The sequence below is a fragment of the Cupriavidus sp. HMR-1 genome (genome assembly GCF_000319775.1).
GTDB classification, from domain to species: Bacteria; Pseudomonadota; Gammaproteobacteria; order Burkholderiales; family Burkholderiaceae; genus Cupriavidus; species Cupriavidus metallidurans.
The window spans coordinates 1-44,503 of sequence record NZ_ANKP01000054.1; the positions used below are offsets into that span (position 1 = coordinate 1).

General features: G+C 63.7%; 44 protein-coding genes and 1 pseudogene. 19 read left to right on the forward strand and 26 right to left on the reverse strand.

Translation table 11 applies throughout. The features are described 5' to 3' along the window. Positions 1-186: pseudogene (locus D769_RS08320) on the reverse strand (acyl-CoA synthetase); the annotation flags it as partial. Between the two features lie 155 nt (positions 187-341). Here D769_RS08320 and D769_RS08325 point away from each other — a divergent pair. Both D769_RS08325 and D769_RS08330 read left to right on the forward strand, forming a co-directional pair. After that, positions 342-1,037, forward strand: a complete 696-nt coding sequence (locus D769_RS08325) for a Crp/Fnr family transcriptional regulator (RefSeq protein ID WP_008643959.1) — start codon at positions 342-344, stop codon at positions 1,035-1,037. A 206-nt stretch (positions 1,038-1,243) separates the two neighbouring features. Continuing rightward, the gene (locus tag D769_RS08330; RefSeq protein ID WP_011520164.1) at positions 1,244-1,462 is read left to right on the forward strand and encodes a hypothetical protein; all 219 of its coding nucleotides are present in this window, start codon (positions 1,244-1,246) and stop codon (positions 1,460-1,462) included. A 50-nt stretch (positions 1,463-1,512) separates the two neighbouring features. On the opposite strand, the gene D769_RS08335 is transcribed toward D769_RS08330, so the two are convergent. Beyond that, on the reverse strand, positions 1,513-1,755 hold the full coding sequence (locus D769_RS08335; protein ID WP_008643961.1) for a hypothetical protein: 243 nt from the start codon (positions 1,753-1,755) through the stop codon (positions 1,513-1,515). A gap of 435 nt (positions 1,756-2,190) precedes the next feature. Here D769_RS08335 and D769_RS32630 point away from each other — a divergent pair, with 435 nt between their 5' ends. Then, a complete protein-coding gene (locus tag D769_RS32630; protein ID WP_241227843.1) occupies positions 2,191-2,466 on the forward strand; it encodes a hypothetical protein in 276 nt (91 codons plus the stop codon). A gap of 31 nt (positions 2,467-2,497) precedes the next feature. On the opposite strand, the gene D769_RS08345 is transcribed toward D769_RS32630, so the two are convergent. The 3 genes from D769_RS08345 to D769_RS08355 form a co-directional block, all read right to left on the reverse strand. After that, positions 2,498-2,977, reverse strand: a complete 480-nt coding sequence (locus D769_RS08345) for a hypothetical protein (RefSeq protein WP_346773379.1) — start codon at positions 2,975-2,977, stop codon at positions 2,498-2,500. A 23-nt stretch (positions 2,978-3,000) separates the two neighbouring features. Then, positions 3,001-3,516 (reverse strand): hypothetical protein, encoded by a 516-nt coding sequence (locus tag D769_RS08350; RefSeq protein ID WP_008643964.1) that lies wholly within the window; start codon positions 3,514-3,516, stop codon positions 3,001-3,003. Positions 3,517-3,690: 174 nt separating this feature from the next. After that, positions 3,691-4,638 (reverse strand): LysR family transcriptional regulator, encoded by a 948-nt coding sequence (locus tag D769_RS08355; RefSeq protein ID WP_008643965.1) that lies wholly within the window; start codon positions 4,636-4,638, stop codon positions 3,691-3,693. Between the two features lie 116 nt (positions 4,639-4,754). On the opposite strand from D769_RS08355, the gene D769_RS08360 reads away from it, so the two are divergent. From D769_RS08360 to D769_RS08375, 4 genes are all read left to right on the forward strand, one after another. After that, positions 4,755-5,558 carry a gamma-glutamyl-gamma-aminobutyrate hydrolase family protein gene (locus tag D769_RS08360; RefSeq protein ID WP_008643966.1) on the forward strand — a complete coding sequence of 268 codons (804 nt, stop codon included), beginning with the start codon at positions 4,755-4,757 and terminating at the stop codon, positions 5,556-5,558. 45 nt (positions 5,559-5,603) lie between these two features. Then, entirely contained in the window at positions 5,604-6,680 is a 1,077-nt protein-coding gene (locus tag D769_RS08365; RefSeq protein WP_241227844.1) for a M14 family metallopeptidase, read from the forward strand. A 49-nt stretch (positions 6,681-6,729) separates the two neighbouring features. After that, a complete protein-coding gene (locus tag D769_RS08370) occupies positions 6,730-8,061 on the forward strand; it encodes an MFS transporter (RefSeq protein ID WP_008643969.1) in 1,332 nt (443 codons plus the stop codon). A 226-nt stretch (positions 8,062-8,287) separates the two neighbouring features. Further along, a complete protein-coding gene (locus tag D769_RS08375; RefSeq protein ID WP_008643970.1) occupies positions 8,288-9,451 on the forward strand; it encodes a porin in 1,164 nt (387 codons plus the stop codon). A gap of 118 nt (positions 9,452-9,569) precedes the next feature. Here the strand turns inward: D769_RS08375 and fumC are convergent, their stop codons facing one another. Beyond that, the gene (gene fumC, locus D769_RS08380; protein WP_008643971.1) at positions 9,570-10,973 is read right to left on the reverse strand and encodes a class II fumarate hydratase; all 1,404 of its coding nucleotides are present in this window, start codon (positions 10,971-10,973) and stop codon (positions 9,570-9,572) included. Between the two features lie 165 nt (positions 10,974-11,138). Beyond that, positions 11,139-11,489, reverse strand: coding sequence for a four-helix bundle copper-binding protein (locus D769_RS08385; protein WP_008643972.1), 351 nt, complete (start codon positions 11,487-11,489; stop codon positions 11,139-11,141). Between the two features lie 211 nt (positions 11,490-11,700). Between D769_RS08385 and D769_RS08390 the strand changes: the two genes are divergently transcribed. Further along, a complete protein-coding gene (locus D769_RS08390) occupies positions 11,701-12,072 on the forward strand; it encodes a hypothetical protein (protein ID WP_008643973.1) in 372 nt (123 codons plus the stop codon). An 87-nt stretch (positions 12,073-12,159) separates the two neighbouring features. Here the strand turns inward: D769_RS08390 and D769_RS08395 are convergent, their stop codons facing one another. Continuing rightward, the gene (locus tag D769_RS08395) at positions 12,160-14,148 is read right to left on the reverse strand and encodes a diguanylate cyclase (protein WP_008643974.1); all 1,989 of its coding nucleotides are present in this window, start codon (positions 14,146-14,148) and stop codon (positions 12,160-12,162) included. Positions 14,149-14,166: 18 nt separating this feature from the next. On the opposite strand from D769_RS08395, the gene D769_RS08400 reads away from it, so the two are divergent. Then, positions 14,167-15,912: an EAL domain-containing protein gene (locus D769_RS08400; RefSeq protein WP_040010948.1), complete on the forward strand. Its 1,746-nt coding sequence runs from the start codon at positions 14,167-14,169 to the stop codon at positions 15,910-15,912. 180 nt (positions 15,913-16,092) lie between these two features. Here the strand turns inward: D769_RS08400 and D769_RS08405 are convergent, their stop codons facing one another. Beyond that, positions 16,093-16,428 (reverse strand): PadR family transcriptional regulator, encoded by a 336-nt coding sequence (locus D769_RS08405; protein ID WP_008643977.1) that lies wholly within the window; start codon positions 16,426-16,428, stop codon positions 16,093-16,095. A 321-nt stretch (positions 16,429-16,749) separates the two neighbouring features. Further along, positions 16,750-16,887 (reverse strand): hypothetical protein, encoded by a 138-nt coding sequence (locus D769_RS32275; RefSeq protein WP_160172196.1) that lies wholly within the window; start codon positions 16,885-16,887, stop codon positions 16,750-16,752. Between the two features lie 77 nt (positions 16,888-16,964). On the opposite strand from D769_RS32275, the gene D769_RS08410 reads away from it, so the two are divergent. Then, on the forward strand, positions 16,965-17,876 hold the full coding sequence (locus D769_RS08410; RefSeq protein WP_035883072.1) for a DMT family transporter: 912 nt from the start codon (positions 16,965-16,967) through the stop codon (positions 17,874-17,876). A gap of 13 nt (positions 17,877-17,889) precedes the next feature. On the opposite strand, the gene D769_RS30920 is transcribed toward D769_RS08410, so the two are convergent. Then, positions 17,890-18,246, reverse strand: coding sequence for a hypothetical protein (locus D769_RS30920; protein WP_008643981.1), 357 nt, complete (start codon positions 18,244-18,246; stop codon positions 17,890-17,892). Between the two features lie 120 nt (positions 18,247-18,366). After that, positions 18,367-18,840, reverse strand: coding sequence for a ferric iron uptake transcriptional regulator (gene fur / locus D769_RS08415; RefSeq protein WP_008643982.1), 474 nt, complete (start codon positions 18,838-18,840; stop codon positions 18,367-18,369). A gap of 1,200 nt (positions 18,841-20,040) precedes the next feature. Here fur and D769_RS08420 point away from each other — a divergent pair. Then, positions 20,041-21,744, forward strand: a complete 1,704-nt coding sequence (locus D769_RS08420) for an AMP-binding protein (protein ID WP_008643985.1) — start codon at positions 20,041-20,043, stop codon at positions 21,742-21,744. A gap of 59 nt (positions 21,745-21,803) precedes the next feature. Here D769_RS08420 and D769_RS08425 read toward each other — a convergent pair whose 3' ends face one another. After that, on the reverse strand, positions 21,804-23,219 hold the full coding sequence (locus tag D769_RS08425) for a PLP-dependent aminotransferase family protein (protein WP_008643986.1): 1,416 nt from the start codon (positions 23,217-23,219) through the stop codon (positions 21,804-21,806). Positions 23,220-23,308: 89 nt separating this feature from the next. Between D769_RS08425 and D769_RS08430 the strand changes: the two genes are divergently transcribed. Beyond that, positions 23,309-23,722: a cupin domain-containing protein gene (locus D769_RS08430; RefSeq protein WP_008643988.1), complete on the forward strand. Its 414-nt coding sequence runs from the start codon at positions 23,309-23,311 to the stop codon at positions 23,720-23,722. Between the two features lie 7 nt (positions 23,723-23,729). Beyond that, on the forward strand, positions 23,730-24,191 hold the full coding sequence (locus D769_RS08435; protein WP_206536993.1) for a carboxymuconolactone decarboxylase family protein: 462 nt from the start codon (positions 23,730-23,732) through the stop codon (positions 24,189-24,191). A gap of 322 nt (positions 24,192-24,513) precedes the next feature. Here D769_RS08435 and D769_RS08445 read toward each other — a convergent pair whose 3' ends face one another. Continuing rightward, on the reverse strand, positions 24,514-24,825 hold the full coding sequence (locus tag D769_RS08445; RefSeq protein ID WP_008643993.1) for a hypothetical protein: 312 nt from the start codon (positions 24,823-24,825) through the stop codon (positions 24,514-24,516). A gap of 887 nt (positions 24,826-25,712) precedes the next feature. Here D769_RS08445 and D769_RS08450 point away from each other — a divergent pair. Further along, positions 25,713-26,021: a DUF4148 domain-containing protein gene (locus tag D769_RS08450; protein WP_008643995.1), complete on the forward strand. Its 309-nt coding sequence runs from the start codon at positions 25,713-25,715 to the stop codon at positions 26,019-26,021. A 105-nt stretch (positions 26,022-26,126) separates the two neighbouring features. On the opposite strand, the gene D769_RS08455 is transcribed toward D769_RS08450, so the two are convergent. Both D769_RS08455 and D769_RS08460 read right to left on the reverse strand, forming a co-directional pair. After that, a complete protein-coding gene (locus tag D769_RS08455) occupies positions 26,127-26,546 on the reverse strand; it encodes a DUF302 domain-containing protein (protein ID WP_008643997.1) in 420 nt (139 codons plus the stop codon). A gap of 13 nt (positions 26,547-26,559) precedes the next feature. Continuing rightward, on the reverse strand, positions 26,560-27,435 hold the full coding sequence (locus D769_RS08460) for a metal-dependent hydrolase (protein WP_008643999.1): 876 nt from the start codon (positions 27,433-27,435) through the stop codon (positions 26,560-26,562). Positions 27,436-27,759: 324 nt separating this feature from the next. Between D769_RS08460 and D769_RS08465 the strand changes: the two genes are divergently transcribed. Beyond that, positions 27,760-28,119, forward strand: coding sequence for a hypothetical protein (locus D769_RS08465; protein ID WP_029310240.1), 360 nt, complete (start codon positions 27,760-27,762; stop codon positions 28,117-28,119). Between the two features lie 60 nt (positions 28,120-28,179). Here the strand turns inward: D769_RS08465 and D769_RS08470 are convergent, their stop codons facing one another. Continuing rightward, a complete protein-coding gene (locus D769_RS08470; protein ID WP_008644003.1) occupies positions 28,180-28,818 on the reverse strand; it encodes a PQQ-binding-like beta-propeller repeat protein in 639 nt (212 codons plus the stop codon). Positions 28,819-28,847: 29 nt separating this feature from the next. Next, on the reverse strand, positions 28,848-30,068 hold the full coding sequence (locus tag D769_RS08475; protein ID WP_008644004.1) for a hypothetical protein: 1,221 nt from the start codon (positions 30,066-30,068) through the stop codon (positions 28,848-28,850). An 89-nt stretch (positions 30,069-30,157) separates the two neighbouring features. Between D769_RS08475 and D769_RS08480 the strand changes: the two genes are divergently transcribed. Beyond that, positions 30,158-30,931 (forward strand): DUF899 domain-containing protein, encoded by a 774-nt coding sequence (locus D769_RS08480; protein ID WP_008644007.1) that lies wholly within the window; start codon positions 30,158-30,160, stop codon positions 30,929-30,931. A 138-nt stretch (positions 30,932-31,069) separates the two neighbouring features. Here the strand turns inward: D769_RS08480 and D769_RS08485 are convergent, their stop codons facing one another. The 8 genes from D769_RS08485 to D769_RS32280 form a co-directional block, all read right to left on the reverse strand. Beyond that, entirely contained in the window at positions 31,070-32,263 is a 1,194-nt protein-coding gene (locus D769_RS08485; RefSeq protein WP_008644009.1) for a DUF4382 domain-containing protein, read from the reverse strand. Between the two features lie 105 nt (positions 32,264-32,368). Next, the gene (locus tag D769_RS08490; RefSeq protein ID WP_008644010.1) at positions 32,369-35,701 is read right to left on the reverse strand and encodes a PilC/PilY family type IV pilus protein; all 3,333 of its coding nucleotides are present in this window, start codon (positions 35,699-35,701) and stop codon (positions 32,369-32,371) included. 45 nt (positions 35,702-35,746) lie between these two features. After that, positions 35,747-36,292, reverse strand: coding sequence for a pilus assembly PilX N-terminal domain-containing protein (locus D769_RS08495; protein ID WP_008644012.1), 546 nt, complete (start codon positions 36,290-36,292; stop codon positions 35,747-35,749). Next, positions 36,289-37,332 carry a PilW family protein gene (locus D769_RS08500; protein WP_008644014.1) on the reverse strand — a complete coding sequence of 348 codons (1,044 nt, stop codon included), beginning with the start codon at positions 37,330-37,332 and terminating at the stop codon, positions 36,289-36,291. Before D769_RS08500 ends, D769_RS08495 begins: the two co-directional genes overlap by 4 nt. Next, a complete protein-coding gene (pilV, locus tag D769_RS08505; RefSeq protein WP_085959062.1) occupies positions 37,329-37,928 on the reverse strand; it encodes a type IV pilus modification protein PilV in 600 nt (199 codons plus the stop codon). Before pilV ends, D769_RS08500 begins: the two co-directional genes overlap by 4 nt. 8 nt (positions 37,929-37,936) lie before the next feature. Continuing rightward, positions 37,937-38,431, reverse strand: coding sequence for a GspH/FimT family pseudopilin (locus D769_RS08510; RefSeq protein ID WP_008644016.1), 495 nt, complete (start codon positions 38,429-38,431; stop codon positions 37,937-37,939). Between the two features lie 3 nt (positions 38,432-38,434). Beyond that, the gene (locus D769_RS08515; protein ID WP_008644018.1) at positions 38,435-38,938 is read right to left on the reverse strand and encodes a type IV pilin protein; all 504 of its coding nucleotides are present in this window, start codon (positions 38,936-38,938) and stop codon (positions 38,435-38,437) included. 645 nt (positions 38,939-39,583) lie between these two features. Then, complete coding sequence (locus D769_RS32280) at positions 39,584-39,769, reverse strand: hypothetical protein (RefSeq protein ID WP_040010949.1); 186 nt, start codon at positions 39,767-39,769, stop codon at positions 39,584-39,586. 2 nt (positions 39,770-39,771) lie between these two features. Between D769_RS32280 and D769_RS08525 the strand changes: the two genes are divergently transcribed. From D769_RS08525 to D769_RS08535, 3 genes are all read left to right on the forward strand, one after another. Beyond that, positions 39,772-40,872, forward strand: a complete 1,101-nt coding sequence (locus tag D769_RS08525; RefSeq protein WP_008644021.1) for an efflux RND transporter periplasmic adaptor subunit — start codon at positions 39,772-39,774, stop codon at positions 40,870-40,872. Beyond that, positions 40,872-43,979: a CusA/CzcA family heavy metal efflux RND transporter gene (locus D769_RS08530; RefSeq protein WP_008644024.1), complete on the forward strand. Its 3,108-nt coding sequence runs from the start codon at positions 40,872-40,874 to the stop codon at positions 43,977-43,979. Before D769_RS08525 ends, D769_RS08530 begins: the two co-directional genes overlap by 1 nt. Next, the coding region (locus D769_RS08535; RefSeq protein WP_008644026.1) for a TolC family protein at positions 43,976-44,503 on the forward strand (528 nt) is incomplete at its 3' end. The genes D769_RS08530 and D769_RS08535, both read left to right, overlap by 4 nt.

Here is a 44,503-nt window from a genome sequence, read left to right on the forward strand (position 1 = left end):
GGTCAGCGCGCTGGCCAGGCGCCGGCAGCGCGCGTAGGTGTCGCGCCAGTTCTGGCGCACCGTGCCATGCACGATGGCCAGGCGATCGCCGTAGACCTCGGCCGCGCGGGCGATGAAGTCGAGCGGGGTGATCGGAACGTAGTTGGCCGGGTTGCGGGCCAGTCCGGTGTCGTAGTCGGTCGGCATGGCGTGTCTCCTATTGTGATCCTTGGGGATTCGTCGAATGAAATCCGGCGCAAGCTATCATCTCGCCTCCGGCGGACTCTGTCGTCCGGATGACAGATCTGGCGTTTTCGATGCGTTGCAGCATTGTGAGTGCCCAGAAAATTGATTCTCATCAAATGTCTTCGTCCCTTGATCAGGTTAACGCTCTGCTGGCCCAGCATGACTGGTTTCGTGCGCTGTCCCCGGCGCATCAGGCGCTGGCGGCGTCCGAGACCGTTGTCCGCGAATACCCCGCAGGCGGCTATATCGCCCGGCGCGGCGAGTTCTCGCGCTACTGGATCGGGGTCGATACGGGGCTGATCAAGCTCGCGGTCTATACGCCGGACGGGCGCGGTTGCACGTTTTCCGGCGTGCCCGCCGGCGGCTGGTGCGGCGAGGGCAGCGTGATCAAGCGCGAGGATCGCCGCTATGACGTGATCGCGATCCGCGACTCGCGGGTGCTGCTGGTGCCGGAGACGGTCTTCAACAGGTTGTTGTCGGATAGCCTGCCCTTCGCCGGTTTCGTGGTGCGGCAGCTCAACGAGCGCATGGGCCAGTTCATCGCCACGGTGCAGAACGATCGGCTGCTTGGCGCCGATGCGCGTGTAGCACAGGCCGTCGCGCAATTGTTCCATCCGGCGCTGTACCCGAAGACCACGGAAGTGCTGGAACTCTCACAGGAAGAGATTGGCCTGCTGACCGGTCTGTCGCGCCAGCGTGTGAATCAGGCGTTGCGCCGGCTGGAGGCTGGCGGCATGGTCAGCCTTGCTTACCAGACCATCAGGGTGACCGATCTCGAGGGATTGCGACGCTTCGGCTTGTCGGAGTTGTGAGGGCGAGAGGCTGAGGGCGTCGAAATTGCGGCGCCGGGTGCGCAATCTGGTGCCACGAGTCACGTGTCGGGCACTTGCGGCTAGCGCTTTCCCTTAGTGCCTTTCCCTTAATGCCTTTCCCCAAGTGCTACTGGTTGCGGATGTTCCCATACTGAGGGCTCGCCACGTTCGCGCGGCGATCACTTTGACTCATGGGATCTGCCACCATGCTCGCGATTTCTGTCTGGTTTCTCGCTTCCCTCGGTGTCGGCATGTTTGCCACGGCATTGGGACGCTCCAGCCCTGCCTGGATTCTCTTCTCGCTGATCCTGAGCCCGTCTCTTGGTCTGATCGTTGTTGCCGTGCTCGATAAGAAGCGCGTGCGGTCCGCTCGCGTGCTGGCCACTTCCTCCTCGCCCGCGGCGGCGATCTCCGTGCCCGCATAACGCTGCGGGTAACGCAGGTGGGCCAGGGCCCACCTGATTGCTGTCGTGGCTTAGCTGTGCGCGCCGTCGGTGTACGGGTCGCGCCGGTCCGTGACATTCGCGGTGTCTGCATAGACATCGAACCTGCTTGCCTTGCCACCATCGGTGTACGGATCACGTGGTCCGATGGCATGTGCGTGACCTTCCGGCATCGCCGTCGTAGTGGGGGTGAGTCCGGCGGCGGACGTTACCGTGGCGAAAGATGCAAGCGAGGCAATGGCGGCAACGGCTGCCGCCGCGATACGGGCTTTCATGATCATCTCCTGAGGCAGTACGAAGGGGTGCCCAGCACCTGCGGCCACAATGGACCACGAACGGCCGCGCATGGGCTTGCATGCCGACCACGCGCCCGAGAATCGTTCGATCCTGTCGTTCCGGCTCTACGCGCCGCGGTGCCATGCACCTGTAGAACTGCCCGGCCCGGCGCCTTATTCCCGAAAGAAGACGAAAATATTCCTGGGAATAAATGCCGGATTCCGGCGGTAAATGCCGCTTTGAAGTGACCAGGGCGCTGCTACGCTGTGTTGACATGGCTGTCAGGCAGCCATGCTCGAGCCGGTTGCAGCGGTGCAGTTCGCCCCTGGTGGTCACCGGCATTTCCATATCAAGACGGAACGCTCATGTTCACAGGGTCGATTCATTGGTTGAGAGGCGTCGCGATCGTCGCGCTGCTTGGCGCAGCGTCTGACATGGCATTCGCCGCATCGCAGACGAAGTCGCTCGATACGCAACGCGGTATCCGTGATGGCAGCAGCGGCGGCACCGAACTGAGCACCGCGCCGCTTTCGCAGCGGGGCGTGACTGGCACGCACCCGATGGGGCCAACCGACGGATCGGCGCAGTACCCGTACATCGTCGCCCCGTATATCCAGGTAGGGCCGGGCGGCGGGCCGATTCCCAATCCGCCGCATCCACCGTACCCTCCGCAACCGCCTCGCCCCAGGCCCACGCCGCACGCGCCGTAAGCCACGAGCGGCAAGGGGTAGTGGCAGGTGGCTATTGCAGGTTGCCCCAGCGTGCAACCGCTGGCTCGGCATTGGCCCATTTCCACTGGCCTTGCTGCTGGCAGGCCGTGACGAAGAACCATTGGGAAGTTTTGGCGGGCTGCCCGTTCGTCTCCGACTCGACGGTGGAAAACAAGGCTTCCTTGCAGAGAACGAGTGGACTGTCGATGACGCGGATTACTTGTAGCACGCCGTGTTGATTGCCATAGGCGACGGCATGCCGGACCTCCCAGGGCTGCTCGAAGCCGATCGGCGTATCACCGATGACCGCTGCGATGCTGTCCTGCTCCTCGCGTTGCCAGTACCGGTAGACGTACTTGCCAGCCGCATCGGCCGCCGCGCTGACGCCGACCGCGACACCGTATCCCACAACAGGATTTGCCGTGACGGCACCGGTGGTAATTCCGGCTACGGCACCCGAGATTTCGCCGACGGAACTGCACGCGCAGAGACTCGCGACCGCCGCCGACAAGACCAACCTCGCGCACAGCGTCCTCACTGAAGCGAACCCCACCGCTCGGTAGCGGGCTCGGCGGATGCCCACTTCCATACCGACCCGTCGCGGCAAACCGCGGCGATATAGAAGCCGTTGCCCTTGTTCGCATCGTCGACGGAGAAAATGATCTCCTTGCAGGCAAGGTAGGCATTGCCCAGCAAGCGCGTCACGGTCACCTGTCCCTTCTCATCGGGTTCGAGCGGCACGGTGTGAGCCACTTCCCAGGTCGCCACTGCGCCGACATCGAGGTTGCCAGCCACCTGCGCGATCTGATGCTGCGTTTCGGCGTGAACCTTGCGCTGACTGGCTTGCAGGGCGGCCTTGGCGCCAGCCTGCACACCGAGACCAATGCCCGTGGCAATGGCCGCGTTTTCCGTGACCGCGCCGGCAATGGCAGCGCCGCCCATGCCAGCGACAGCCGTCGTGCCCTCATTCATCAGTGAACTGCAGCCGGTCAGCATCCCCGCCGACATCGCCGTCAGCAGGAGGGTGGTGACACAGACAAGCTTATGCATGGGGCACATCCAGACAGGCATCGAAACAACCTGCGGAAACTATCACAGTGCCGCAACGCCCGCAGCCATGGCCCTTTGCCATGGGTCATGAATCAGACATTTCTGGGCATCGTCGGGGAAGTCGTCCTGGAGCCCGCCCACTGATCGAACTGCCCATATGCGGATCGAGTGCGATCACCGATCCGCCGCAAGTCCTTTGATGGTGGCAATCTCGCTTGCCGCCATGGCGAACCGCTGGCGGATGATCTCGAAGGCCATCATCGTTGCGGGCGCCATGGTGCGGTTGCCATGCCGGACGATGCCGAGCGTCAAGTCCAGTTCCAGCGCGGGCCGTACGTCAAGTTCGACAATGAGCTGTGATTTGAGCGCGGAGATCGCGGCAAGGTCCGTCAGCGGGACAACTGCATCGGTGGATGCCACGATCTCCAGGACGGTGCCGATGTCGTCCGAAATCAGCGCGAACTGGTCCTGCACTGGCGCGGGCAGTTCGTAGAGTTGCGCAATCCGTTGTCCCAGCGATGGTTCGAAGTAGCCGGGCGCGATCAGAGGGTACTCACGGATCTGCGCGGCGCTGACATTTTCGTTGTGTGAGAGCGGGTGATCGCGCCGCGCATACCAGCCAAATGTGCAAGGAAAGATGGATTCGATCGCCAGCCCATCGTGCAGCTTTGCCACGCGGGTGTCGCCGACGAAGAAGTCGATGCGTTCGGCATGCAGGGCATCAAGGAGTCGCTCGGACGTGTCGATCAGGCTGCGCAGCCGCAGTCCAGGCGATGTGCGCAGCAGTTCAGCCAGCATCGGGCGCAGGATTGGCGTGGCAAGCGAAGAGCCCATCCCTACCGAGAACGTGCCGAGATCGCCGGACTGCATCAGGCCGAGTGTCCGTAGGCCTTCTTTTTCGTCGGAAAGCATGCGGCGCGCGCGGGGCGCATAGGCGATGGCATAGGTGGTCGGGCGCAGCCGCCGGTCATTCCTGTCGAACAGCGGCACGCCAAGCGTGTCTTCAAGCGCGCGGATGCTGCGAGATAGCGCTGGCTGGCTCAGATGAACCGATTCGGCCGCCGCAGCCAATGAGCCGGTATCGAGAAGGGCCAGAAAGTGGCGTAGTTGACGCGTATTCATGACGATGACAGCCCACTTGCATGAATTGCATTTTAACCAGAATTTAGTTGCAATTTACACAAGTAGTGGATGTCTCCAAACTGCGGCCAGATCCATTCCGACTGCCGCATCGTTCCATGTCATCCGCCCCAATTCAAAAGTCACTTCTTCCGGTCGTGGCGATCATCACGGATCGTATCGACCTCCACAGGCATCCGGCTTACTCGGTTCTCGGTGGCTATGTGCGGGCTGTTAGCGAGATTGCCGGTGCGCAGCCGCTGCTGCTCCCGGCGTGCGCCGACGCCATCGATGCCAACACGTTGATCGACACGCTGGACGGCATCGTCCTGACCGGCAGTCCGTCCAACATCGCGGCGGAAAGGTATGGAGCCACGCCCCTGCCGGCAACGACATGCCAGGACCCCCACCGTGACGCCGCGGTGTTTGGTCTGCTGCCAGCCCTGATCGATGCCGGGGTCCCGATACTGGGGATCTGCCGTGGCTTTCAGGAGTTGAACGTCTTGCATGGCGGCACGCTCGAGCGCGCGGTGCACGCCCAGCCTGGCCGACTGGATCATCGGGAGGGCGACCACGACCGACCGATCCAGCAGTGGTACGACGATAGCCACGATATCCACATCGTGCCTGGTGGCTGGCTGGAAGGGATCGCAGGGCGTTCGGCCGTGGTCAATTCGCTGCATCACCAGGGCGTCGAGCGGCTCGGTGCCGGACTGCGTATCGAAGCAACGGCGCCCGATGGACTCGTGGAGGCGTTCTCGCTTGCCAACGCAGCGCAATTCACGCTTGCCGTCCAGTGGCATCCGGAGATGCGTATCGACGACTGCGGCCTGGCCAAAGCGATCTTTTCCGCGTTTGGACGCGCTTGTGGCGAACGTCGCGCCACACGGACGCGCGCATCCCGACCGACATTCCCCGCCTGAGGTCATCGGCATATGGAATCAGCGCTGCATCATCGAGGAGTCAAGGTGCAACCAGAAGTTCGTAACCTGTTCAGTCGAACCTACGCGGAGGCCCGGCAGAAGTTCCTGCAGGTCGCCGCATCGCGAGGGCTCGACGTCGAGTCCCATGAACTGCCGCTCGAGGGTGCCCACGGCGAGTCGCTGGCCACGGACGTCGTGCGCGACGGGCCGCTGCATGCTTCGAAGCTGGCCGTCATCATCAGTGGCGTGCACGGCGTGGAAGGCTACTGTGGCTCCGCCATTCAGACCGGGTTGCTTGGCCTTGGCCCGGTAGCGGCGCCGGACACGGCGGTGCTGTATATCCATGCGGTCAATCCCCACGGGTTCTCGTACTCGCGCCGGGAGACGCAGGAGAACGTCGACCTGAATCGCAATTTCGTCGACTTCTCGGCTCCGTTGCCGGACAACAAGCCCTATGCGGAGATCCATGAACTCTTGCTCCCCACGGAGTGGCCGCCCAGCGATGACAACGAGCTGGCGCTGTTCATGTTGCGCAAGGAGTGGGGCGTGAAGGGGTTTCAGCGTGCTGTCTCGCTGGGTCAATACCGCTTCGAGGATGGCATGCATTTTGGCGGGCGCGAGCCGGCCTGGAGCAACACCACATTTCGTCGGATCCTCCAACGCCATGCGCGCAACTGCCAGCATCTGGGCTCCATTGATGTTCACACTGGGCTTGGACCTTATGGCGTGGGGGAGCGCATCTTCGCTTGCCTCGACGAAGGGCGTTCGCTGGAGCGAGCGCGTCGTTGGTGGGGGGATGTGACGTCCGTTCATGCCGGGACTTCGAACAGCATCCCGATGACCGGGCCGATCCAGTTCGCACTCTTCGACGAATGCGCGCAGGCCGAGCAGACCAATCTCTGCCTGGAGTTCGGCACGTATCCGATGCCGCAAGTCATCGGCGCCAGCCGTGCCGAACACTGGCTGCACCGCCACGGTTCGTCTGACCCGCTGCAGGCGGCGGCCATCCGCCAGACCCTCAAGGATGCTTTCTATCCCCAGGCGGACGACTGGCAACAGGCTGTCTGGCAACAGGGCCGCGACGTGTTCCTGCGGACCCTGAATGGACTGCGGGAAGACTGATCGTCTGAGCAGGCCCTCAGCCCATTCATAACGATTCCAAGGAGACAAAATGCGCGCCACCAGTCCGGCGTCTGCCCAGACGCTTGCGGTTCACACGGCGAGGGATGTCGGCGAGCCCGACGTTCGGCCAGTCATTGGTCGGGCCGCGGTTGCCGCCGCCGTTGCCGGCAATGCCCTCGAGTTCTACGACTTCGTCATCTACGCATACTTTGCCGTCTACATCGGTCGCGCATTTTTTCCGGTCGGTGGCGAGTTCGGCAGCCTGCTGCTCGCGGCCGCCACCTTCGGAGTGGGATTCTTCACCCGCCCACTCGGCGCCGTCCTGATCGGCGCGCTGGCTGACAGGGCCGGTCGCAAGCCTGCAATGATCCTGACCGTGGCGTTGATCACCTTTGGCACGCTTGGCATGGCCGCCACGCCAAGCTATGCGTCCATCGGTATCGCCGCTCCCATCATCGTGGTGGCTTGCCGTTTGCTACAAGGCCTGGCGCTCGGCGGAGAGGTGGGGCCAGCAACCGCGCTACTCGTCGAGGCCGCGCCGCCGAATCGCCGCGCACTTTACGCGAGTTGGCAATTGGCCAGCCAGGGTATTGCCGTGGCGGTTGGTGGACTGCTGGGCGTTGCGGTGTCGATATTGCTGCCGGCGGAAGACCTGGCCGCCTGGGGGTGGCGTATCCCCTTCGTGATTAGCATCGCGCTCGTGCCGGTCGCCCTGAAAATTCGTCGCAGCCTGCCCGAAACCTTCGAAGCCCGGACCGAGCGCAGCACGGCCGAGGTGGTCGGTGGCCTGATGAAGTCGCACCGGCGCTATGTTGTTCTGGGCGTGCTGATGGTGCTGTCTGCCTCGGTCGCGTCTCAGATTGGCAACTACATGACCACTTACGCGATCCAGACGTTGCACCTGCCCGCAACACTTGCGCAGACCAGCGCTCTCGTTGGTGGCGTGATGACGTTCGCGTTCGGACTGGTGGGAGGCTGGCTATGCGATTGGCGCGGCCGGAAGATTGTCCTGATTGCGCCGCGCGTCGCGCTGATGCTGTTGATCGTGCCAATGTTCTGGTGGCTGGGCGCAATGCCCGGTGCCATCAGCTTCCTGACCGTGACAGCGGTACTCGCAGCGCTCACCGCCATGAGTGCCGCGGCATCGATTGTCGTGATTCCCGAGTTGTTGCCGGCTGGCTTTCGCAGTATCGGCGTCTCTCTGGTCTACGCGATCGGTACCACGCTATTCGGAGGGACCACGCAGTTCGTGGTGACAGGCTTGCTGGCCTGGACGCACAACCCTAACGCGCCGGCCTGGTACCTCGCCGCCACCAGCGTCGTCAGCCTTGTGGCGATCTGGCTCCTGCCGGAAACGCGCGGCACCGACATCTCCGAATAGCACGCGCCTGTTCGCCAGTGGGACGCAGTGCCGTCCCAGTGTTCCCAATCCGCAGTGCAAGCCAAAGCCGGGGTAATTCGCTGGCGGGGGGCAATTGCGCCCATTTTCCTGACCGACAACCTGTCAGGGCCACGGCAGCCTGAAGTTTTGTGGGGGCGGCGGTGTTTTCGCGCCGTTCCGGCAGGAGTGGAAGGTCTTTCAGACCGATGAGAGGAGAAACATAACGATGAAGAAAATCTTTTTTGCGACGGCGGTGCTTGGCACCATGGGTACTGCACACGCTCAGTCGAGCGTGACACTCTATGGTGTCGCGGATGCCAACATCGAGTACGTCAGTCATCTTGGCTCTCAGCCGCCAACACCTGCTAATGGCTTCAATGCCGGGCAGGGTGGGAACACATGGCGACTGACTTCGGGTGGCCTGTCCAGTTCACGCTGGGGTTTGCGCGGCGTGGAGGATCTCGGTAGCGGCACCAAGGCCGTGTACGTGCTGGAAAGCGGGTTCAGCATCGACAACGGTGTGCAGTCGCAAGGCCGGTTGTTCGGTCGCCAGGCATACGTTGGACTCGATAGTCGCTATGGCCAGTTCCTGTTCGGGCGCCAGTACACGTCGCTATTCCACATCATGGCGAACTACTCGCCCACGGCCTATGCGGTGCAGTACGAACCCGTCGTGGCATTCGCAGGTGCGAACCTTCGCGAAGACAACACGGCCAAATACATCGGCACATTCGGCCCGGTGACGGCCATCGCGCACTGGTCGTTCGGCACGGGTGTCGCGCTGCCGGGTACGAGTCAGGGCGCGCCAAGCGTGGGCGGCAATGGCGAAGTGCCGGGCCAGTTCCGTCGCGACTCCGCCTATGGCCTTGGTGCGGAATATGCAGCAGGCCCCTTCGGTGTCGCCGTGGCCTATGACCAGTACAACCCGAGCCTTAGCTCAGCCGCGGGCGCTTTCGTCGGTACCGGCTCATTCAAGAAAGCGACGATCGGTGCCAGCTATACGCTGGGTGCCACCGCCAAGATCATGGGCGGCTATCGCTGGGGTCAGAACAAGGCGCAAGACGGCTCCACGCTGATTCTGCGGGACGACTTCTTCTGGATTGGCGGCAACTACCAGGTCACCCCGGCCCTGGGTCTGACGCTGGAGTACAACTACGACAACGTGAAGAACCTGCTGGGCCAGACGCATCTGGCCAACCCATGGCAGGTGTCCTTCATCGCTGACTACACGCTGTCCAAACGCACCGACCTGTACCTGACGACGGCGTTCTCGAAGAACGCGGGCCTCAACTTCGATACGTCGGCCATCAGCTTCGCGAACGGATACTTCCTCGCCAGCGGCCAGAGCACGATGCTCGGCGTCGCGCTCGGCGTACGTCACAAGTTCTGAACGCTTGGGCCATCGGCCTGCTGGTGGCTCAAAAAAGGCCAGGCCAGTGAATGCATTCACTGGCCTGGCCTTTTCGTTTCCACCATCTCGATGGCGCGTTCGCTTTCCTGATCGGCTCTCAGACTTCCTTCGTCATTGCCTTGAAGTCGATCCATTGATCGAATTGTTCGTTGGTGACGTGGCCCGATGCGATGGCGGCCTCGCGCAACGAGAGGTTCTTCTTGACCGCGAGCTTCGCGATCTCGGCAGCCTTGTCGTAGCCGATATGCGGGTTGAGCGCGGTCACCGACATCAACGAGCGCTCAAGCAGTTCCTGAATGCGCGCGCGATCGGGTTCCACGCCTTCGACCATATGTTCGGCGAAGCTCGATGCAGCGTCGGCCAGCAGTGTGACGGACTGCATCAGGCTGTAGATGATCACTGGCTTGTACGCATTGAGTTCCAGCGTGCCGAGGCTGTTTGCCAGTGTCACCGTCGTGTGATTGCCGATGACGCGGCAACAGACCATCGCCAAGGCCTCAGCCTGCGTCGGATTGACCTTGCCGGGCATGATCGACGAGCCGGGCTCGTTGGCGGGCAATTGCAGTTCGGCAAAGCCGGCACGGGGCCCCGAGCCCAGCAGCATGAAATCGCGGGCGATCTTCAGGAATGACGAAGCCGTGGTGTTCAGCGCGCCGGACAGGTCGGCCAGCGCGTCGTGGGCGGCTTGCAGTGCGTAGCGGTTTGGCGCGGGCTCGAACGGCAGGCTGGTGTAGGTGGCCAGCGCGCGGGCAAAGGCGACGGCGAATCCCGGCGGCGCGTTGAGTCCGGTGCCGACTGCCGTGCCACCCTGCGGCACCGGCATCGCGCGCAGCATGGCCTGTTGCAGGCGCGACTGGGCATCGGCCACCTGCGTCATGTAGCCGGAGAATTCCTGGCCCAGCGTCAGCGGCACGGCGTCCTGCAGATGGGTGCGGCCGACCTTTACGATATCGTCGAACGCCTCGACCTTCTTCGCGAAAGTCTGCTGGAGTTTTTCCAGCGAAGGCAGCAGCGTCTGCTGGATCGCGCGCGTGGCCGCGATGTGCATCGCCGTCGGAAAGCTGTCGTTGGAAGACTGGCTGCAGTTGACGTGGTCGTTCGGATGCACCGGCTTCTTGCTGCCGACCTCGCCGCCCAGGAGCTGGATGGCCCGGTTGGAGATGACCTCATTCAGGTTCATGTTGGTCTGGGTGCCGGAGCCCGTCTGCCAAACGGAGAGCGGAAACTCGCCCGGCCATTTGCCGGCGATCACTTCCTCGGCGGCACGTTCGATGGCATCGGCCAGATCGGGCTTGAGCACGCCGAGTTCCCGGTTGGCGCGGGCCGCGCACAGTTTCAGTATTGCGAACGCCTCGATCAACGCCGGCGGCATTTTTTCGCTGCCGATTCGGAAATTCTGACGCGATCGCTCGGTCTGGGCACCCCAGAGATGATCCGCTGGGACGGCGACGTCTCCAAGGCTGTCTTTCTCGATGCGGGTGGCGGACGACTTCTCGGACATGGACGGACTCCTTCAGGAAAGGGATCGCAGCAAGTGCTGAGTACGATCTGCAAGAATAGCCGCCTGGTGTGATATCCGCCGTGTACTGGAACAAAGTCCCTGCCGCCGGTGCGTGCATGGATGCACGCCGGCGGCGGTTGCCTGGTCAGGTTGGGACGGGGCGCTTCAGGCAGTCATCTTCAGGCACATCTCCATGCAGGCGGCGCAGGCCTTGGCGCATTCCTGGCAATGCCAATGGTCATAGCGCTCGCATTCCTCCTTGCACCACTTGCACACTTCGGCACAGTCTTCGCAGACCAGAGGCGCGAACTCGCTGTTGCGCAGCATGTAGGACGCGGCCAGGTTGGCGATGCCTGCGCAATCCATATCGAGCGCAATGCAGCGCGTCATCTTCTTCGTGTCGGGCTCCTCCAGGCAAGCGGCCGCGCACTTGAGGCATGCGGCGGCGGCGGCATTGCAGGCTGCGATACAGTCGGCGTAACGGGAGAAATTCTCCTGCACGGTGGGTCGAATCATCGGTGTCCTCCTTGGGGGGGTAGGTGGTAGGCAACCGTTATCCACAATAGCAGGCGTATCGTGGTCGTGCCGGACACGCGTACTGGTCTACAATGGCACGCCCGTGCCATGCGCCGGCGGAGTCTGGATGAATCCTTTGAGTGGGGTTTGGCCGACGAAGCGCGCAGAAGGCCGTGGTAGACGAAAACAGGCAGTCAGAAAGGACAGCATCATGGGTGAGGCAAAACGGCGGGGAACGCCCGAGGAACGGGCACAACAGGCGCGTGCGCGCGTCGATGCACTGCGGCCGGCACAACTGGTCTGCGGGGCCTGCAAGACGTCGTTCACCAATTTCGATGCCATCCCGGCGCCAGGATTGCACGGCATCGACGCGGTATTCGGCGGTCAATGCCCGAACTGCGGCAACGACGTGGTCGTGTTCAAGGGCGAGTCTAAGGCCGTGGCCGAGGCCATGCTGGCCTACGAGAGGATGATGGGCGAGAACGCGAAGCTCGGCTACCAGTCGGCGGACGGCCGCCATGTGCCGTTCGACGCGGATGCGCCCCAGGCGTCGGACGCTTCCGACGAATCTACGAAGCACTGAGCAGCGGCCCCAGCTCTGGCTCCAGCGCTAGCGTCACCGGCCAGCCAATTCTGACACTGTCAGGCGGCTTTCAGCGCCGAAAGTGGGTCAGGCCCCAGCGTCTGCCAGCAGTTCCGCGGGGCCGATTTCGTAGCGGCCCCGGCCCAGGGCCTTGGCGCGATACAGCAGTACATCGGCCTGCCGCATCAGCGTTTCCTCGCTGATCGGCGTGCCCTTGTAGAGCGCCACGCCGATGCTCACATCGACGTCGGCCAGTATTCCATCGAAATAGAAGTGCCGACCGACCGATTCCAGGATCGCGCCGGCAATTCGCTGCGCCGTGGCTGGCGTGCCGATGTCCTCGAGAATCACCGCGAATTCGTCCCCGCCGATGCGCGCGACATGATCGCTCTCGCGCACACAGCGCCGCAGACGCAGCGCGAATGCCTGCAGCAGCAGATCGCCGGTGGCATGGCCGTGGATGTCGTTGACGGCCTTGAAGCGATCCATGTCCAGATAGAGCAGGGCCATCAGTTGCTGCTCGGCACGGCTCAGCGTCATCGCGTCCCGCAAATGGCTTTCGAAGGCGTTGCGGTTCTGGAGTTGGGTCAGGTGGTCCGTTCGCGAGATATGCGACAGCCGCAGATTCTCCACCTTGCGCCGCGTGATGTCCTCCACGTGAATGTGTACGCCCACCACCTGCCGGCCATCCTCGCCCCATTCCGGGCGATAGTTCATTTCCATCCAGTGATGATGCGGGTAGTGATACTCGGCCTCGAAGCTGACTTCCTCGCCCCGCAGTGCGCGCTGCAGGAAGGGCTGGGCGCGTGCGTAGCGTTCCTCGCCCAGCACTTCGCGCACGGTCTTGCCCTGGATTTCATCCAGCGACATACCGAATACTCGTTCGTAGGCGATGTTGTTGAAGACGTAGCGCTCGTCGCTGTCGATGAAGGCCAGCAGTGCCGGGAGCGTGTCGGTGACCGCGCGCAACCGCCGTTCGCTGCGTGCCAGTTGCAGTCCGCGCTGGCGCATGTCACGCATCAGGCGGATGAAGGCGCCGGTGACATCGCCGATCTCGTCGCGGTGCGGTCGCTTTGGCAAGCGCTGAAATGCATCCAGGTCGTTCGCGCTCGCCTGCACCACCTGATGCAGGCGCGAAAGCGGCGTCAGTAACTGACGCACCGCCAGCCAGATCAGCAGCGCCACCACCGACAAGGCGATGGCCGACATCATCAGGAATCGCCGCTGCATCTGGCGCAGCGGCGCGTAGGCTTCCTGCGCCGGCATCACGGCCACGAGTTCCCAGCCTGTGCTTGCCATCAGCCGGCGGGCGATCACGGGTCGGGTCGGCGTGAGAAATTCCAGTGGCGCGCTGTGATCGTCCACGCCGCAGGTCTCGCCAATGGCGCGGGCGGGCTTGCGCGCCATGGTGGGGTCCGGATGCTGGACATAGACGGGTTCGCTGCCGGCCGACACCAGACAGTAGAAGCCCGTGGTGCCCAGCCGGTTGTTGGCGATTTCCACCAGGAAGTTCGAGTTGGCAAGGTTGAGCCAGCCCCCCGCGACGCCCAGGAACTCACCGGACGACGAGAGCACCGGTACCGCCACCAGGACACCCACATAGCCGCCGACGCGGGAGCGGATCGGCGCGGCAACCACGACATTGCGCGTGCGAATGGCCTCAAGGAAGTAGGCGCGGTCACCCACTTCGACGGGCTTGCCGTCCATGGTGAGGACTGTGCCAGCCGCGTCGACGACCATCACGGCATTGAACGCCTCGGGCATCGGTATCGTGCGGTCGATTGCCTGCTGTAGCGCCGCCCGTACGGCATCGTGTGGCTGGTCATGCGCGGAAGCGAGCGTGTCGCGCAGTTGCGGTGCCAGGTGAGAGAGCAGCTCGATGCGGTCGTCCATCGCGGTGTCGAGCTGGTCCACCGACAGCTTGACGATGGAGTCCTGCTGGTTCTGCAGCGCGTCTTCGAGATCGAGATGGGCGAAGTAGAGCGAGCCGATGACGATGCCTCCGCCGAGAATGGCGGCAAGCACCGTGGTGATCAGCGCAATGCGTACCTTGAGCGACGGCAGTAACCGGGGCATGTGAGTGTCACGGAGTCGATGTGGCATCGAAAGCCTGTGAGTTCGCTGGAGCCAGCGCGTCGCGCATGTCTGGTTGCTGGCGAACGTAAGTTATCACGTTCGCCTGATGATGAAAGCCCGGAGAAATCGGGTTTGACAGCCTGCGTTCCATGCGTCTCTTGTCATCGGAAGCGAACCGGCCGCTACTGTGCGGGCACAGGCACACAAGGTATAGTGCGCCAGACACGGTGTTCTTCGGGTGTCCTTCGCCAGGGAAAGGGCCCACAACGCCTCCACTGCTGTTTCATTCCTTCGTTCATGCAACCGCTCCTGTCACCGCTCGTCTGGCTTCCGCTGCTACTCGCGACGGCTGCTGTCATGCTGGCGGGATGGCTCGCAGGCCGTCTTCGGCGCGAGCGCCAGGAGGCGCGCAAGCAAGCGACGCTCGCGGATGCCTATATCAGCCACATGGCGAAGCACGATGCGCTGACGGGGCTGCCAAACCGGTCGGAACTGCATGAGCGATGCGAAGTACTGCTCGCGGAAGCGCGCCGTCGTGGCAGCGGTGTGGCGCTGCTGTTGCTTGACCTCGACCATTTCAAACATATCAATGAAACGCTCGGCCATCCCGTGGGGGATGACCTGCTGAGGACCATTGCCGACCGCATTCGCGGCGCGGTGCGGCCCCGCGATGTGGTGGCGCGCATGGGCGGCGACGAATTTGCCGTGGCGCTTGGCGACTTGCGCTTCGATGGCGAAGCCGAGCTGGTGGCCGCCAAGATTCTTGCGCGCGTGTCCGAGGACCTGCCGCTGGCTGGCGAACATGTTCGCGTCACGCCCTCGCTCGGTATGGCGATCTTTCCCCAGGATGGCAATTCCCTGACGGACCTGATGAAATCGGCCGACGCGGCGATGTATGCCGCCAAGCATGGCGGGCGCGCCCAACTGCGGCGTTTTGCCAGCGAGATGGCGGAGGCATCGCGGACGCGCTTCACGATCGAGGGGTTGCTCCGTCGCGCGCTGGCCAAGGGGGAGTTCCGGTTGCGTTACCAGCCGATCGTCGACGTTTCCAGGCTGGCGCTGCTCGGGGTCGAGGCCCTGATCGCCTGGGAGACCCCCGAGCGCGGCGTGATGCAGCCGTCTGAGTTCATCCCGATCGCCGAGCAGTGCGGGCTCGTCAGCGAGCTTGGCGAGTGGGTGCTGGGCAAGGCTTGCCAGGATATCCAGTCGGTGCGTCAGGAACTGGGGTGCGATATCGATGTCGCGGTCAATATTTCGCCGCTGCAATTGCGCCAGGCAAGTTTCCCGGCGGCCGTCGCGCAGGCGTTGCGCGCTTCCGGGCTGCCGGCCGCCAGTCTGACCATCGAGGTGACCGAGGGCATTCTCGTCGACGGCAGCGAGACCACCGTCGAGACGCTCCGGCAGGTGCGCCAGCTGGGCGTGGGGATTTCGATCGACGACTTCGGTACGGGCTACTCGGGGCTGGGCTATCTGACCCGCCTGCCAATCAGCAAGCTCAAGATCGACAAGTCGTTTGTCGATGATCTCGCCGTGCCAGGACACGACCGGGCGGTGGCCGCGGCCATCGTCGCGCTCGGGCGCCAGTTGCATCTGCAGGTGGTGGCCGAGGGCGTGGAGACAAAAGCGCAGTTCGATTTCCTGCGCGCCGAAGGGTGCGATGCCGTGCAGGGTTACCTGTTCAGCCAGCCGGTTGGACTGGATACGCTGCGTCAGATCCTGCGTGGCGATAGCAGTCTGGCCAATGCGGACGTGCTTGCGGCCTGACATGGCGGCATGACGTCTGGCACGCCGCGGGCATCCGCAGAAACGGGTACGCAACGTTACGCACGCATCGGGTGGATACGCGGTGGCTGAGACGTTCGATCCCACCCAAACAAACAAACCGGCAGGCCGCTGGCGCGGCGTGCCGGTTTCGTCATTCAAGCGTGGCTTGGGAATCAGGAATCAGGTGTGGGAAACGGTCGCCGGTGCCATGGCGACGGTCTCGGCGACGGGATTGTGGAGTCGGCGATACAACTCGTCGATCCGTGTGCGGCTGGTGGCCAACTCTTCACGCCCCAGTTCGGTGAGCAGGTAAACCCGCCCGATACCGTCGCGCAGGACGCTTTCGAGATAACCCTCCATCTGCAGCGCACGCAGCAGAGGTCGTACGGAGCCGATGTCTACCTGGAATCCGTAATCCATGAGCATTTCCGCAAGCATCGCCACGGTGGCGGGCACCTCCATGGCGAATTGCATGACGTAGACGCGGGCGAGCAAGCCGAGGAACTGTCGTTTCATGTCGCTGGCAACGCTGTAAGGGGGCTGATGGTTGACGCGGGAACGCAACGTGCACCATACGCCAGTTGCTGTATGTGGCCCTGCTGTGACATACGATACAACTTTTCGTCGCGACAAAAAAAGAAGCCGCCAGGATTGCCTGGCGGCTTGTCGGGAATGCGTCGGAGGGGTCAATTAACTCTGGCGCAGTACAGATTTTAAAGGAATCGAATACGCGATGTCACGCCCTGTGCTGGTGCCCCCTACATTTGAGGGGTGATTACGAAAGGAAATCGAAAGTAACTTGCGGCGGAAGCGCAACAATCGCCGCATTTCTGCCCTTTACGATGCGATTTCGATGATTTTGCGGCGCAGCAAAGACATCCCCTCGTCCAGCAGGGGAATGTCCGAATCCAGCGTGCTGCTTGCCAGTTTCAGCGCTTTAATACCTTCCCGTGGAGCCGTTGCTCCGCGCCGCATCGACCAATGTGCTGATTTTGTCGCATATCAGCAACGGTCTGATGTTTTTCGGTTTGATCATTGCATTTCATAAACCAATGAGACCCGCTGACCTGATCCGTCTTCTACTGCTGTCGGCCATCTGGGGCGCCAGCTTCTTGTTTATCCGCATCGCCGCCCCGGTGCTCGGGCCGCTGCCGACGGCATTCTTCCGGGTGCTGATCGGTGCCGTGACGCTTGCCGCCTGCCTTCCGATGCTCGGGCTCAAATGGGACATGCAGGGCAAGTGGCGTGCCGTGATCATCCTCGGCATCATCAACTCGGGCATTCCTTTCGTGATGTATGCCATCGCTGCGCTCTGGTTGCCAGCCGGGTACTCGGCGATCTTTAACGCGATGACACCGCTGATGGGGGTGCTGATCGGCTCGCTGTTCTTTGCCGAAAAGCTGACGCGTGCCAAGGCGGCTGGTGTCCTGATGGGGCTGGCGGGTGTCGGCGTGCTGACGCGGACGGGGCCGGTGGTGTTCTCGCACGAGGTGTTGCTCGGCGCGCTGGCTTGCCTGGTGGCAACGTCATGCTACGGACTGGCGGGCTTCCTGACGCGCCGGTGGATCACTGCTCGAGGCGGTCTGGACAGTCGCCTGGTCGCTGCCGGCAGCCTGGTGGGCGCAACGTTGTTCCTGCTGCCTTTCAGCGCGGTCGCGCTGTGGCGAGAGAACACGCTGCCGGCTGCGGGCCCTGGCGTCTGGGCGGCGATGCTCGCGGTCGGGATGTTCTGTACCGCGATCGCCTACGTGCTGTACTTCCGGCTGATTGCCGACCTGGGTCCGGTCAAATCGCTGACCGTGACCTTCCTGATCCCGCCGTTCGGCATCGTTTGGGGCTGGATGTTCCTCGGGGAATCGCTGTCATGGGCCCACGCCGCCGGGATGGCGCTGATTGGCGTGGCGGTCTGGCTGGTATTGCGACCCGCCGCGCCGGCAGTGGCGCCGGCGCCGGCCCGGTCGTGATCGTCACGCTGGATCAACGGCGGTAGTAGTCGTCGTGATGGTGCCACGCGTGGTACTCGCGGCGGTCATACCAGCGGCGGCCGTCCCAATAACGATCCCCGTGCCAGCCGACAACGACTGCTGGCGCCACATAGACCGGCGGGCCAGGGCGGTAGACGACCGGAGGGGGCGGCGCTATATAGGCGGGCGGTGGGGGTGCCACCACCACGGGCGCGGGAGCTACAACGACGGGTGCGGGAGCGACCACCACCGGCGCGGGCACGCCGAGACTGACGCCGATATCGACGCGAGCCATTGCGGAGGCGGAGGCAGCGAGCGCGGCTGCGCCAGCGAGGAAAATCGAAAAGTAGAGAGGACGCTTGTTGTTCATGGTCTTCAGCCTTCACCAGAAGGCGTGAGTTGCTACACCTCAACTCTACCCATGTGGCGTATTACCATTCGCGCGTGTTTGTAACGGAAACTGGCTATTCTGTAAGCAACATCCGGGGTTTCAGCGCCCCGCGCCGACGTCTGCTTCCACTGCTCCAATGCGTGACTGCTGGCAATCGGGGCAGAGTCCATACAGCACCAGCATGTGCTCGCGCAGCACGAAATCATTGCGCGCCGCCACCTGTTTCTGGCGTTGCTCGATCGCCTCGTCACGAAACTCCTCGACGCGGCCGCATTCCAGGCAGATCAGATGGTCGTGATGACCGCCCTCGTTGAGTTCGAAGACAGAATGATCGGATTCAAAGCTGTGGCGTAACAGGATGTCCGCCTGCACGAGCTGGTTGAGCACCCGATAGACCGTCGACAGCCCGGCATCGATGCCCAGTTCAAGCATGGTCCGATAGACGTCTTCCGCGCTCAGGTGGCGGCGTTCGCTTGCGCGGAATACTTCAAGCACGTGCATGCGCGGAGACGTGGCCCTCAGGCCAGCGCGCTTGAGTGGGACTACATCGGCATTCACGTTGGAGGTCATCATGCGGATCTCGCCCGCGAGCGGGCGGTGCAATGGAACCAGGCGATGGCCTGGAATGGAACGGGAAAGAAGGAGTCAGGCGGAAGACGCCCGGTCCGGCGCGTGTCGCATCGTCCCGGGCGGCGCGCCGTGCCTGGACGGCGCGCGGAATAAAAAGGTGGCCTGGCTTGTTGCTGGATGACGCGATCGGGAAAACGGGGTCTGGTTGTTTTCCCGATCTTCCTGCAACTGGCTACTACCAAACGCTCCGTGTTTCGGAGCGGTCCCCACAAAAGTCGGTATCGGGCGTCGCGAGCCTGGTTTCAGCCGGAGACGACGCTCTGAATGAAATCTTGTACTGTCCGGTCCCGGCCACTCGCCGCGCGTCAGACAGTGATCGAATAGTAAATGGGAATCGATCTCATTACAAGGGATTTTTTCGATCGGGGTTTGCGGTCCGATAGGTAGGGCCGGTATCAAGCAGCGGATTCGCCGACACTCGCCCCACTGCGGCATTGCCGCTTGTCGTGCCGTTTCCGACTGTCCGAACGTGTTCAGACCGAACATGCTCCAGCCTTCTGGCTGCTAGCGCACAGATCTTGCCATTCGAGCGAGCGTAGTAATGGCAATACTTGCCGGGTTCCTGGGCAAGAGCCCGCTCTGCATGCTTGCCATGCCGCTATCGAATCCGCGTTGATGGCGGGGCGGCAAAGCGCAGTGCGCCGTCGTCCTGACATTCGTAGGATGCGCTGTGGGTGACAATCTCAAATCGGCTTGCGCCGCTCTCATATCCGCCAGTGTCATCATCTTTGCCTATGCAAAGGTCTCGAACACCGAGGTAACTTCCGTGCTTGCCCAATTGTTCCACGTGGTCGCCGAGCCGTTGCGCTGGCTCCTCTAGAGCGGCCGTCCCCGGGGCGGACGCATAGTAGAGAATGCATCCCTGGACTGGATCCCGGGCCAAGTTCATCGACGCGACCGCAGTCGGAAGCCGAAGCAAGTTCTGGCTAGTTCATTCCCGCCAGACACGCTGGTATTCCCCGGCTGCCAGCGCCAACCCCCGAACCTATACTTCAACGTTGTTGCAGCGCGACTTCATGCCAGTCGCCCACGCGTGGCGGCGGGGTACTGCTGGGTGTTGGCTGGAATGCCGCGCACCGTTCAATGTATTGGTAATTCGTTGTCCATTCGAGAGCGCTCTACCGCGCCAACCAGGAGACAAGGATGAAAGACGGGGCATCAGGAGCTGCGGCATTCGTCGCCGCACGGGATTTTCTGCTGCGACATCGCGCGGACTACGAACGCGCATACGGGGAATTTGCCTGGCCGCAGCTCGGCGAATTCAACTGGGCGCTCGATTACTTCGACGTCATGGCTCGGGGAAACGACAATCCCGCACTCTGGATTGTGGACAGCCCCGATGATGCGGGCGCGCCATTGTCTTTCAGGGAGATGTCGGAACGGTCTTCTCGCATGGCCAACTACCTTCGTGGCGTAGGTGTCTCGCGCGGCGACCGGCTCCTCCTGATGCTGCCCAATCGGGTCGAGTTGTGGGACGTCATGCTGGCGGCGATGAAGCTCGGTGCCGTCGTGCTGCCTGCCACGACCCAGCTATCTCCCGACGATGTTCGTGATCGCGTGCAACTCGGCGAGGCGCGGTTCGTCGTGGTTGACGGTGCGGAGCTGGGCAAATTCGACGGCGTTGACGCGAGTGTCACCCGTATCGCGGTGGGCGAGCGTGTCGCCGGGTGGCATCACATCGGCGACGCGTATCAGGCGTCGCCAACCTTCGTCCCGGACGGGGTGACTCGCGCGACGGATCTGCTGCTCCTGTATTTCACGTCGGGCACGACATCGAAACCGAAGCTGGTCGAACACACGCATCAGAGCTATCCAGTTGGCCACTTGTCGACGATGTACTGGATTGGGCTGCAGCCCGGAGACATCCACTGGAACATCAGTTCCCCGGGATGGGCCAAGCACGCATGGAGTTGCTTCTTCGCGCCTTGGAATGCCCAGGCGTGCGTCTTCATCTACAACTTCGCCCGCTTTGTTCCGAGGGATGCGCTGGACGTGCTCGTGAAACGCAACGTAACCACGCTCTGCGCCCCGCCCACGGTATGGCGAATGCTCGTGCAGGAGCCATTGGCTTCGTATGCGGTAAAGCTGCGCGAGATCGTCGGGGCAGGAGAACCGCTCAACCCGGAAATCATCGAGCGGGTGCAGAGCGCGTGGGGCATCACCATTCGCGACGGATTCGGGCAGACCGAGACTACCTGCCAGATCGGCAACCCGCCGGGTCAGCCCGTCGTGCCCGGCTCGATGGGCAGGCCGCTTCCCGGGTACCGTGTCGATCTGGTGGATCCGGATGATCATCTCGCAAACGAAGGCGAGATCGTCCTCTCGCTGGCCAGCCGCCCGCTTGGATTGATGGCGGGCTATTCGAACAACGAGAAGGCGACTGCGGAAGCCATGCGCAATGGCTTCTATCACACGTCCGATATCGCGATGCGCCGGGACGACGGGTACCTTGTCTACGTGGGTCGTGCGGACGATGTCTTCAAGGCATCGGACTACCGGCTGAGTCCATTCGAACTGGAGAGCGTCCTGATCGAACACGAAGCCATTGGCGAGGCCGCCGTTGTGCCGAGCCCAGACCCGGTGAAGCTGTATGTACCAAAGGCCTATGTCACGGTTCGCCAGGGCTACGAGGCGGGCCCCGAACTGGCCAGGGCAGTATTCCGCTTTTCGAGAGAGAAGCTTGCCCCGTACAAGCGGATTCGCAGGCTGCAGTTCAGCGAGCTACCCAAGACGATCTCCGGAAAGATCCGCCGTGTTGACCTCCGCCGCCGCGAGATGGAGCGCGAGGATCAGTCGTCAAGGATGCCCGGGGAATACTGGGAGGAAGATTTCCCCGACTTGCGTTGACTGATGTTGACTGATGGCGTGGCAAGACCCGCGGAGGGCGGATCAGGAACCGCACTCCGCTAGCCGAACTTGCGAATCAGGTGCTGCAAGCGCTCGCAGGCATTGGGAAGCTGTCGCTCGATAGCCGTCGCGACACCAAGCAGCAACCCCGATCGTTGAGTGACAGTGGAGCAGTAGCACCCCGATAGCGGGGCGGGTGCAAGCCCGTACGCATAGGCTTCCTGCGCGATTCGCTGGTCATCAGCGCCATCGGGGAGCCGGACCACCACGGCGAGCCCGGCCGCGTAGGCCTGCATGCCTCTGGCATCGAGCGCCGTCAGTAACGCATCGCTGCGGCCAGCATAGACCCGTTTCATCCGACGCAGGTGACGCAAGTAGTGCGCATCGCGCATGAATGCCGCCGTCGCCAACTGCACGGCCGGTCCGGGGGCGGAGCCCAGGCACGCCACAGCTTCCTCGAAGCGGGAGACCAGCGCAGGCGGAGCAACGGCAAATCCAAGCCGCAGCGTCGGGCTGATCGTCTTGCTGAATGTCCCTATATGGATGACGCGTCCCGTGCGGTCCTGCGATACCAGTGCTGGCGCCGCGCGACGCTTCAACTGGAGTTCGCCCAGATAGTCGTCTTCGATGATCCAGGCACCCGTTCGATTGGCCCAGTCGATAAGGCGCATTCGGCGCGCGAGCGACAACGTCGGTCCCAATGGCGCCTGTTGTCCAGCGGTTACCAGTGCCAGCGCCGCATCCGGGGCGTGCTGCTTGCCGTATTCGACGTTCATGCCATCCGCGTCGACCGGAATGGGAACCGGCGTGCATCCACGGATTGTCAATGCCATGCGGGCCGGCAGAAACCCGGGATTCTCGACCCATGCCTTGTGGCCCGCGACGCGAAGCACATGCAGTGCGACACCAAGCGCGCCGGTGAATCCCGCAGCAACGAAGATTTGCGAAGGCTGACATGCAATGCCACGCGACAAGGCCAGATGGGCGGCAATCTCCCGTCGGAGCACATGCTCGCCCCGTGGGTCGGGGTATGCCGCGGGCGCTTCGACCTCCTCACGCGCCGCACGCGCTCTCAGGCGTCCGAACAGCGCGGCCGGAAAGCAGTCCGAGGCCGGCACGCCCATCTGGAACACCGCTGGCCCAGGAAGAAAGTGCTGATATAGCCGGGACTGCAGATCGCTCTCGATGGAACGTGCGCTTTCCCTGGCGGGGGCGGCCACGGCGGAGTAGTCGGACACGCGCGTCCCACCCGCCCGTGATGAGACAACCCGTTGCGCATCGGCCAGTCGCTCATATGCCGCCTTGACCGTGCCGCGCGCGACGCCCAGTTGTGTCGCAAGGTCGACCCACGAGGGCAGTCTGGCACCGGAGACGAGCACCTTGTTCTCGATCGCACGCGTGATGCCTAGCCGTATCTGCTCCGCCAGCGGCGTCCTGGCGTCGCGATCGAGCTTCAGGTCCAGGATATTCCTCATGATTTCTGGTGCATTGGTTTTGCGCGTTTTTGGTTCTTTTTTATGAACCTGAGAGCGTTCATGATTCCAGCGTTCCAAGGAGCTTGAACATGAAACCACGACACCTTCTGATTTCTCTCGCCGCGGCGGCCGGGCTGGGTGTTGCCAGTGTGGCCACTGCTCATGGCGCTGAAGATATCGTCAAACCGAACTTCTCGCGAGCTATTCCGAACATTCCTGGCAAGTCTCTCGTCGCTGTGGAGGTTCTCTACCCACCCGGTGGCGCCTCGCATCCACATACCCACGCAAAGTCGGCATTCATCTATGCATACGTCTTGTCGGGCACTATTGTGAGCAAGGTGAATGACGCCCCGGAGCACACCTACAAGGCCGGGGAAGCGTTCTTCGAAGAACCAGGCTCACGCCATCCCGTGAGTCGCAATGCCAGCAAGACCGAGCCAGCCAGGCTCCTTGCTGTGTTCGTTGTCGATACCGACGACAAGGCACTGACAACCAATGACTAATGGGAGCGTGAGAATGAGAGTGGATTACACGAAAGTTGCCGCGGGTGGTGTGAAGGCATTGGGCGGCGTGTATGGGTACATCATGCAGTCCGGGCTGGAAGATATCCTCGTCGATCTGATCTACTTGCGCGTCAGCCAGATCAACGGATGTGCCTATTGCCTGGACATGCATACCCGCGATCTGATCAAGAAAGGCGTTCAGCCGGAAAAACTCGCGCTCGTGCAGGTATGGCATGAAGCCGGCGCAATGTTCAGCGCGCGCGAAAAGGCCGCACTGGCATGGGCCGAATCGGTGACTCGCGTGGCTGACACCCATGTGCCAGACGCGGATTTCAACGCTGCCGCTGCGGTGTTCGGTGAAAAGGAACTTGCCGACCTGACGATAGCAATCAGCCTGATGAACGCCTACAACCGGCTGGCCATCAGCTTTCGCCGCGCTCCGGATTCCACGCTGGCGGCCGGCACCTGATGCGGTCTGGTTTTCCCGGTTCCATCGCCCCTGACCGGCGATGCGCTACGGCAGTTTATCGCCGCTTACTGGCCGACCTATCAGTCCGTCACGAAGGCGGTGGGATTGAAGATGGAGTGATGTTTGGTGAGTCCCGGGGCATGCCTTTCCCTCGCGATTGACGAAAATGCAATCTCGTTGAAATCGGCCAGAAACTTCCGGTCTGATATGTTCAAGACGCGGTTTCGCCAGTTCCCCCAATTGGCGCCGCAACTCCCCTTACCCGCCCAGTGTTCGCTGGGCGGTCTTTTCATGCCGTCAATGCGCGCATCTTTGCGCCAGTTCATCGCATTGATGGGATATCACGATTCCCCACGAAGAAGTTTCCGTCTCTTGATTCAGAAATGCCCAGTGTGAGGTACGGGAGTGGGGCTGTGTAAGCTGATGCGATGCCGTGCGCCGTACTCTCAAAAAAAGAAAAGCCAAGCGGCATTGCGTCCACGCACAGGAACTCAGATGCAGGCGTTGCTTTCAGGAGACCTGACTTGATGAAGCGAAGCACATCCTCAAGGTCGCTGAGCCGATACGACAGGCAGGCAAAGCGCGCGCTCCTGGCCCTGAGTTGCAGGATTTCGTCTTGAAGTTCGGGATGCATGGTTGGAACTCCGGGAGGTGTCATGCAGTGACCGATGCGTGGATGGTCGACCGTTCTTCCTCATTGTGATTGCCCCGGGCAATCGCGTTGCTCGGATGTTGCCCATTCAGCGGGACGACGGCTCCGAATTTCCTCACCAGCATCGCAAGCGTCACACCGCGCGTTGATTTCGCGGTAGGAATTTCCCGCTGGATTTTGGGAAATTTCAGATGGTCGCGCGTAGTCGCGGTGGCCTATAACGAAGGCAGGGAACGGGTGGCACATCGCTGCCGGTTCAGGCAAATAGGACTACCTTCGGAGCTTGAGCATGTCAGTCAAACCAGCAGGATTCACAGATGCAAGCGTGACGCGCCGCGCGTCGGAACCCCTTCGGACACCACGCACACTTGTCGTCCTTGGGATGGTGGCCGTGCTTTGCTCGGCCCTGTTGGCGCCATCCGCGGCATATGCCGCAGCCGATCCACCGTGCATGGTGTGCGACGCAAGCGCAACCGTCATTACCTGAGTCGCGCGTCCGCGCTGCATGGGCACGTGATCAAACATCAGTCGCCCTGTGCCGATTTCGGGAAGCTTCCGAAGCTGCGCATGGAATCCTCGAAGCGATTGTCGCTCGAGTCTGCAGCGCCCGGAATGTACCGTCGTCTGCGCCCGCGACTGCCATGTGTGACTGCCAGGTGTGGATGCCAGGCGCACGGCCAGATTGGCATGTCTGGCGCGGATGACGCTTCCGGTGGACTTGCCCGCAAAATGGTCTATCAAGAAACTGTCCACGGATGGGCCGGGTCGACCCGGCATGCCGCCGCGCGGACGCCTATGCTCTTTTTTCTTGGGCCGTCGAGTACGCGAGTACCCCTGTTCGACCCCAACTCCAGGATCAGGAGTGCGCTATGGAATCCGGATCTTTCGCCACGATGTGCCGTGTATGTGCCATCGCCTTGCCGATGATCGCCGTCTGCGGCTACGCCCGTGCGCAAACGACGACGGGAACCGCTACGCCGCCCATCACTCGCGCGAGCATTCTTCGCGAGTTGCAGGCGCTGAAGTCGGTAGGCTTCGATATCAACGACGAGAACTACCCCAACTCGCTGCAGCAATCGCTGCGCAAGCTTGAGGCGATGGAGGCAATGCACCAGGCCGAAGCGGGGGCGGCAGTGCAGGGCAGTGATAAGCCTGCGTTGCCCAGCGCGCCCCAGTAGGTGCCTCAGCAGGTGCCGCAGTAGGTACCTCTTTGGCATCCCGGGCTGCAGCCCACGCCCGAGTATTCCGCGAGTGGAGTGACATCCGCCTCGCGGTGGCAGGTGTTACGCGTTGCCAGCCACGCCTTCGAGCAACGTGCGTATCGTGGCCAACGGTGCCACGAGGGCCGGCTGCAAGCCATACTCGCCGCTGAGGACACCTGCGGCATCCTGATAATCGATATGCGTGGCGCCACGGTCGTCTTCCCAGACCACCGCTCGTAACGGCAGCTCTATCGCGGCATGGGGGTTGGCCTGCATCGCCGGCGTGCCGCCCTTCGGATTGCCGAAGAGAAACAGCCGCGTCGGTCTGAGCGATGTGCCGGCCTGTTCCGCGGCGGCGCTCTGATCGATATCCGCGAACAGTGTGAGCCCGCGCGACGCAAGCGCGTCCTTGAGGCGCGCCACCGTCGTTGCGAAGTCGTGGCGGCTCGGCAGCGATTGCGTGCGCGCCGGGCGCGGTGTGTCCTGGGCTTGTGCTGTCATGATTCCTCGCTCCTCAGAACGCGACCTGCTGGCCGGGATCGGGCACGATTACCGCCGTGGTGGCCCCGGCCCCGAGCGCGGCCTTGAACTCGTCAGGCGTGCCGCGCAGCATCGGCGACGTGCCGTAGTGCATCGGAATGGCATACCTTGGCTTGATGAAATCGCGCACGGCAATCGCCGCGTCCTGCGGGCCCATCGTGTAATGCCCGCCGATCGGGATCATGACCAGATCTGGCTTGTAGCGTTCGGCGATCAGCTTCATGTCGCTGAACAGTCCGGTATCGCCCATGTGCCAGATCTTGAAGCCATTCTCCATCTCGATGATGTAGCCGACCGGCTCGCCGCCGTAGTGGCTTTCGGTCTTGTTCGTGGCCGGATTCTTCCAGACCAGTTCGGACGAATGCTCGGCATGGACGGCGGTGATCTTCGGACCGTCAGGTCCGAATGGCATGACAGTGCCGCTCTTGCCAAAGGGTTGCACCAGATCCGATGTCACCAGACCAAGGCCGACCAGTTGCGGGCCCATGCCGCCGCCATTCCAGATCGGCACGTGCTGCGTCGTGGCGATTGCCGGTGCATCCCCGAGATGGTCGCCGTGGGCGTGGGTGAGCAGGATCATGTCGACCTTGCCCAGCGCGGAGAGTTGCTTGAACGCGGGCGGCGTCTTCGGATTGCCGGTCAGCCAGGGGTCGATGACGATGACCTTGCCGCCGGGCGTGGTGATGCGCGTGGCGGCCTGGCCGAGCCAGAGCACTTCGGTCTTGCCGGCGGCATGGCTGCCGGTGGTGGCGGGCTGCGGCGCCGGGGCGGGGGCGTTCGAAATACCTGAGGCGCAGGCGGCGAGCGCAGTCGCGGCTGCGGCGGCAATGATAAGGCGGCGTCTGATCATGGTCGTCCCTGATTGGGCCCTGTTGGGCAATAAGTAGGGGAAAGGAACTGCGACGATTCGAACTGCCTGCCCCGCCTCGGGGGTATCGGGGCTGAGGCGCTGCGTGCCGGCAGTATTTGCAGTGCGGCCCCGGCTGTCAACTGGCGCCTGGTGGCGGGGCAAGGTGTTGCTGTATTTGCAGCAATTGCAACGGCGGATTTCATCCGCCCCAGATATGCGCCGCCATTAACATCTGCTCACGATCCCGTAACCCAATGTAATGGTTCCTCGCCCATGATGGAGTCGTACAAGCGAGGCCAATCGTTGGCCGTCAAGGAGTCTGAAATGCGCAAGTCGATTCGTTATACCGGTATTGCCGTCCTGAGCGCCGCCATGCTGGTCGCGGGCTCGGCTTCGGCGCATGATCGTTACTATCGTGGCGGCTACCACGGTGGCGGCGGAAGTTCGGCAGGCGCGGCGCTGGCCGTGGCGGCCGTCGCGGGATTGGCGATTGGCGCGCTGGTGGCCAGCAGCCAGCCAGTGATGGCTGCGCCGGCACCGGTCTATGCGCCGCCGCAGCCCGTGGCCTACGCAGCGCCGCAAGTACCCCCGGGCTACTGCTATCGCAGCTATGACGGCGCGTATGTGCCGTGCCGTGGCGCAGCCCCGGTCAACTACGCACCGCAGCCGTACTACGGCTACTGATCCTGCATCGGGCTGGAGCCCTTGCGTGGGCTCCAGCCCCTCACTCCGCCAAACCTCACGTCAATCGCGGGCAGGGCGACGCACCACGCGCAGCTTGCCGCTGGTGCCGCCGCCGCAGAAGAACTGCTCCTTCCCATCGGACTCGAGCCCCGACACCATCACGCCGGGTGGCATGTCGATCTGTTCCAGCACCTCACCGGTTGCCGCGTCGATACGACGCAGCGCGCCCTGATCGCCCTCACCAGCGCCGTGCCAGAGCGTGCCGTCTACCCAGCTGACCCCCGTGACGAAACGATCAGAGGTGATGGTGCGCAGGATGGCGCCGGTCTCCGGGTCAATCTGATGGATCTTGCGTTCGCGATACTCGCCGACCCACAGCGTGCCTTCGGCCCAGGCGAGCCCTGAGTCGCCACCGCCGCCGGGCGCTGGAATCGTGGCCAGCACGCGGCCCGTCACCGGGTCGATTTTCCGGATGCGGTCATCGCCGATCTGGAAGATATGCCGGCCATCGAATGCCGTGCCGGCGTGTGCCGCGATGTCGATCGTCTGCAGGGTCTTGCCGGTGGCCGGGTCGAGCGCGACCAGACTATTGCCAACTGCCATCCAGACCTGCTTGCCGTCATAGGTCACGCCATTCACTTGCTCGACGCCGGGGAAGGGGCCGAATTCGCGGAGGATTGTTGCGTTGGTTCGTTTCATGATGGTTATCCGTTGAGCGGGATTTCATGCTAATCGCCTGGCAGCGGCACGTGGAGTAACAAGGTTGTCGTGAAACCTGGCATCGGCGCGGTGATCCAGCGCTGGGCGCGGCCGCGCCCGATCGACTGGACTTTGCCGGCGGCTGCCAGTGTCTCGAGCGCTCGTTGAATCGAGCGCTGGCTGGCGCCAAGCGCTAGCGCCAGCGAGGAACTCGACCAGGCCTCGCCGTCCGCAAGGCTGGCCAGCAGCATGGCATGCGCATCCTCGACCGGCTGCGCCAGCACCGCGACTTCGGTCGCTTGGCACGGCGCCAATGCGAAGCCGCGCTTCGTTGCATGGATGCCGGCCATCGGGCTCAGCACCGCACGCAATCGGCCGATTTCCACTCGCAGTCGCGCGCGCAGCGTTTCGTCGGCATGACGGGTGCGGAAGGCGTGCGCGATCAGCGTGTCGCGCGCGACATCGTCGGGCCATGCCTCCGCCAGCGTGCGAGCCAGCGCGAACAGCACCGGGCGCGACGCCAGCGAGACCACCGTGCCAGCCTCGCTCACGGCCAGGCGGCACGCGTCGACCACGAGCGTGGGAGAAGCCAGCAGCGACGCCACCTCATCGAGCCCAATGGATCGGGTGTCACCACGGGCGATCAGGCGGGCCGCCGGCGCATCGAGTTGCGCTGCGGCACTCTGGACCTCGGCGAGTAGCGCGGGGATGCCGGCATCGCGCGCGAAGGCCTCGGCGCGGACCAATGCCATGCGGGCCTCCTGTGTGCGCAGCCGCCGCATGGCAACACCGGTGACAACCAGTTCGTGGGCTGCCCGCAGTGCCGGTGGCAAGACCGTGGGATCGATGGCGTCCAGCGCTTGCTCGGCCACGTCGAGCTGTCCGGTCAGCAACTGACGGCGAAGCTCCAGATAGCGTGCGCAGGCGGCATTGGCGTGGTCGCCATGCGCCTCCAGCGTGACGCGCGCCGCATCGAGCCATTTGGTCCGCCAGCCCAGGTCACGCGAGGCCAGTGCGACTTCCGCCTCGGCAACGATACATCGCGCCCGGGAGACCGCCTCCTTCGCGCCGAAGGCGCGTGCGGCGCTTCGTAGCAGTGCCTTGGCGCGGGCGAATTCGCCAAGCTGCGCCATGGCGATGCCGCGCAGCGCGAGTGCAGGGGGATCGTCGCGCAGGGCCACGCGATTGAGCGCGCCAAGCGGATCGCCGGCCGAAAGCGCCAACGCCGCGGCCGTGATCAGCGAGTCCATCCGAATCCCGACATATTTGTCACTCCCGCAGTGGCGATGGAGGCGCCTAATCTAGCACAGGGATACCTACTGCATTGGAGGGAGCGACGATGACCACACATTCCACCGGGACGCGCGAACAATGGCTGGCCGCGCGGCTCGATCTGCTCAAGGCGGAGAAAGAACTGACGCGCCGCAGCGACGAACTGGCGCGCCTGCGTCAGGCACTGCCATGGGTGCGCGTGGACAAGGCATACCGGTTCGATACCGAGCAGGGCAGCGCATCGCTGTCGGACCTGTTCCGGGGGCGATCGCAACTGCTGGTCTACCACTTCATGTTCGGCCCCGACTACAGGGCCGGGTGCCCATCCTGCTCGTCGATTGCCGATAGCTTCAACGGCTTTGCGATCCACCTGGCCAATCACGACGTGATGCTCTGGGCGGCTTCGCGCGCGCCGCTCGACAAGCTGCTGGCATACCAGCGCCGGATGGGCTGGACGTTCCCCTGGGCGTCATCGTCCAGCAGCGATTTCAACTTCGACTTCAATGTCTCGATGACCGAGGCGCAGCAGCGTACGGGCGATACCGAATACAACTACGAGCGCGGGCGGCGCAAGCTGGACACGGCCGAGCCGCCCGAACCGCTCAAGAAGTTCGCAGCGACCTGCGGCACGGACGCCGCCACGTTCTCGCGAGACTTGCCAGGCCTGAGCGCATTCGTGATCGAAGACGACGTCATCTATCACACCTACTCGACGTACGCGCGCGGGCTGGATGGCTTGTGGGGGATGTACCAGTGGCTCGACCGCGCGCCGAGAGGGCGCAACGAGGCGGGTCCATGGTGGAAGCGGCACGACGAGTACGCGGATCCGGCACCGGCGTGATCGTCTGGCGGCCTGATGTCATGTCACGGCATGATATTTCTTGTCTATCGCACCGGGGCCTTGTTACGAATGGTTGCAATGAACCGGGCCCTTCTCGTTTGCGGGCCCGGCCGAGCGACTGGCGACTATCCAGATCGACTAGAAGCTGAAGTCGATGCCCGATTGATTGCCCGAGGAGACATTCACCGGGGTGCTCTGCGTGGCGCCCGCCGCGGAGGTGGCCTGAATCGAGTACTTGCCTGCCACGGCGGTGATGCTCTGCAGTGTGATCGGCAGAGGGGTGCCATACGTGCCCACCAGCGGGGCCGCTGCGGGAAGTGCCAGCGAATAGGCGCCGGTGTCCAGGTTCGCGTTCGTGGAGGTGATCTCGTAGGATGCCGATCCGATCGTCTGCAAGGCTCGCAGCGACGCCTGCGCGGCCGGGGTGGTCGTGCCGGCAGCCGTGTTGGTGGCCGAGGTCGGTAGCGTGAACGGTGCCCCGGCAGTGGAGATCGTCGTGGTCTGCGTGGCCGTCACCGGCACGGAGCGAATGATGCCGGTGGCATGGCCCGTGGGTACCTGGTTATCCACGATCACCACGTCGTAGGTGCCATTGGTCGAACTCTGCACCAGCGGCGACAGCACGAATTGCCCGTTGCCGTCGGCCACCGTGCCGCGGACGACTTGTCCATTCTGTTCCGCGAAGACTTGTGCGCCGGCCTGCGCCATCGCGACGTTACCCGTGATCGAGCCGCTGACGACCATCGGGATCGCGGTGACCACCGGCTTGAGACTGTACGTGCCGTTGCCGCGCTGGACGATCGATTTGCACGCGTTGAAGTCGAGCACCAGGTCCGCCAGCGTGTTCGGCTGCACGGTGAACGGCTGGATGATCTTGAACCCGCTTTGCGTGGCGCTTGGCGTGTCCAGCGGCTGCTCGGTGGTGGTGCCGCTGACCACCACGGAGTTGGCGGGTGTGTTGCCCTGGTTGGCTGCAAGCACCAGTCGGATCTGCTGATACTGGCCGGCGGGAAGCGGGGCGCGGCCCAGGTCGGCCAGCACGCCGTTGGTCAGCGTGAGCAGGTCGATCTTCTGGGGGGAGGCCATCGTGATGTCGGTCCAGCCGGCATCATTGTCACCGGCGGAACTGCTGGTGTTCACCCGGACCTTGTTGACCGTGACGAAGACATGGTCGAAGCCGCAGGCGGGGGCATCGGTCATCGAGACCTGCAAGGTACCGTTGCCGGTAGTGCCGCTATTGCTGCCGCTGCTGCCATCTCCGCCACCGCCGCACGCGGTCAGCATCGAGACGAACGGTACGGCAATCAGTGTTGCGCGGGCGACTGCTTTCATGGCGGCTCTCCCTCGGGGCTTGTTGCCCGAATCTTAGGCTCGGCGGTAGATTGACCGAGTCCGGGGATTGCAACCATTCGTAACAGCCGCCGCGCCTCGACAAGGCTACTTCTTGTCGACCTCGCCGTACCAGTAGATACGCTTGCGCTTGCCAAGGCCGGTGGGCTTCACTTTCTGCACGCCGAGCCCCGATTTCGCATCGCCGCCACCGGTGGCGGTCTGATTGCCGCCGCCCAGCAGCACTGGCGTGACGACGGAGTTGCCGCCCGTGCTGACAGTGATCAGGCCGAACACCGACGACGGTGGGAAGCCGCCGCCGTCCAGCACGATGTAGCGGTTCGTGTTCTGGCCGATGCTGGTCAGGAAGTTGTAGGAATAGCTACGCGCGGTGCCAAGGTTCGGATAGCAAGCGCCGGCGACCGGCACGGAAGGCGTGTTGGTGCCTACGTTCGTATAGCCCGCGACGGTCAGCGGTGCGTTCACCGCCTTTTCGCCCGGGTTGATCAGTGTGATGAAGAAGCCCGACTTGCTGCCATCGTAGGTCGTGGCCGTGGCATCGAACAGGTTGCTTTCCGTGATCGGGCTCCACGACGTCGACATGCCAGTGGTGTTGGTGTCCTTCAGCATGTAGAGGCGGTTGACCACGTTGTATGCGGTGCCGGGTGCGGTGGACGCCGAGTAGAGAGGATGCTCGCGGTCGCCGGAGCCAAGCGAGATCGCATCGTATCCATTCGTCGAGACGACATCAGGCGGATAGAAGAACTTGCGAGCATTGTTCGTACCTGCGCCGCCGCCCAGGGCCGCAAGCTTCGTGACCGTCCAGGCGGTGGGCGCATTGCCGGCAGCGGTTTCGAAATCGGCGCGCCAGACATTGCCGCCTACATCGCCCACGTACACGCGCTCCACATAGCCATCGCCGTTGCGATCGAGCGGCGTGACGTCGGAAGGAATCGCGCGGGTCATGCCGGATACGGCCAGGCATGGCGTTGTGACGCCAGCACAGGACGGCTGCGCGGACCAGACGATGTTGCCCTTGTAGGCGTCCACCATGATCAGGCCGCGCCCCATCGTATTGACGCCCGGGGACGGGTCGCTATCCTCGGCAGGGTCGTAGCCCGCGCCCATGACGATGACGGGGTTCGCATTGCCGCGCACGCGCATCACCTTGGGCTGCGACCAGGTCTGGCCCATCTCGGCGAGGTCAGTGTTGCTGAGCCGCCAGACAAACTGCGGGTTGGTCGGATCGGTCACGTCGAGTGCGTAGACCAGGCTACCGCCACGTCGTGCGGTCAGGAAGATCATGACGTGCGGGTTGTTCGGATCGCGGAGATCCTGCATGACCGTCGTGCTGCCATCGAAGAAGTAGTCGCGCGGCAGCGGCGTCGGCGTGATGCCAGCCGGCGTGGTCGAGAGCTTGATTTCCGGCGTGTTCTGGTAGAGACGATTGAGCTTGCCGAAGAACTCGGGCGCGATGAAGCCCCAGATTTCGCCCCCGGCACGCGTGGCGCCAATGCCCTGGGTGCGATTGCCGTTGACGGCGTGGAAGACACCATCGTTCGTGCCGTAGTAGACCACGACACCAATGGAGCCGCCATAGTTGACCACAGCGGGGCGCGAGTGCAGCACGTCGGCGTGGATTGACGAGCGTACCGTTACCGGTGCCCCCGGTCCGAGTTCCGCTTCCGCGCCTGCCATGTTCGTTGTCGTGGTGGTCGTGGTGCCGGAACCGCTGCTGCCGTTGTTCTTGCCATTCCCGTTTCCATTTCCATTCCCGCTGGTGCCGCTGCTGCCGCTGGTGCTGGTACTGGTGCTGGCAGGGGTCATGTCCTGACCGCGCACCCAGGCAATCAGGTTGGGCACCTCGGTGGACGGGAGGGCCTGGATCACGTTCGTGTTGGTGGTATCCGTCGTGGCGTTGACGTTGAGGGCTGCTAGCCCACTCGTGCCAGTCAACCACTTGTTGTTGGCATCGAAGCTCGTCAGGGCGCTAACGCCACCCGATGCGGAACACGTGCCCACGCCATTGCATGTCAGCAGCCTGCGGGAAGTCTGATCGCCCAGCCATTGCGCGCGCATCATTTCCGCCACGCCGCCTTTTTCCACGATTTCGCCGTCTGGCGAATCGAACTGCCAGCCAGTGCCAGACGGACTGTTCTGCCAGTAGCCACCGGACGGCCAGGTCGTCATGTTGGGACCGTATCCAGCACTGGAATAGGACTGGGGTGGCTCCGCCGTCCAGAAGCTGACGGAGTTGGGCGAGATGAAGCCGGTCTGGGCGTTGCTGATGGCGCTGGCACCCTTGGCATCCTGCAGGACCAGGTTGCCGTTGGTGTCATAGCCCACCTGATACTGCTTCAGGTTCCCCATCCAGCGCGGCGCGGCGGTCGCGTCGGGGCGGAACATCCCGACGTAGACCTGGTTCAGGAACTGGCCCTGCGCATTGACCGAAGCCGGAAGACTGACCGAGGCGAACACGCTGTTGACCGCCTGCACTTCGTTGAAGATGGCCATCAGGGCGTCGGCCAGCCCGTTTGGATCCCCGAGCTTGACTTCGGAGTACTTGCCCCCGCCGTTGCTGGCCATGCTCTTGGTCAGTTGCAGGTAGTCGGGGTTGCTCCCGTCGGTCACGCCGATCGTATAGGTGACGATGTTCTGATGGTCGGTCGAGCTGGCCGACAGATTGGTCTGGTAGTTGAACCGTGCCCACTCGTCAGCCCAGTTGGCCTGGTACTTGTTGGTGGCCGATGGCAGCACGATCTGCTGCAGTTGCGCGGCGCTCGCCTTGGCCTGGTTCGTCAGGCTGTTGATGGCATTCTGTCCGGTGTCACCGGGTTTGCCGTTGTTGACCGCGTTGGCGATGTAGATGACGAAGTTGCGCTGGCATGGGTTGTCGATCGGCGACTTATAGGTGATGCCGGACAGGCCCTGCTGGCCGGCATAGTACGCCCAGGCTTCCTGCATCGCCCCGGCGACCTGCGAGTTGCCGGCGCTGTCGCCAGTTCGGTCGATTGTCTTGACGTACGTGAGGAAGTTATTGACGCCGGTGGCGTCCATCAGCGGCAGCTTGTACGGCGCCGTGGACGGGAACTTCATGATGCCGCCGAAGTTCTTGCTGTCGCCGAACATCATGATGCCGAGGTTGATGTTGCCGAGTAGCGTTTGGCTATTCAGAATCGAGTAGACGGCGTTGTACAGCGCGCACTGCTCGGCACCCGCATCGGTGTTCGCGTTATTGCTCGACACCACGCCTGACGTGGAACATGTGAAATTCGCCGAGGCATTCCAGGCTGACGCATTGTCGAGCACGATCAGGACGTTGGGCTTGCCAGCCTCCGGCTGGAGACCCGTGTACAGGTCGATGTCCTCGGCCGAGGCCGGCAGCGAGATGGCCATCGCGAGGCAGCCAGCGAGCGCGAGATGAGGGGCGGATTTGCGCATGAGCGGTTCCTGGAGCGGCGAATTGAAAGGCAGCTGCGTTGTTGATCAGGGACAGGCGGTACCGTAGGGCACTCGTACCGCGATGCCCTGATGGAGCGTTGCATTGGCGTTGGTGGAGCCTGTGTCGTTCACGGTGGCGCTGACATCCCATTGCGTGGTGTTGCAGAGCGAGTTGCCTCCGCTACCGCCGGTGGCATCGATGATGCCGGTGTTGTTGTTACCGTTGCCGACGAAGCACGCCACGTCATCTGGATTGGTGACGTCGAGTTGCGTGTTCGTGATCGTGGTGCTCGATTGGCAAACCGGCGTCGCCACTTGCGCGGTGTAGTCCGCCTTGCCATCGCCATTCACATCCACGGGGACGGTGGTGGCGACCGGCGCGGACGTGAAGTCCTGGCTGATGACCTGCTCGATGCCTTGCTGCGCCGCGCTGACCGCTTCGACGTTGTGCTGCTGGTTGGCCGTCACTTTGGTATTGACGATGCCGGTGCTCACCAGGGAGATGACCAGCAGCAGGAAGATCACGACGAAGATCATCGTGATCAGGAGCGTTGCGCCGGATTGTCGGCGTCGTGTCCGGTGCATCTTCATTCCCTGTTCCCCGCGACGTTGATCAGGCGGGCCGTCTGCGCGTAGATGTGACGCTTGTAGCTGTCGTTGAAAGGGCCAGCCGCTTGCGCGCGACCGAGGTCGTAGGTACGCGTGTCCGTCCAGCCGTTCGTCGTGCGCGAGGTACGGGCCAGCACGCCGATCCGGACGGCGGTCACGTTCTTCCAGTTGGTCAGTGGCGTGCTCCAGTCGTAAGTCGTCACTGTCGTGCACTGCGCGGCATTGTTGCTACCGGGGTCTGCCACGTAGCAGTCGGGCGCGCCGTTGTTATCCAGATCGACCCCGTAGATCAGATGCATGTCCTGGATGCCGACGGCCACCGACTGGATCTGGAATGCGCCGTTACTTAGCTCGGCCATTTTCAGCGTCGGCACGCCGTCTCCGCTGCCGCTGCACTGGTCGCATCCGGCAAGGTAATAGATGCGGACCGTCGCCTGGCGCAGCTCAGTCGGCACGGTGTTGTCACAGGTCTTGGTGCGCAAGGTGAACTGCGCGGCGCTGGCGCCGAAGACCATCTGCGACGTGTCGCTCGCGCAATAGGACGCCTGCAGATACGGTGTGCCGGTTACCGCGGCGCTGACCGGCGTGGTCGACACGCGCCGAACCACCAGGATCTCGGAGCTTGCCAGCAGATTCGACAGGCACGGCGCGACGGTGCCGGGCGCGAAGCCTTGCACGCCAAGCGGCATCGTGACAGGCGACCCCGAGAAGCCGAGCGCGCTGGGATCGGTGGCGCAGACATCAGGGCTCGAAACCTGCGCCTTGGTGGAGAGGTTGGTCGGGCCGAAGAAACCTGCAAGCTCTAGCTCGCGGGTCATCGTGTCGAGCACGTACCGGCCGTTCTCCATCTGGTCGGCGCTGTTGGCGAACTCGTTGCGCGTCGTGCTGGTATTGAGAAAGAGCGCCGAAAGTGCGGTCAGGATGATCAGGGTGAGCGTGATGGCCACCATCAGCTCGACCAGCGAGAAACCGCGTTGCCGGCCCCTCAGGCGCAGCGCGGCTGCATGATGCGCCCGCGTCATGACAGGACTCCGATGCGGACCGTTACGCTGATGGCGCGGCGGTTCGCGTCGTTGCCGAACGAGCCCGCACCGCATGGCAACGAGGAGGTCACGGTTTGCGCCAGCCCCTGCCATGCCACCGTGACGCGGTAGATCTGGTTGGTGGCATCGATCGATTCGATACAGCCAAGCGCGCCGATCATGGCGCCGACCGCCGTGCCGCTGCTGCTGCTCTCGGCGCTACCCTGCAGCGCGGTGTTCCATGCGGCGAGATCGGCCGTGGCCGTGCCCAACTGGGCATTGCTCACGCCCGTGCACACCGGTGGCGCGACGGTGGCGTTACCCATCACGGTCATGGTGCTGCCGCTGGCATAGCAGGGGGCAGCCTGACGATTGGCGTTAATGCGCGCCACCATGTCTTTCAGCAGTGTGAGTGCCTGCGCGCGCTGGTAAGACTCCATCTCGGTCTGTCCCGAGCGCGCAATCAGCCCGGCCGTGCCGAGCAGCGCGATCAGCAGGATCACGACGGAGACCAGCACCTCGATCATGGTGGCGCCACGCTGTGATGCCAGGCCGATTCCCGGGCGCTGGCGGCGCGGCCTTTGTGTGCGGTGCATGCGATTCATCATGTGCAAGTTCCGTTCACGGTGGTCACGCGCCCGGTGCCGCCCAACTGGACGCAGAGAGTCGTGGCGCTGGTCGCATTGGTGGATGGCGCTACCTGGAATGTCTGGGTGCCAGCAATGGGGCGGCCATCATTGCCGATGGCCAGCGAGCTTCCGCTGCTTGCGGTAATGGTGATGCCGTCGTACGGGCCATAGCCGCGAATCCGGGCGGTGCCGGCCGCCACGGCCCAGCCACCGGTCCATGACCCGCCGGTGCCGGATGCCGTCATCGTCGTGGTGGCACTGCGATTGACGGCTTCGCTGCGCGTCAGGGTCAAGGCGGAGGCCAGGTCGGCAGCGGCGTTACGGGTGCGTTGGGACGAGATCAACTGGCTCATGGACGGCGCGGCCATGGAGACGACGATCACCAGCACGATGACGGTGACCATCAGCTCGATCAACGTGAAGCCGGCCGCGCGCTGCGTCGCCGGCAAGGTTGGCGAGAGGTTCGGCATGGCCTATTTCCAGCAGGAGGTGGGTGCCACGCCGGCGGCCGTCTTGTCGCCGGTATTGTTCAGCGTCAGCACGCCGCAGTCGGTGTCCAGGGCAAGCTGGGTATTGATGGGGGTAGCGGTGAAAACGTAGGCCGGAGGCGCGGCCGTCACGGTGAGAGTGACCTGATAGTTGGGCGCGATCGAACCAGGCAAGGCAGCGAGACCAAGCGCGGAAAGGGTCGTGGCGTAGGCGCGATTGTCGACCAGGTAGCGTTCCTGCAGGCTCGCGGCCTCGAGGACGAATGCCTCGGCCGCGGCGCGGTTGCCCCTGACGACGTAACGTTGGTAGCTGGGAAACGCGATGGCGGCGAGGATGCCGATAATGGCGACCGTGATCATGACTTCGATCAGCGTGAAGCCACGCGACGACCCGCGCGTGCGCGCGTCCTCCCCAGTGAACCCGATATCCCGAAACAGTCCGCGCGTACGCACGTGACCATGTTGCACCGTGGGGCAGGGTTGTCCCATGTGTGCTCCTTTTTCTATATATGTTCGGCTGACCCGGTGCCGATAAATTTCTGTCGGCGAGTGTATGACTCGTCATGGGAAGGGTCAACCGTTTCTAGGATTCTTCCTATGTCTGTGGTGGAAACACCATCGACAGCAAGGACCTTGGTCGCGCGAAGAACCAAGCCAGTCTTAAGCCAGCGTTAAGACAAGCACTGCGAGTCGATCGACCCGTATCTCTGCTAACCTGGTTGAGTTAAAAACGCACCGCCTTCCACCGATGTGGATGCAAGCCGCATCGGCTACAATCCACCGTCATGACACGTGCGACCGCGAGCATCCCGCTCCGGGGCGCGCTGCTGCTGATCATCGTATTGGCGCAGTTGCTGACCCCGCTCCTGCACGGCCATATCGGTACTCCCAACCAGACTGGCCTGCACGTGCATACGTCGCCGTCCAGATCAGTCGATTCTCATTCGCGTTTCGAGGATTTGAGCAGGCATGGCGACCACCATCACCACGCCTTTGGCTCTCATCGCGAGCCCTTCGAGGTCGATGTCGAAACCGCCATCGGGCCGCTTTCCTTTTCCCTGTTGCTCCAGGCCGCTGCCGTGCTTGGCGCGTCTGTTCTGACGTTTGTCCTGCTGGCCGCGCTCGCGGTCTACGTCACGCCGCGCCGTGCCTGGCGGCCAGCATCACCGCGTGGCCGATGGTCCAGTCGTGTTGGATGGCCACCACCAGCCCAAGCTCCCCCCATCTTCTCCTGATGTCACCGGCCGGCAGTCCGCCGGCATGTTCGCGCGCGCCCTGATTCGAGAGCGGGCCCGCGCGGGTTTCGCATTCTGGAGTCATGTATGGTCTTTTCCCGGTTCCCCAGGATCGGCGCGGCTATCGCGTCGGCCGTGTTTCTTGTCGGGCAGTCGTTTGCCCAGTCCACCAACCCGCCGGCGATGCAGCCGGTGCCACTGTCCGCCGACCAGGCGCGGGCGCTGGGCGTGCGGTTCAGTCCTGTCCAGGCGTCGGCAAACCTGGAGGTTGGCACGCACGCGCGGGTCGTTTTCCGGCCCGACGCCCAGTACGTCGTGGCAGCGCCCTACGCGGGGATCGTGCCGCGCGTGATCGTGGCGGTCGGTCAGACCGTGCGGCGTGGGGAGGCTCTGGCGACGTTCGCCAGTCCGCAGCTTTTCGAAGCCAGCCGCGCGCTGACGGAAGCCAACTCGCAGGTCAACCTCGCCCAGAAATCGCTGGCCCGTGACAAGCTGCTGTTCGACGACGGCATCATCGCGAACAGCCGTCTGCAGGCCACCGAGGCCCGCGCGACCGAGGCGGCGGCGATGGTCAAGGCACGGCGTGCCGAGCTGGCCTCGGCGGGCATCGCTTTCACGGGCGCGGGCGGCGAGGCGCAACTGGTAGCCAATCGTTCCGGCGTGGTGTCCGAGGTCAATGCTGTTCCTGGCGCGCGCGTGGACGCCGCCGCGCCGCTGTTCCGGATCGTCGATCCCGACGCGGTGGAACTGGACCTGCTGGTTGGCCGCGACATTCCCGTGCCGTCGCTGGGCGATACCGTGGACATCAAGCCGCGCGGCGCCAGCGGCAAGGTGATCGGTATTGCGCCGACAGGCGATGGCACCGCCGGCGTGCGCGTGCGGGCGTCGCTGGAGCGGCGCGGCAACCTTCGCGCGGGCGAGAACATCAACGTCACGCTGGTGCTGCGCGGCGCCACGGATGGGTCCGGCGCGCCCGGCCGCGTGCGGATTCCGGCCGCTGCGCTGGTGTACTGGCAGGGGGTGCCCGGCGTATTCCTGGCCACTGACAAGGGCTTCACGTTCCACCGCGTCGAGATCGACAGCACCGACGACGCCACCGCCGTCGTCCGGACCAGGCTGCCTGCCGGCGCTCGCGTGGCGGTCACCGGCATTGGGGCGCTCAAGGGCATCCTGACGGGAGACCAGTGATGGTAGGCCGTCTGATTGATTTTTCCCTGCGGCAGCGCCCGCTGGTGCTGATCGCCGCCTGCGTGCTGGCGGCGGCCGGGGCGTGGGCCTATCTGAATCTGCCAATTGACGCGTTTCCTGATATCTCGCCCACGCAGGTCAAGGTGGTGCTGAAGGTGCCGGGCATGACGCCCGAGGAGGTAGAGCAGCGCGTCTCCACGCCGATCGAGCAGGAGTTGTTGGGCATTCCGCACAAGACGATCGTCCGCTCGGTGTCGAAGTACGGCATCAGCGATGTCACGGTCGACTTCGAGGAAGGGGTGGACGTCTACTGGGCACGCCAGCAGGTGTCGGAGCGCATGGCAGGTATCGCGCGCGATTTGCCGTCATCGGCAGTCGGGGGGCTCGCGCCCGTGACCACGCCGCTGGGCGAGATGTTCATGTTCACCGTCGATGGCGATGGCTACAGCCTGGCAGACCGGCGGCGCGTGCTCGACTGGGTGATCCGCCCCGCGCTGCGTACTGTGCCGGGCGTGGCCGATGTCAACTCGCTCGGCGGCGAGGTCCGCAGCTACGAAGTGATTCCCGATCCCGCGCGGCTGCGCGCCCGGGGCGTGACGCTGCAACAGCTGCGCGACGCGCTCGACACCAATAACCGCAACGACGGCGCGGGCCGGCTGGAGCAGGGCGACGAGCACTGGGTCGTGCGGGTGGAAGGCGGGGTGCGTGGTGTCGACGATCTGCGCACGATCGTGGTCGAGTCCGGGCAGGGCATGGCGGATGCTGCGGCGGTGACCGTCGGAGATGTCGCCACGGTCAAGCTCGGTGAAGCCACGCGTAACGGCGCGGTGACGCAGGACGGGCGCGGCGAAGTGGTCGAGGGCCTCGTGCTCGGCCTGCGCGGTACCGATGCCCGCAAGCTGGTGGATGCCGTGCAGGCGCGACTCGATGCGCTGGCGCCCGACTTGCCCAAGGGCATGACGACCCACGTGTTCTACAACCGTGGCGAGCTGGTATCGCGTGCGGCCAACACTGTGGTGCGCGCGTTGATCGAAGCCAGCGTGCTGGTGGTGCTGCTGCTGTACCTGTTTCTCGGAGGCGTGCGCGCTGCGCTGGTGGTGGCGGCCACGCTGCCACTGTCGATCCTGGCGACCTTCCTGCTGATGCGCTACGTCGGGCTCACCGCCAACCTGATGAGCCTGGGTGGCCTGGCCATCGCGCTGGGCATGCTGGTGGACGCTGCCGTGGTGGTGGTGGAGAACATCGAGACGGCGCTGGCTCGCGAGGAGAAGCATGGAGCGCGTAGTGATCTGCGCGGCGCCGCTATCCGGCACGCCGTGACATCGGTGGCGACGCCGATGCTGGCCGGGGTGTCGATCATCGCCATCGTGTTCCTGCCATTGCTGTCGCTGCAGGGGCTGGAAGGCAAGCTGTTCTCGCCGGTGGCGCTGACCATCGTGCTGGCGCTGGCGTCGTCGATCGTGATTGCCTTCACGGTGGTGCCGGCGCTGGCGTCGCTGGTGCTGAAGGCCCACGCGGACGAGATGCCGTGGATGATGCGCAAGGTGGCTGCGGGGTTTGCGCGGCTGCAGCAGTGGTGTTTTGCGCATCGCCGCGCCGTATTTGGGGTGGCCGGCGCGGCGTTGTTGCTGGCGGTCGGGCTGTATGTGTCCGTTGGCAAGACGTTTATGCCGAGCATGGATGAGGGCGACCTGATCGTGCAGTTGCAGAAGGCGCCATCCGTATCGCTGGCGGCATCGCTCGAGCTGGATCAGCGTGTCCAGCGGGCGCTGCTCAAGGAAGTGCCTGAAATCCGCTCGGTGGTGGCGCGTACCGGGTCGGACGACCTGGGGCTGGACCCGATGGGGCTGAACGAGACCGATACCTTCCTGGTGCTCAAGCCGAAGGACGAGTGGCGCGGCACCAAGGACGATATCGCGGAATCGATCCGCAAGGTGATGGAGCGCTTCCCGGGCGTGGTCTACGGTTTCACGCAGCCAATCGAGATGCGCGTCTCCGAGATGCTGACCGGCACGCGGGGCGATGTGGCCATCAAGATCTTCGGCAACGACCTTGCATCCATCGACAACGCCGCCACCGCCATCGCCGCAACGGTACGCAAGATCAACGGCGTGGCCGAGGTGATCGCACCGAGCAACAGCGGCGTGCAATACATGAACGTAGTGATCGACCGGGCCGCGGCCGGGCAGGCGGGATTCAGCGGCGACGCATTGCAGGCGCAACTGCGTGCGTTGGTGGAAGGCGACCGCATCGGCGTGGTGCCGGAAGGCATCGTCCGCACGCCCCTGATCCTGCGCGGCGGGCCGGGGCTGCGGCAGGTGCCGGATGCTTTCACGGGTCTGCTGGTGACGGCGCCCGATGGCAAGGTATGGCCACTGACGTCGCTCGCGCGTATCGACCGCATCGACGGACCGGTCCGCATCAACCATGAGGACGGGGCGCGCTTTGCCGTGGTCCAGGTCAACGTGAGTGGGCGCGATCTGGCTGGCTTCGTGCAGGAAGCGCAAACCGCGGTGAATCAGCTTGCGTCGCTCAAGGGTCTGCGCATCGTATGGGGTGGCCAGTTCGAGAACCAGCAACGCGCGGCGGCCCGTCTCGCGCTGGTGGTGCCGCTGGCGCTGGGCGCGATCTTCCTGCTGCTGATGCTGACGTTCCGGTCGGTGCGTCAGGCGGTGCTGATCATCGCCAATATTCCGTTCGCGCTGGTCGGTGGCATTGCCGCATTGCGGATCTCGGGCGAGTACCTGTCCGTGCCGGCGTCGGTGGGCTTTATCGCGCTGCTCGGCATCGCGGTGCTCAACGGCGTGGTGCTGGTGTCGCACTTCAATGCGTTGCTGGACGAAGGGCACGATATGGCCACCACCGTGCGCGTCGGCGTGCGCGATCGCTTGCGGCCCGTGTTGATGACCGCGTGCATTGCGGCACTCGGCATGATTCCGCTGCTGCTGGCCTCCGGCCCGGGTTCTGAAATCCAGCGGCCGCTGGCGATTGTCGTGTCCGGCGGACTGGTGACATCCACCGCGCTGACGCTGCTCCTGCTGCCGCTGTTGTTCGAACGTTTCGGCGTGCCTGGCCTTCGTCCGTCTGCCAAGGGAGAGATGCAATGAAGCCGGCAATGCGAAACATCACGTTGGCGATGATAGGAGCCGCGTTGCTCTCGAATGGTGCCGTCTTCGCGCAGGACGCGCAGTCGTACCTGCCTGCCGAGGCGGCAGTGCGCGAGGCCGTTGCGCGAGCGCCTGACGTGCTCACGGCTGAAGCGCGGCGGGATGCCACGACGGCACGCGCCGCAGGCACGCGCGCGGGCACGGCGGAAACGGTTGTCCGGGTGATCGGCCAGGGCCGGCAGGTACGCGAGCCCTCAGAGCGCTATCCCGAAGGCCAGATTGCAATCGAGCGTCCGCTGCGTCTCTGGGGCAAGGCGGAGGCCGACGGCGCCCTGGCCGATCTCGCGACCGAGGCCGGCAACCTCTCGGTCAAGGACGCCAAGCACGAAACATCGCGTCAGATCCTGAGCCTCTGGATCGCCGCAATTCGGGCTGGGCAGGCCCGCGTGGCCGCCGAGGACAATGCGCGCGCGGCGGCGGACCTCGCAGCCATGACGACGCGGCGCGTGCAGGTGGGTGACGCC

Coding starts and splice junctions, on each gene's coding strand:
- D769_RS08325 (WP_008643959.1), top strand. CDS start 342: ATGTCTTCGTCCCTTGATCAGGTTAACGCTCTGCTGGCCCAGCATGAC.
- D769_RS08330 (WP_011520164.1), top strand. CDS start 1,244: ATGCTCGCGATTTCTGTCTGGTTTCTCGCTTCCCTCGGTGTCGGCATG.
- D769_RS08335 (WP_008643961.1), bottom strand. CDS start 1,755: ATGAAAGCCCGTATCGCGGCGGCAGCCGTTGCCGCCATTGCCTCGCTT.
- D769_RS32630 (WP_241227843.1), top strand. CDS start 2,191: ATGGCATTCGCCGCATCGCAGACGAAGTCGCTCGATACGCAACGCGGT.
- D769_RS08350 (WP_008643964.1), bottom strand. CDS start 3,516: ATGCATAAGCTTGTCTGTGTCACCACCCTCCTGCTGACGGCGATGTCG.
- D769_RS08355 (WP_008643965.1), bottom strand. CDS start 4,638: ATGAATACGCGTCAACTACGCCACTTTCTGGCCCTTCTCGATACCGGC.
- D769_RS08360 (WP_008643966.1), top strand. CDS start 4,755: ATGTCATCCGCCCCAATTCAAAAGTCACTTCTTCCGGTCGTGGCGATC.
- D769_RS08370 (WP_008643969.1), top strand. CDS start 6,730: ATGCGCGCCACCAGTCCGGCGTCTGCCCAGACGCTTGCGGTTCACACG.
- D769_RS08375 (WP_008643970.1), top strand. CDS start 8,288: ATGAAGAAAATCTTTTTTGCGACGGCGGTGCTTGGCACCATGGGTACT.
- fumC (WP_008643971.1), bottom strand. CDS start 10,973: ATGTCCGAGAAGTCGTCCGCCACCCGCATCGAGAAAGACAGCCTTGGA.
- D769_RS08385 (WP_008643972.1), bottom strand. CDS start 11,489: ATGATTCGACCCACCGTGCAGGAGAATTTCTCCCGTTACGCCGACTGT.
- D769_RS08390 (WP_008643973.1), top strand. CDS start 11,701: ATGGGTGAGGCAAAACGGCGGGGAACGCCCGAGGAACGGGCACAACAG.
- D769_RS08395 (WP_008643974.1), bottom strand. CDS start 14,148: ATGCCCCGGTTACTGCCGTCGCTCAAGGTACGCATTGCGCTGATCACC.
- D769_RS08400 (WP_040010948.1), top strand. CDS start 14,167: ATGTGGCATCGAAAGCCTGTGAGTTCGCTGGAGCCAGCGCGTCGCGCA.
- D769_RS08405 (WP_008643977.1), bottom strand. CDS start 16,428: ATGAAACGACAGTTCCTCGGCTTGCTCGCCCGCGTCTACGTCATGCAA.
- D769_RS32275 (WP_160172196.1), bottom strand. CDS start 16,887: ATGCGGCGCGGAGCAACGGCTCCACGGGAAGGTATTAAAGCGCTGAAA.
- D769_RS08410 (WP_035883072.1), top strand. CDS start 16,965: ATGAGACCCGCTGACCTGATCCGTCTTCTACTGCTGTCGGCCATCTGG.
- D769_RS30920 (WP_008643981.1), bottom strand. CDS start 18,246: ATGAACAACAAGCGTCCTCTCTACTTTTCGATTTTCCTCGCTGGCGCA.
- fur (WP_008643982.1), bottom strand. CDS start 18,840: ATGATGACCTCCAACGTGAATGCCGATGTAGTCCCACTCAAGCGCGCT.
- D769_RS08420 (WP_008643985.1), top strand. CDS start 20,041: ATGAAAGACGGGGCATCAGGAGCTGCGGCATTCGTCGCCGCACGGGAT.
- D769_RS08425 (WP_008643986.1), bottom strand. CDS start 23,219: ATGAGGAATATCCTGGACCTGAAGCTCGATCGCGACGCCAGGACGCCG.
- D769_RS08430 (WP_008643988.1), top strand. CDS start 23,309: ATGAAACCACGACACCTTCTGATTTCTCTCGCCGCGGCGGCCGGGCTG.
- D769_RS08445 (WP_008643993.1), bottom strand. CDS start 24,825: ATGCATCCCGAACTTCAAGACGAAATCCTGCAACTCAGGGCCAGGAGC.
- D769_RS08450 (WP_008643995.1), top strand. CDS start 25,713: ATGGAATCCGGATCTTTCGCCACGATGTGCCGTGTATGTGCCATCGCC.
- D769_RS08455 (WP_008643997.1), bottom strand. CDS start 26,546: ATGACAGCACAAGCCCAGGACACACCGCGCCCGGCGCGCACGCAATCG.
- D769_RS08460 (WP_008643999.1), bottom strand. CDS start 27,435: ATGATCAGACGCCGCCTTATCATTGCCGCCGCAGCCGCGACTGCGCTC.
- D769_RS08465 (WP_029310240.1), top strand. CDS start 27,760: ATGCGCAAGTCGATTCGTTATACCGGTATTGCCGTCCTGAGCGCCGCC.
- D769_RS08470 (WP_008644003.1), bottom strand. CDS start 28,818: ATGAAACGAACCAACGCAACAATCCTCCGCGAATTCGGCCCCTTCCCC.
- D769_RS08475 (WP_008644004.1), bottom strand. CDS start 30,068: ATGGACTCGCTGATCACGGCCGCGGCGTTGGCGCTTTCGGCCGGCGAT.
- D769_RS08480 (WP_008644007.1), top strand. CDS start 30,158: ATGACCACACATTCCACCGGGACGCGCGAACAATGGCTGGCCGCGCGG.
- D769_RS08485 (WP_008644009.1), bottom strand. CDS start 32,263: ATGAAAGCAGTCGCCCGCGCAACACTGATTGCCGTACCGTTCGTCTCG.
- D769_RS08490 (WP_008644010.1), bottom strand. CDS start 35,701: ATGCGCAAATCCGCCCCTCATCTCGCGCTCGCTGGCTGCCTCGCGATG.
- D769_RS08495 (WP_008644012.1), bottom strand. CDS start 36,292: ATGAAGATGCACCGGACACGACGCCGACAATCCGGCGCAACGCTCCTG.
- D769_RS08500 (WP_008644014.1), bottom strand. CDS start 37,332: ATGACGCGGGCGCATCATGCAGCCGCGCTGCGCCTGAGGGGCCGGCAA.
- pilV (WP_085959062.1), bottom strand. CDS start 37,928: ATGCACCGCACACAAAGGCCGCGCCGCCAGCGCCCGGGAATCGGCCTG.
- D769_RS08510 (WP_008644016.1), bottom strand. CDS start 38,431: ATGCCGAACCTCTCGCCAACCTTGCCGGCGACGCAGCGCGCGGCCGGC.
- D769_RS08515 (WP_008644018.1), bottom strand. CDS start 38,938: ATGGGACAACCCTGCCCCACGGTGCAACATGGTCACGTGCGTACGCGC.
- D769_RS32280 (WP_040010949.1), bottom strand. CDS start 39,769: ATGACTCCAGAATGCGAAACCCGCGCGGGCCCGCTCTCGAATCAGGGC.
- D769_RS08525 (WP_008644021.1), top strand. CDS start 39,772: ATGGTCTTTTCCCGGTTCCCCAGGATCGGCGCGGCTATCGCGTCGGCC.
- D769_RS08530 (WP_008644024.1), top strand. CDS start 40,872: ATGGTAGGCCGTCTGATTGATTTTTCCCTGCGGCAGCGCCCGCTGGTG.